This window comes from Clostridium aquiflavi, assembly GCF_031344075.1.
GTDB lineage: Bacteria > Bacillota > Clostridia > Clostridiales > Clostridiaceae > Clostridium > Clostridium aquiflavi.
Genome location: NZ_JAVJAN010000005.1, coordinates 57057 through 111676, shown reverse-complemented (window position 1 = coordinate 111676; position 54620 = coordinate 57057). Strand labels below are relative to the sequence as shown.

Annotated in this window: 48 protein-coding genes, 1 tRNA gene and 1 pseudogene (1 of these 50 only partly in view); 10 read left to right on the top strand and 40 right to left on the bottom strand. The window is 27.2% G+C overall.

Annotated features, from left to right (window positions below):
- The 4 genes from RGC78_RS02930 to RGC78_RS02915 all read right to left on the bottom strand — a co-directional run bounded on the left by RGC78_RS02930 (position 1) and on the right by RGC78_RS02915 (position 4056).
- Positions 1-74: transfer RNA gene (locus RGC78_RS02930), tRNA-Arg, on the bottom strand.
- Positions 75-348: 274 nt separating this feature from the next.
- A complete protein-coding gene (gloA2, locus tag RGC78_RS02925) occupies positions 349-729 on the bottom strand; it encodes an SMU1112c/YaeR family gloxylase I-like metalloprotein (RefSeq protein ID WP_309556014.1) in 381 nt (126 codons plus the stop codon).
- A gap of 156 nt (positions 730-885) precedes the next feature.
- Positions 886-2091, bottom strand: a complete 1206-nt coding sequence (locus RGC78_RS02920; RefSeq protein ID WP_309556013.1) for an FprA family A-type flavoprotein — start codon at positions 2089-2091, stop codon at positions 886-888.
- A 57-nt stretch (positions 2092-2148) separates the two neighbouring features.
- A complete protein-coding gene (locus RGC78_RS02915; protein WP_252229033.1) occupies positions 2149-4056 on the bottom strand; it encodes an acyl-CoA dehydrogenase family protein in 1908 nt (635 codons plus the stop codon).
- Positions 4057-5097: 1041 nt separating this feature from the next.
- On the opposite strand from RGC78_RS02915, the gene RGC78_RS02910 reads away from it, so the two are divergent.
- Both RGC78_RS02910 and RGC78_RS02905 read left to right on the top strand, forming a co-directional pair.
- On the top strand, positions 5098-5376 hold the full coding sequence (locus RGC78_RS02910; protein ID WP_003368855.1) for a CD3324 family protein: 279 nt from the start codon (positions 5098-5100) through the stop codon (positions 5374-5376).
- A 277-nt stretch (positions 5377-5653) separates the two neighbouring features.
- Entirely contained in the window at positions 5654-6316 is a 663-nt protein-coding gene (locus tag RGC78_RS02905) for a FusB/FusC family EF-G-binding protein (protein WP_309556009.1), read from the top strand.
- 211 nt (positions 6317-6527) lie between these two features.
- On the opposite strand, the gene RGC78_RS02900 is transcribed toward RGC78_RS02905, so the two are convergent.
- From RGC78_RS02900 to RGC78_RS02875, 6 genes and pseudogenes are all read right to left on the bottom strand, one after another.
- Positions 6528-6776, bottom strand: a complete 249-nt coding sequence (locus RGC78_RS02900; RefSeq protein ID WP_252223934.1) for a CPF_0552 family protein — start codon at positions 6774-6776, stop codon at positions 6528-6530.
- 179 nt (positions 6777-6955) lie between these two features.
- Entirely contained in the window at positions 6956-7126 is a 171-nt protein-coding gene (locus RGC78_RS02895) for a hypothetical protein (RefSeq protein ID WP_309556008.1), read from the bottom strand.
- 153 nt (positions 7127-7279) lie between these two features.
- Entirely contained in the window at positions 7280-7738 is a 459-nt protein-coding gene (locus tag RGC78_RS02890) for a hypothetical protein (RefSeq protein WP_309556007.1), read from the bottom strand.
- A 17-nt stretch (positions 7739-7755) separates the two neighbouring features.
- Positions 7756-9503: pseudogene (locus RGC78_RS02885) on the bottom strand (AAA family ATPase).
- Positions 9504-9877: 374 nt separating this feature from the next.
- Entirely contained in the window at positions 9878-10144 is a 267-nt protein-coding gene (locus RGC78_RS02880) for a hypothetical protein (RefSeq protein ID WP_309556006.1), read from the bottom strand.
- Positions 10137-10643, bottom strand: a complete 507-nt coding sequence (locus tag RGC78_RS02875; RefSeq protein WP_309556005.1) for a hypothetical protein — start codon at positions 10641-10643, stop codon at positions 10137-10139. Before RGC78_RS02875 ends, RGC78_RS02880 begins: the two co-directional genes overlap by 8 nt.
- Positions 10644-10851: 208 nt before the next feature.
- Here RGC78_RS02875 and RGC78_RS02870 point away from each other — a divergent pair, with 208 nt between their 5' ends.
- Positions 10852-11466: an RNA-dependent RNA polymerase gene (locus RGC78_RS02870; protein WP_309556004.1), complete on the top strand. Its 615-nt coding sequence runs from the start codon at positions 10852-10854 to the stop codon at positions 11464-11466.
- Positions 11467-11619: 153 nt separating this feature from the next.
- Here the strand turns inward: RGC78_RS02870 and RGC78_RS02865 are convergent, their stop codons facing one another.
- The 11 genes from RGC78_RS02865 to RGC78_RS02815 all read right to left on the bottom strand — a co-directional run bounded on the left by RGC78_RS02865 (position 11620) and on the right by RGC78_RS02815 (position 24516).
- The gene (locus RGC78_RS02865; RefSeq protein ID WP_252243146.1) at positions 11620-11928 is read right to left on the bottom strand and encodes a nucleotidyltransferase family protein; all 309 of its coding nucleotides are present in this window, start codon (positions 11926-11928) and stop codon (positions 11620-11622) included.
- A 1-nt stretch (position 11929) separates the two neighbouring features.
- Positions 11930-12331 (bottom strand): nucleotidyltransferase substrate binding protein, encoded by a 402-nt coding sequence (locus RGC78_RS02860; RefSeq protein WP_309556003.1) that lies wholly within the window; start codon positions 12329-12331, stop codon positions 11930-11932.
- A 221-nt stretch (positions 12332-12552) separates the two neighbouring features.
- A complete protein-coding gene (locus tag RGC78_RS02855; RefSeq protein ID WP_309556002.1) occupies positions 12553-13026 on the bottom strand; it encodes a hypothetical protein in 474 nt (157 codons plus the stop codon).
- A 32-nt stretch (positions 13027-13058) separates the two neighbouring features.
- Positions 13059-13586: a hypothetical protein gene (locus RGC78_RS02850; RefSeq protein ID WP_309556001.1), complete on the bottom strand. Its 528-nt coding sequence runs from the start codon at positions 13584-13586 to the stop codon at positions 13059-13061.
- A 139-nt stretch (positions 13587-13725) separates the two neighbouring features.
- Positions 13726-16215 (bottom strand): hypothetical protein, encoded by a 2490-nt coding sequence (locus RGC78_RS02845; RefSeq protein ID WP_309556000.1) that lies wholly within the window; start codon positions 16213-16215, stop codon positions 13726-13728.
- 181 nt (positions 16216-16396) lie between these two features.
- Positions 16397-17764 (bottom strand): restriction endonuclease subunit S, encoded by a 1368-nt coding sequence (locus RGC78_RS02840; protein ID WP_309555999.1) that lies wholly within the window; start codon positions 17762-17764, stop codon positions 16397-16399.
- A gap of 77 nt (positions 17765-17841) precedes the next feature.
- A complete protein-coding gene (locus tag RGC78_RS02835) occupies positions 17842-18102 on the bottom strand; it encodes a hypothetical protein (protein ID WP_309555998.1) in 261 nt (86 codons plus the stop codon).
- 16 nt (positions 18103-18118) lie between these two features.
- Complete coding sequence (locus RGC78_RS02830) at positions 18119-19528, bottom strand: class I SAM-dependent DNA methyltransferase (protein WP_309555997.1); 1410 nt, start codon at positions 19526-19528, stop codon at positions 18119-18121.
- Positions 19529-19570: 42 nt separating this feature from the next.
- Complete coding sequence (locus RGC78_RS02825; RefSeq protein WP_309555996.1) at positions 19571-20305, bottom strand: Fic family protein; 735 nt, start codon at positions 20303-20305, stop codon at positions 19571-19573.
- A gap of 17 nt (positions 20306-20322) precedes the next feature.
- Complete coding sequence (gene hsdR, locus RGC78_RS02820; RefSeq protein WP_309555995.1) at positions 20323-23577, bottom strand: type I restriction-modification system endonuclease; 3255 nt, start codon at positions 23575-23577, stop codon at positions 20323-20325.
- 90 nt (positions 23578-23667) lie between these two features.
- A complete protein-coding gene (locus RGC78_RS02815; protein WP_309555994.1) occupies positions 23668-24516 on the bottom strand; it encodes a UvrD-helicase domain-containing protein in 849 nt (282 codons plus the stop codon).
- Positions 24517-25583: 1067 nt separating this feature from the next.
- Here RGC78_RS02815 and RGC78_RS02810 point away from each other — a divergent pair.
- Positions 25584-26456: a pentapeptide repeat-containing protein gene (locus tag RGC78_RS02810; protein ID WP_309555993.1), complete on the top strand. Its 873-nt coding sequence runs from the start codon at positions 25584-25586 to the stop codon at positions 26454-26456.
- Positions 26457-26513: 57 nt separating this feature from the next.
- On the opposite strand, the gene RGC78_RS02805 is transcribed toward RGC78_RS02810, so the two are convergent.
- The 7 genes from RGC78_RS02805 to RGC78_RS02775 all read right to left on the bottom strand — a co-directional run bounded on the left by RGC78_RS02805 (position 26514) and on the right by RGC78_RS02775 (position 35142).
- Entirely contained in the window at positions 26514-28259 is a 1746-nt protein-coding gene (locus tag RGC78_RS02805; protein WP_309555992.1) for a hypothetical protein, read from the bottom strand.
- A gap of 18 nt (positions 28260-28277) precedes the next feature.
- A complete protein-coding gene (locus RGC78_RS02800; RefSeq protein WP_309555991.1) occupies positions 28278-30158 on the bottom strand; it encodes a hypothetical protein in 1881 nt (626 codons plus the stop codon).
- A 314-nt stretch (positions 30159-30472) separates the two neighbouring features.
- Positions 30473-31639: an HNH endonuclease domain-containing protein gene (locus RGC78_RS02795; protein WP_309555990.1), complete on the bottom strand. Its 1167-nt coding sequence runs from the start codon at positions 31637-31639 to the stop codon at positions 30473-30475.
- Positions 31640-31897: 258 nt separating this feature from the next.
- Complete coding sequence (locus RGC78_RS02790) at positions 31898-32221, bottom strand: nucleoside triphosphate pyrophosphohydrolase (RefSeq protein WP_252223901.1); 324 nt, start codon at positions 32219-32221, stop codon at positions 31898-31900.
- Positions 32222-32359: 138 nt separating this feature from the next.
- Positions 32360-33421 carry a hypothetical protein gene (locus RGC78_RS02785; protein ID WP_309555988.1) on the bottom strand — a complete coding sequence of 354 codons (1062 nt, stop codon included), beginning with the start codon at positions 33419-33421 and terminating at the stop codon, positions 32360-32362.
- A 184-nt stretch (positions 33422-33605) separates the two neighbouring features.
- Positions 33606-34745 (bottom strand): AlbA family DNA-binding domain-containing protein, encoded by a 1140-nt coding sequence (locus tag RGC78_RS02780; protein ID WP_309555987.1) that lies wholly within the window; start codon positions 34743-34745, stop codon positions 33606-33608.
- Positions 34746-34926: 181 nt separating this feature from the next.
- Positions 34927-35142 (bottom strand): hypothetical protein, encoded by a 216-nt coding sequence (locus RGC78_RS02775; protein ID WP_434062227.1) that lies wholly within the window; start codon positions 35140-35142, stop codon positions 34927-34929.
- Between the two features lie 161 nt (positions 35143-35303).
- On the opposite strand from RGC78_RS02775, the gene RGC78_RS02770 reads away from it, so the two are divergent.
- A complete protein-coding gene (locus RGC78_RS02770; RefSeq protein WP_252215564.1) occupies positions 35304-36155 on the top strand; it encodes an aldo/keto reductase in 852 nt (283 codons plus the stop codon).
- Between the two features lie 388 nt (positions 36156-36543).
- On the opposite strand, the gene RGC78_RS02765 is transcribed toward RGC78_RS02770, so the two are convergent.
- From RGC78_RS02765 to RGC78_RS02735, 7 genes are all read right to left on the bottom strand, one after another.
- Complete coding sequence (locus RGC78_RS02765; RefSeq protein WP_309555986.1) at positions 36544-37269, bottom strand: zinc dependent phospholipase C family protein; 726 nt, start codon at positions 37267-37269, stop codon at positions 36544-36546.
- Between the two features lie 106 nt (positions 37270-37375).
- Entirely contained in the window at positions 37376-38008 is a 633-nt protein-coding gene (locus tag RGC78_RS02760) for an ankyrin repeat domain-containing protein (RefSeq protein ID WP_252223893.1), read from the bottom strand.
- Positions 38009-38277: 269 nt separating this feature from the next.
- Complete coding sequence (locus tag RGC78_RS02755; RefSeq protein ID WP_309555985.1) at positions 38278-38886, bottom strand: nucleotidyltransferase family protein; 609 nt, start codon at positions 38884-38886, stop codon at positions 38278-38280.
- A 128-nt stretch (positions 38887-39014) separates the two neighbouring features.
- A complete protein-coding gene (gene xdh / locus RGC78_RS02750; protein ID WP_309555984.1) occupies positions 39015-41570 on the bottom strand; it encodes a selenium-dependent xanthine dehydrogenase in 2556 nt (851 codons plus the stop codon).
- Positions 41571-41678: 108 nt separating this feature from the next.
- A complete protein-coding gene (locus RGC78_RS02745; protein ID WP_252215549.1) occupies positions 41679-42608 on the bottom strand; it encodes an NTP transferase domain-containing protein in 930 nt (309 codons plus the stop codon).
- Positions 42609-42841: 233 nt separating this feature from the next.
- Positions 42842-44593, bottom strand: a complete 1752-nt coding sequence (locus tag RGC78_RS02740; RefSeq protein WP_252223889.1) for an ABC transporter ATP-binding protein — start codon at positions 44591-44593, stop codon at positions 42842-42844.
- Positions 44578-46341, bottom strand: a complete 1764-nt coding sequence (locus RGC78_RS02735; RefSeq protein WP_252223888.1) for an ABC transporter ATP-binding protein — start codon at positions 46339-46341, stop codon at positions 44578-44580. The genes RGC78_RS02740 and RGC78_RS02735 overlap by 16 nt, the downstream gene beginning before the upstream one ends.
- Before the next feature lie 273 nt (positions 46342-46614).
- On the opposite strand from RGC78_RS02735, the gene RGC78_RS02730 reads away from it, so the two are divergent.
- The 4 genes from RGC78_RS02730 (at position 46615) to RGC78_RS02715 (ending at position 49464) form a co-directional block, all read left to right on the top strand.
- Complete coding sequence (locus tag RGC78_RS02730; RefSeq protein ID WP_252215542.1) at positions 46615-47196, top strand: TetR/AcrR family transcriptional regulator; 582 nt, start codon at positions 46615-46617, stop codon at positions 47194-47196.
- 165 nt (positions 47197-47361) lie between these two features.
- Complete coding sequence (gene greA / locus RGC78_RS02725; RefSeq protein WP_252215540.1) at positions 47362-47826, top strand: transcription elongation factor GreA; 465 nt, start codon at positions 47362-47364, stop codon at positions 47824-47826.
- 250 nt (positions 47827-48076) lie between these two features.
- Positions 48077-48622: a DUF4489 domain-containing protein gene (locus tag RGC78_RS02720; protein ID WP_252215538.1), complete on the top strand. Its 546-nt coding sequence runs from the start codon at positions 48077-48079 to the stop codon at positions 48620-48622.
- Between the two features lie 170 nt (positions 48623-48792).
- A complete protein-coding gene (locus tag RGC78_RS02715; protein WP_252215536.1) occupies positions 48793-49464 on the top strand; it encodes a hypothetical protein in 672 nt (223 codons plus the stop codon).
- Positions 49465-49506: 42 nt separating this feature from the next.
- Here RGC78_RS02715 and fliB read toward each other — a convergent pair whose 3' ends face one another.
- Complete coding sequence (gene fliB, locus RGC78_RS02710; RefSeq protein ID WP_252223886.1) at positions 49507-50727, bottom strand: flagellin lysine-N-methylase; 1221 nt, start codon at positions 50725-50727, stop codon at positions 49507-49509.
- 23 nt (positions 50728-50750) lie between these two features.
- Positions 50751-51230, bottom strand: coding sequence for a hypothetical protein (locus RGC78_RS02705; RefSeq protein ID WP_252223884.1), 480 nt, complete (start codon positions 51228-51230; stop codon positions 50751-50753).
- A gap of 297 nt (positions 51231-51527) precedes the next feature.
- Here RGC78_RS02705 and RGC78_RS02700 point away from each other — a divergent pair, with 297 nt between their 5' ends.
- A complete protein-coding gene (locus RGC78_RS02700; protein WP_252215527.1) occupies positions 51528-51842 on the top strand; it encodes a hypothetical protein in 315 nt (104 codons plus the stop codon).
- A gap of 256 nt (positions 51843-52098) precedes the next feature.
- Here the strand turns inward: RGC78_RS02700 and RGC78_RS02695 are convergent, their stop codons facing one another.
- From RGC78_RS02695 to RGC78_RS02685, 3 genes are all read right to left on the bottom strand, one after another.
- Positions 52099-52914, bottom strand: coding sequence for an alpha/beta fold hydrolase (locus tag RGC78_RS02695; RefSeq protein ID WP_252215524.1), 816 nt, complete (start codon positions 52912-52914; stop codon positions 52099-52101).
- 259 nt (positions 52915-53173) lie between these two features.
- Positions 53174-53788 carry a DUF3267 domain-containing protein gene (locus RGC78_RS02690; RefSeq protein ID WP_252223880.1) on the bottom strand — a complete coding sequence of 205 codons (615 nt, stop codon included), beginning with the start codon at positions 53786-53788 and terminating at the stop codon, positions 53174-53176.
- Positions 53789-54162: 374 nt separating this feature from the next.
- Positions 54163-54620 carry the 3' portion of a 3-oxoacid CoA-transferase subunit B gene (locus RGC78_RS02685; RefSeq protein WP_252223877.1) on the bottom strand. It continues 208 nt past the right edge of the window, so 458 of the gene's 666 nt are visible here — the last part of the coding sequence; its start codon lies off the right edge, out of view — the gene reads right to left on this strand; its stop codon occupies positions 54163-54165.

Genomic DNA, 54620 nt, shown 5'->3' with positions numbered 1-54620 from the left:
TGCGTTTTAAGGGATTCGAACCCCTGGCCCACGCCTTAGAAGGGCGTTGCTCTATCCAGCTGAGCTAAAAACGCATAATTTAAAATATTCATCTTATAATCAAGTTTTAAACTTTAATACTTAAGTTATTCAGGAATTAAATCCCTTGCAACTTGACTGCTTGTTTATTATAGGATACATAATATAAATTGTCAACACTATTTTTACAATTTAGCTATAAATCTTCTAAGATAGTATAAATTTAGATATTTATTTCATATTTAATCATAAGTAATTCAGTAAAAAAATCAATAAATTTTAATTATATTTTAATATAATGCTATGTTTTAATATATTTTATAATAAATTTTACTCATGTAATTCTAATGGTAATCCATCTGGATCAGAGAAGAATGTCATTTTCTTATTAGTAAATTCATCTATTCTTATAGGCTCTGTTTCTATTCCTTTTTCATTTAATTCACTTATTATATCCTCTATGCATTCCACTTTAAATGCTAAATGTCTTAAGCCACAGGCCTCTGGCCCTGATACTCTTTTAGGACTATTATGCATTCCAAATATCTCAAGTTCACAATCTCCAAGCTTTAAATCTAACTTATAATCACCTCTATCAGGTCTATAATTTTCCCTGATTATATTAAAGCTCAACTTATTTACATAAAAATCTTTAGATTTTTCATAATCCGATACTATTATTGCTATATGGTGAATTGTATTTAAGTTCATGTTTTTGTCATCTCCTTTTACTATCCATTGTATATATATTATACTATTATAACAACTACATTTTGAACAAAGATTAGATATAAACAATGTAAATAGTAAAGAAGCTATCTAAAATATTATAGATAGCTTCTTTACTATTTTAACAATTTATTTTTTTTAAAACCACTTCATTGACTCGATAATGCTGTTAGAAAGATCATCCATGGAATTCGTATCATCTTCTTTCATAGCTGAGTTCAATGACATCTCATTATCTAAAATAGTCATTTCTTTCATCTCATCCAAAAGTTTATGCATCAACTTACCAGATTGAGGAGCCCATGATCCATTTTCTATGAGAGCAAAGGTACGTTTTTGAAGATTCAATGCTTTCATATCCATTATATAACTCAACATAGGAGGATAAATGTTTAAATTGTATGTTACACAGGCAAGAACTACATGACTATATTTGAATGTCTCAGAAATTAAATGTGAAACGTGAGTTTTGGAAACGTCATACATAACTACATTTGTCATTCCCTTTTCCACTAGTCTTGTTGCTAAATCATTAGCAGCAGCCTCTGTATTACCATACATTGTTCCATAAACAATCATGACACCTTTTTCTTCTGGCTCATAACGACTCCACTTATCATACTTGTCTAGTAAGTACGCAAAATCATTACGCCATACTGGTCCATGCAACGGACAAATAATTTTTATGTCAAGGCCGCCAGCTTTTTTTAGCAGTGCCTGAACATGAGCACCATACTTTCCTACAATGTTTGTATAGTATCTTCTAGCTTCATCAATCCAATCACGGTCAAAGTTAACCTCATCATTAAACAGCTTACCATCCAGAGCTCCAAAAGATCCAAAAGCATCAGCAGAAAATAATGCCCCATTAGTTGTATCATATGTTACCATAGCTTCTGGCCAATGCACCATTGGAGCAGCTACAAACATAACGTCATGTTTTCCAAATGACATTTTATTTCCTTCTTTGACTTCTATTACTTTACCATCAATATCAAAACCAAACTGACGCATAAACATAGAAGCTTTTTCTGTGCATACAATCTTTACATCTGGATAACGAAGCATAATTTCTTCAATGCACGCTGCATGATCTGGTTCCACGTGATTGATTACCATATAATCTAAAGGCCTATCGCCTAAAACCGCTTTAATATTCTCAAGGAACTGACGACAAATTGACCAATCCACCGTATCAAAGAGTACAGTCTTCTCATCTAAAAGTAGATAAGAATTATAGGAAACACCCCGTGAAATTGGATGAATATTTTCAAAAAGAGCAAGGCGACGATCATTGCCACCGACCCAATAAAGATCTTCTGTTATTTTTCTAACACAATACATTAATTTAATCCTCCTTTACACTAAATACATTTTTTTCTGTTTACTTAATTGTGTATATTATACTTCTATAAACATATTTTTTTCTTCACCACAAGCAGGGCAAGTCCAATCTTCAGGTACATTTTCAAAAAGTGTTCCTGGAACTACTTCACCTTCAGAATCACCAACGCTAGGATCATATTCGTACCCGCATCCGTTGCAGACATAATGTTTCCAAGTTGGAACAGCCTTCTTTGGAATTGATCTCTTCATCTTTTTCATTGGAGGCGCCTCCTTTTTAGGTTCTCCATTATCTAAAGCTGCAGTAAGTAATGGCAAGATTTCTTTTAAATCTCCAACAATCCCGTAATCTGCATTCTTGAAAATTTTTGCATTAGGATTAATATTTATAGCAACAATTGTCGTAGCATCTTTTATGCCTTTTAAATGTTGACCTGCGCCTGAAATACCGCAAGCAATATAAAGATTTCCCCTGAATTTTTGACCAGACATACCAACATAACGATTTAGTGGTAAATACTTAAGTGTTTCAGCTACTGGACGTGAAGAGCCTATAGCTGCACCTACTTGTGTTGATAAATCTTCTATAAGTTTCATATTTTCTTTTTCCCCTATGCCTAAGCCTGCGCTGACTACTCTTTCAGCCTTACTAATAGGAGTATCTATAGGAATTCCAACTGTAAAATCATAACCTTCTGCTTTAAGAGCTTCCACAAGGTCCTTAACTCTCTCTTCTGGAGTTCCTTTCTTGAAAATCATTTTTTTACGATAACCTGTCTCGGGTTCATGTTGATAAACTTTACCTGGACGCTCTGCCTTTGGCATTTTACCTATTATTTGAGAAGAAATAACAAGACGTTGAATTTCATTGGTTCCTTCATATATTGTACAAATCTTAGCATCTCTGTACGCACGTTCAACTTCCATACCTTTAAGATAACCACTTCCTCCAAATATTTGAAGCGCATCATTAACAATTTCAAGACAAACGTCAGAAGCGTATTGTTTAGCCATTGCTGCTTCCATAATATAGCTCTCATGATTTCCTTTCAATTCTGCTGCACTGTAAACAAGCAATCTGGCTGCTCTAAGCTTTGTAGCCATGTCCGCCAATTTAAAAGCAATAACCTGTTGCTGACAGATAGGTTTTCCAAATTGTACTCTTTCTTTTGAATACTCCAATGCATGCTCATAAGCGCCTTGTGCAATACCAAGTGCCTGAGCTGCAATACCGATACGACCACCATCCAATGTAGACATAGCAATCTTAAAGCCTTCGCCCTCTTTACCAAGTAAATTTTCTTTAGGAACTTTTACATCGTTGAAAATCAGTTCTGCAGTAGCAGAAGAGCGAATACCCATCTTGTCGTAATGTTTACCAAAACTAAATCCTTCCCAGCCCTTTTCTACAATGAATGCACTGATACCGCGAATACCTATATTAGGTGTAGTAATTGCAAAAACCACATAAATATCTGCCTTACCTGCATTAGTTATGAATATCTTTTCTCCATTTAAAATATAATAATCGCCTTCTAAGACAGCAGTAGTCTCTGTACCTCCAGCATCACTACCAGCATTTTCCTCTGTGAGACCAAAAGCACCAATTTTTTCCCCTTTAGCTAAAGGAACTAAATATTTCTTTTTTTGTTCTTCTGTCCCATAGGCAGCAATTGGATATGAACCCAAAGATGTATGAGCAGAAAGAATTACACCTGTACCACCATCCACTCTTGATAATTCCTCAACAGCAATTGCATAACTGATTACATCCAGACCTGCTCCTCCATACTTTTTCGAATATGGTATCCCCATCATTCCCATATCAGCTAACTTATGAATGGCTTCTTCTGGGAATTTATTTTCCTGATCTAACATAAATGCAATAGGTTTAACTTCTTCTTCAGCAAACTCTCTTATTTTTGTCCTCAAATTTTCATGTTGTACCATAGTCTTAAAAAACATATATTTCCCTCCTTTTAATCAATACATTATCATAAATCCTCTTCCATAAAATCTGTAAAACCACAATCTTGAGCTTCTATAAGCAAAATTTCTTAAACTCAGATAACTCATCTACTTCTTTTTTGTTTTTACAAGCCATTAAATAATATATTGTATATTATTACATATTGTGAAATATATTTATTTAATGTATATATTTACTTTATAAATCTATTATATTACTTAAAATCATTTATTACAACCCTATTTTTATCTTTTAATAATAATTATTATTTATATCTTTTTGAGTAAATCCAAAGTATTCATCATATATATATATCCACTCTTAATTTCTTTATATTAATGAATGTACTCTATAGACTGGATACTAAAAAAGCACTGCACTAAATATAAATTTAGTGCAGTGCTTGCATTGGGTAAACTTACATAAAAGAGCTGATCCTTTTGTTATTTTTCCGTTCTAGGAAGACCTCTTGTAGGTTTATGCAGTTTTTCTCCTGTTTCCATATTGCTATCTGATGATTTATTATCATTCCTATTTTTATTAAATTTATTTTTTGCCATTTTTCTCACCTCAATTTCAGTTTTTCCTTCTTATAAAATTTATATTCAACAATCTATCTTAGATTAAATTTAATGTACAATTTAAATAGAGAACAATTATAAAGTCATATATTTTACTTTAACACCATCAATATCAAGTAACTCATTTTCAAGTATTTTTATTTTATCTAAATCAGAATCAATATGTAAAATTATCAATCCTTGCTCAGAACAATAATGATTGATATATTCAATTTTATTACTTAACTATGATATAATAAATCTAACGTATTGGAGGTGTATTTTATGAATGTTTATGATACATTCAGCTATAAATCAGCTTGCTCCTTGCAAGGACTACAACAAAGTAAGCTATGCTTTGTATGGAGCCTAAGCTGTTAATTTAGCTGAAATGCTCATATATCTTAGGTTCTGTAACACATAGCTTTTTTAGTATTCTTTGCTTTAATACTATGATAAATATTAAGGAGTAAAGAAATGAAATATGCAAAAGCACACGATGTGTTACCAGAGGAAATCGTTAAAATAATACAAGAATATGTAGACGGAAAATATCTTTATGTACCTAGAAAAAATGAAAATCATAAAGCCTGGGGAGAAAAGAGTGGTATAAAGAGTAGTCTTAAGCTTAGAAATAATGAAATTTATAAAAAATACCTTAATGGGACTACTATTAATGAACTAACTCAAGAATATTATCTGTCTGAAAAAAGTATAAGAAGAATAATAGGTGAAGAAAAGCGTATTTGCTCATAATTATTACAGAATCATTTATTAGATTGAGTTCCTATTTTAAATAGTGTTATGATTTCATTGTGGCGATCCACTGAAAGTTATCATTTCTAATTTAAAATATGATTCTTAAGTAAAATTATTGTGAGTATGTAATGTATTTTAAATTTCGATGATTATTGTTACTTTCAGTTAAAGTAATAATAATCATCTTTTTTATTTAAGCCAAAATAAACTTTAAAGTAATGCCTTATTTACTTAAATGAATAATAAAAATAACAGAAGAGAGGTGCTAAATTTTATGAAAGCCTTTATAAAAAGATATGAATATAATTATATAAAAAAATGTTTATTCGATTTAAATAATACTTTCAGAAATTGTGTAGATCCTAATATCGTTGAAACAAACAAAGCATATATACAGGGAAAGATATTACGTCTTTTTACAGATTTATCTGAGGAAGAAGAAAAGCTACTTGATATCAGTAAAATAACTGATCCATTATACATTGAACAGTATTCAAATAAGCTGAAAGAATATGTATATGAAATGCCAAATATAACAAATGCACAAATTAGTAAATTGTTTAGAAAAGAAAAGAAATTAAAAGTACCAGACTTAACTGAGCATGATTCAACGAGTGTTTATTTAGGTTGGGTTGATGAATCAATTAGAAAATTATTTATAGCTTATAATATGAATGGTAAACTTATAGGTATGTCATGTAGACTTCAAAATTATGCTTCTAACAACACTCACATATGTGCCCTTTGCAATCATATAGGTCGTGAAAATGAAGTAGCTTTTGTTTCACCTATATGTAAAACAGATAACGCTAGTAAAGGTGCTTATAAATCCATAGGATTTGATATATGTTTAAATAGCGATAAGTGTAATGAAAGAATTACATCTATTGAAAAACTAGAGAAAATCTTAAAGACTGTTAACAATATAAAAGAATGATGACTAGTTCTTACGTACATTCTGTAAAAGTGAAGAATAAAGAAATAAATTATAAACTAGACTTTTAAGCCTAAAGTACCTTAAATGATACTTTAGGCTATTTTCCAAAAATCATTTATTTCAATATTCCAATCAATGAATATAAATTAAAAATGAATATTCATTAAAAGAAAATTTCTATGCAAATTTATAAATCGTTTTATTTTTTCAATTATAAAGTCATATATTTTACTTTAACACCATCAATCTCAAGCAAATCATTTTCAAGTACTTTTATTTCCTCTAAGCTAGAATGAATATGTAAAATTATCAATCCCTGCTCAGAACAAGAATTTTTACTAACTTCATGAAGGCCAACTCTAGTTTTTATAATGCATCCATGTTTAGTTAAAATGGTTTGTACTTCTGGTGCATGAGCACTTCTAGGATCAATAGTTACTGCCATAATTATAGTTTCCATAAATTACATCTCCTTGTTTTCATGTTTTAAATTATTATATCCAAGTAAAATATAATTATACTGCCTCCCCCTCTTTATACTTTAAATAAATATTATCATATTAAATATGCTTATTACAATATTATACAAAACATATAAATCAATCATATTATAAACTAATATTTTAGATAAAATTGCAATTATAAATTCATCAGCTCATCTACAAATACTGGTCTTTTTTTATACATTTTAACTAAATCATCTACTATTTCTTCTTTATAGTTTTTACCTGATATTTTTCTATATCTTTTAATTATTTTGCATACTTCTTGATAATTTTTTCTATTTGATGAATGACTTGCTGATAACATTATAAAATTCTTATAAATTTCTATAACATCATCTTTAAATTTATGTACTCTTGAAAATTTTCTATATTTATATCTATTTCCCCTTTAGTTAAATGTAGTTATGTAAAAAACATCAGTCTTTTTGATACTGATGTTTAACAAACTTTATATAATTCAAAATTTTATATTCGCAAATTTCTTATTAATAAAGTACTCTTCTGTAAGTAAATCATCTCTAACAGAGTTAGTAAATCTAATATGATTTTTATAACTTTCATTTTTGTCTTTTCTTATCCAAAAGATATCTAAAAAACACATTCCCTTTGCTGCTAAAAATACTTCCCATTCATCCCAATATTCTAAATTATAGTACTCTAAATAGCAATCTAAATTCATTCTATTGTATGGTATTATTCTATCAACGATAAATTCTCGTATTACTTCACTTGGAACTTTTCTAATTTTTCTAGTAAATAGTCCATAAAATTCAGCAGGATACAAGCTAAGATCCTCAATCTCTTCATTTTTCTTAAAACTATATTCATCACATACTAAATCATAAGATAGATTTCCTAAATAATGTTCTTCATTCATTAATTCTACAGTTTCTAATTTTGATTTTGGAATAAGCATCTCTTAGCCCCTCAACTCTATTCTTTAACTTTTATCACACAATCTTTTCTATAAAATGAAATACCATACTTAATTATGTTTTCATATCCTTCTTCTTTAAGTTCTTCTTCATAATTTTTTGCATCAATTTGTGCTAATGCTTCATCACATTTCTTAAAAATATCTTTAGGTTTATCACATACTTTAAGTTCTAATATAACGCATGGCTCAAATATTGAAAGTGATTTTATAAAAATATCACTTCTGCCATCTCCAGCTTCTCTGTTAGACTTTACTAAAAAGTCATGCATATTAGCTAAAACGCCAAGAGTAAATCCATGATAGAAATTTTCATAAGCATCATTAAAACTTATAGTTTGTCTAAGCATTGCATTTAATTCTTTTTGAAAGGTTTCAGCATCTTTATTAAATATAGCACTCTATACATTGTAGATAAATCTTTTACTTTAACTTTATCATGAAACCACTTTAATATTTTATTTTTAAAGATATATTTAATTTCTTTATTAGGTATTTTAAGAGTTATATAGTGATTATCTTCTTCATCCATTCTTTCACTTACTTTTTTGAAGTAACCCGTAAAAAACATAAAATTCCACAAATTATCTATAAGCAGAGAGCCCAAAACTTGTTTTTGGTGCGAATCGCTTACTCCTATAATATTAGAAATAGGAGTTTCCTTTCAAATAACTTCATTATAAGTTATATCTTCATGAACCTTTTTTTCTATAGTTTTTCCCTCAATTAATGACTCTATTTCACGTTTTGTTACACTATCAGCTCTTTCAATTAAACTTCTAACGATACTGTTTGAACTTGTATTTGCCCAATAAGATGATGGAAATACATTATTGTTAATTTTTAAATCTTTTACAAATCGTACAGCGCTCCAGGGATTATAAACTTTAGCATCACCAAAAATATAGCCATTATACCATTCTTTTATTAATGCTCCCTTATCGCTTAAATTATAATCTTCAAGCATTTTATTTATATCTTCTTGAGTAAATCCAAAGTATTCATCATATGACTTATTTAAAATTGATATAATTTCTAAATTGTTAAGTCCTGTAAATATACTTTCCCTACTAATTCTTAAACAACCTGTTATTACTGAAAATTCTAAAGAAGAGTTTGTTTTTAAAGCTGATTCAAAAAGTGATCTTAAAAACGCTATCATTTTATCGTAAAAGCCCTCAAAAAACGCATTTTCAAGAGGTACATCATATTCATCAATAAGGATTATTACTTTTTTGTTATGATACTTTTCTAAACATTGACTAAGAAAAAATATTGAGTCAGTGTAATCTCCTTCATCGCCTTTCTCTTTTAATATTTTTAAAAATCTTTCTTTTTCATTTTTTAAATCTTCACTTTTTAATATATATTCATGTCTCTTATATTCTTCTGCTATTCTTCTTGCAATAGAAATATACGCTAATTCAAAATTAGGTTGCTTTGCAGATTTCAAAGAAAGATTAATTACAGGATACTGTCCCATATGAGAAATATACTCTTCTCCTGCCTCCATTATATTTAGATTTTCAAAAAGATAAGAATTATTTTCTTCTCTCTTTTCAAAATAATATTGAAGCATACTCATATTTAAAGTTTTTCCGAATCTTCTTGGTCTTGTAAATAAATTTACCGATGCCTTATTATCTAATAAATCCTTTATTAATAATGTTTTATCTATATAGTAATAACCCCTAGTTATTAACATTTCAAAATTATCTACTCCTATTGGTAGTGGCTTTAAATTCATAACAAACCTCCATACTTTAACACATTCATTACAATAATCAATTATATTACCTCTATTATATCCAAAAACATGTTATTATTAAACCTAAAATCATAGAATGTGCTATGTCACAATATTGAAAAATCAAACACCTTAACTATCTCCTCTTTAAAACTGCACTAAAAATGCTAATAGAACTTAAAATTAATTAAGCTCTATTAGCATTTTTCTTGATTTATAAATAAATTCAAACCTTATTATTGTTTCTTCTGACTTATCCCACCAAATATTATTTTCATCTAGTAAATTGCACCTTGCAAATTAAAACTTTTAGTCTAAAACTATTTCTATATCTTTTAATTACATAAATGTTAATTTATATTTATTATACCAACTTATATTCCAATATTTTGCTTTGATTTATCTTCTATTTCATTAGATATAATATATTTAGCATTAGCCTTATTAGTTCTTAATATATCAGCAAGTCTAGTAGACTCTATCCAAATTACTCCATGACTATCAAAATATGTTGTTTGATTATAGGCATTTAGAATTCTAGTTACATGCGTTTTATTAGTATTAGATAATGGATCTGGTCTTTTAAAAATAATATCCTTTAAAGATTTTTCAAAAGGCACTAATGCATTTTCATTATTCATAGGCTGTCATCTCTTCATATAATTGATTCAACTTGCTTATTGCTTTATTAGCTCCCTTTACATTACATATATCAGGATGTATCTTCTTTGCAATATTATCTCTCCATTTTTTTGCTAATTTTTTATTACTATATTGTGTTTTCGTTATATTTAATGCTTTTGCTCTTTTTACTCCATCTATTTCTAAAAGGTAAAATATTAATCTCGCTTGCTCTGATTTAAAAAAAGTTTCGCTGCTTTCTTCCCTTTCATCTTTTTCTACTTTGTTCACATCCATATTTAACTTTTTAATGACCTCTTTAAATATACTAATCTTATCTATAATTCCTTTCCAACTTCCACTTGTTATTCTAAACATTTCTATTACGTTTTTATCACTAGAATTATATTGTAAAAACAACTGTCTACAATCCTTTTTTATTGCCTTTCTTAATTTATCTAATGATCCATACTTTTCTTTTAATATTTTCTCTTTTGTTTCACAGTTTAACCATTCCATAACTAATCTCCTAAATATTATTTCATTTATATATACTAATATTTATATTATTCTATAATCATTTTTCTTTTAACTTATTAATATTAAATAATAAATATGAAGATTAGTATTATATGCTATGCATAAATCAGACTTAAAATCATTATACAAAGCGGTAATTATGGTATAATATGTAATACATTATTTTATATAAAGGAGTATTAGTAATATGAATAATAATGAAAAAATTTATAGCTATATTGAAAATAAAATGATTGATCCTAATGATAAATCTATAAAGTTTAATCCTAAAAAGCATTCATCATTTACTGTTGGAGATTTACTTAAAAGAATTGTTGCTATTTTATGTATGATATTTGTTGTATATAATATTTTTGCTTATAAAAATAAACATACTCCTATTAATGTAACAAAAGATTTTATTAATGATACTTCAAATCTAATATCTACTTCAAATACTATTCTTAATAAAATAGTAAATGAATATAATAATAATAATTTTTCAAATTCATATAAACAAGAATTAAATAACTCTCTATCTGATTTAGACAAGTTTAGTATGGACACTTACTCTGATTCTAAGTTTAATTTACTAAAATCAAACTTATCTAATATTTCAAATGAAACTAAAGACTGTATACATTTAATCTTGAACTCAAATTGTGCGGATACTTACACTTCTAATTCTATAAACTCAAAGTTAAGCTCTATAAGAAATAATATAAATTTAAATAGAGAACTATTAACTAAGTTTTTTGATAAAAATAACATCATTTATACTATTGATGAAAATAACCAAATACATTATCAATTACCTAACTAAATATTTAACTTTACGTAATAACCTGCTAAAAATGCTAATAAAACTTAAATCTAATTAAGCTCTATTAGCATTTTTCTTAATTTATCATGCATATTGTTCTATTCCAAAATTTTATTAAATATATTATATCTCACAATATACAAAGTTTAAACATCACAATTTCTTTGTATATATTATCTTCCCCTCATTATCTATATGATTTATTAATTTCTTATTTGAAATTGAAGAATATTGTATAACATCAAAAAAATAAGGTAGTGGATAAACTTCATTTAAATAATCATCCAATCTAAAAATAGTTTTATTCGTTACATTTTTACCTATTATAGCTATATCCACATCTGAACCTTTTTTATAATTTCCCATTGCTCTACTTCCAAATATTATTGCTTTTTCTATCTCTTCAAATTTATCTAAAGCTTCATTTATATACTTTATGTCTCTTTCTAATAATCCAAACATTTTACAATTCCTCTACTAATCTAGTATACATTTTATCCAATTCAGGTAAGTAAGATATCAATATTTCCTTAGTCATTTTATCAGCTAATTCTTCATCATAAGTATGTTTTGTTAAATCTCTATTTGATAATGCATCTATCCATATATGTCCATTATCTATCAATCCTATTTGAAATGCTTGCTTTACAGTTTCTCTAGGGCTTTTAACCATATACCCTTCTGATTCCAAGTAATCTTTTAAAACTTTCCACGCAAGTTCAAATGTCATTTCAAAAAATTGTATTATCCCAGCTCTTTCAAGTTCAGTTGTTATAGGCTTATTAGAATATTTTTTTAATAATTTATATGATTTATGGAAATTTTCAAATCTTTGCTTCCATCTAATTTCTTTTAAATTATTCATTTTACACCTCTTTAATTATATTACCTCTATTATATCCAAAAACATCTTATTATTAAACCTAAAACCATCTAATATCCCATGTCACAATATTAAAAAATCAAACACCTTAACTATCTCCTCTTTAAAACTGCACTAAAAATGCTAATAAAACTTAAACTTAATTAAGCTTTATTAGCATTTTTCTTAATTTATGTGATATTTGATTAAATTCTTTGATTATTTTAATCCCACATTAAAATACCACTATCATTATCAATTTCTAATTTATTACAACCACAAATAGGGCATTTCCATGAGTATTCCTTATGCTCATCAAATATTTTCAGATTATCTTTTTCACTTATTATTCTTACTTTATTTAAAATACGCTTACATTTTGAACAATGGTATTCTGGTTCATATACTTTGCCTTCAGATATAATACAAAAATAAAATCGACTATAAATCTCATTACAATTAGTACAGCAATAAACATTATGTTTATAATTTTCACTTGGAATTCCACCACTATCTATTAACTTCAAAGCATTTTCTTTTATCCTTTTACTTCTAACTAAAGTTTCTAACATAGGTTTACTATTATTAAAATCATTTTTGTAAAAAATATTCTTAGTAGAATATAGCATTCCTATTCCTAGTGTAAGACATTTATTGTAATTGCAATTTGAACATTTTATAGTATATTTTCTTCCCATGTAAATTCTCCCTTTTAGCACTAAAAAATTATTTATTTAATTATATATCTTTTCAAATCATTTCTTTCAATATAATTAAAAGATATCTCAGCTTCATCTATTGTATTACATATTTCTATATACCCTGTTTCTGTATGAAATCCTATCCCAATCAAATCTCTAGTATATATTTGATCATCAAGTTCATTAGTGTTTAATTTTGAATATACAGCTTTCCAATTTCTGCAAAATTCAATTATATCTATTCTTGTTATTTTAGAATTTACTAATCTTTTAAACTCTTTATTTTTATTTCCCCATTTTAATTTATCTGTATAATAAATATGATCTACAGAAGTATTCCATTTTATTACTAACTTTTCTAAATCATATACTTCAATTAATAAATTAATATTTTCAATAACAAATATTATTGGTTGATACCATTCTGTACATTCGTCATCAGTATATGCTAATATATCTAATACCTCTTTGCCTATCAAAGATTCAAGTTTATCTTTTTCTTCCTTTAAAAGGTCTTCTAATGCTTCATAATAAATATCTCCATAGCTATCTCTCATTTTACTTACACCTATCCCAATATCACTTTTATTTTTATATCTACTCTAATCAACATTTTACCATAAACAAAGACTAGAAATCTTACTGAATTCTAGTCTTTGTTTATATAACTAATTTATCGTAACTATTAATATATAATTACTTTAAAAATCCAAACTCATAAACATTAGGTCTCATCTTGTTTTCTAGCTCTTTATATAAATTATTAAATTCAATTAATTCTTCTTTCATATATTCATTTAATAATCCTTTGATTTGATACCAACCTGCATCCCATGAATTTATAAAGTATTCTGGATTATCTTCATTAAATACCTCTCTATATTTAAAACTTTTATATACTAACTCTCTAGCTTTGTCTAACACAACTTGTGATTCAGTTGATAATTTGGTATTTTCTAATAACTTATATACATATCGTTCTTCTCCAAAGTTTTTAACATCCTCATATACTTGGTCATTATTATTTAAATCTGCTAATTTTAATATTTCATTTTTACTCATAAAGAAAAATTCATTAAATACATTCCATTTTTTATCTTTATATTGAATTTGCCTAACAGAGCTTTGATTTGATGCCGTATTAAAAATAGAATATACCAATGCATCATAGTTCCATTCCTTATAACCGTTCTTATTTACATTAGGTTTCATATACTCATCCTTATGATTTATCCACGTAGAATGTTTCCCAGTAATTAATTTACGTGCTGCAAAATTAGAAACTATATTCATTATATTGTCTTTTGTTATAGATACTCCATGCCCTTTACATGACGTAGAACTGGTAATAAAAACATACGTATCATTTTCATAGATAGCATTAGCAGAATTTACACAGTACCCTAGTGATCCTTTTAATGCTTTACCATTACCACTTTGTTTAATAGATATTGCTGTTATAAATTGTGGCATATCTACTGTTGATTTATCTTTAATTTCTTTTCTAATCCAATCAGAACATTTTATCTCTTCATCTAAATTATAAATATTCTTCTTACCTAATGATACTATTCCCGTATTATCAATGTCCTTTAATTCATGAATAAATTCTGTTTTATTTATAGATTCTCCACTTGACCAGCAACTAAAACTAATTCCCCATCTGTTCTTAACATCAGAAAAATGACTTGCTTGAAATAATATGCCTGATTCATACTTAAATTCTTTTAAAAACACTTTTCTAAACTTCTTAAATGATTCCCCAGACATATATATCGGAGTAGCATATATACATATATTAACATTGGTAAGATTATACAACTTTTTAAACATAAATATTCTATATAAAAATTGTGCAAATAATTGCTCAGAGCATCTGCCTACTTTATTTTTCTTCATTAATTTATTCATTTCACTTTCAGCCATTCCCTTTTTACTTGAACCTTTTGCTCCTCCACTTCCTGAAGTTCCATAAGGTGGATTCAAGAAAAATATAATTTTTCTATCAGATTTTAATGCATATAATAAAGATTTTGGTATTTTATATTCACTTTCTAATAATGTTGCCCCTTGAAGCAAATCAATATCATCATTCAAAAAATCATACTTGAATTTTACTGAATTAATATTATACCTACTAGCTATTTTTAAATCTCCTTCATTAATTGTTGAACAATAAAGTTCCTTAAAAAGATAGTCTCGTGTAAGATTACCTGTACCCCATGCACAATCCCATACAACATATTTTTCTTTCCAATCATCACCATAAACCCTACTAATAACTTTATGTGCTTCATCCACCCATGATGTTGGTGTATAAAATTCTCCTTTAAATCGTCTTGTTGTATCTTCAATAAGCCTATCAGAAATTGAAGTAAACCTCTCTTTTTCACTAGGACTATATTTACGTTCAAAATGATTAAAGAAAGCATCATAATTATTGCCATTAATATTAATCTCATTTCCATTTGATAAAACTAATGTATTTTTCTTTATAGGATGTTTATAATTATTCTTAGGACAAATCATCAAATCTATAAACATATATACTAAATCATTGGCATTATATTTCTTAATTTCTTTTATTACTTTTGTTATGAAATAATCATATATCTTAGATATATTTTGATCTGTCATCCTAACTAATCTTTGAATATTTAAAGCTAAATATTTAATTTTGTCTGCAACTTCTTTAAATGAAAAATTATCATCTATTTTAAATACAAATGGATTTATTTTTTCATCTTTAGCTATTTTAAATACTAAATTAGGATTTTTATTAGGTGCTTCAGAAGGTGCAATACTCCAATCAATATCTTCATCTAAATAATTATTAATATCATTTGTATGTAATACAAAACATTCATTTTTATCTCCAATTAAAGTTACATTTGGTAGTATATCTCCATTTAATTCAAAATTTTTTATATAGTATAACGCTTGTACTAATACTTTTGCTTGATGCGTTTTAGAATCTAATTTTTCATCTAATTTATACTCTATAAGTAACCTTAAAATTCTTTTTTTATTATCATAAAATACATCACTTTCCATATAACCATCACAATTATAAGGATGATTTATTTTTGCATTTGAAAAATACAAATCTAATCCTTTATTATATACAGTTTCTACTTCCTTTTCCTTCATGCTCTTAGATATTTCTCTATAAAATTTACTTCCCATCTAGTCCCTTACTTAATAAATTAATAACTCAATATAATGACTATTCAAACTTTATAGAAATATTACATCTGATATATCAAATATTAATGGACATAAACTAATTATTTATAAAAGAATAGGCTATCTCAAAATATAAATTTACATTTTAAGATAGCCTATTTGTTATGCATTAATTTATGTTTTATTCTTTACTTAATATTTCTTTAAGCAACTCTAAAGCACTTTCTTCATTTGAGTCATTTGTTCCAAGTTCCCCTCTAAATGCTTTTGCAAGTATTGATTTCTTTATTAATTCTATTTGATCTTCTAATTGTGTAAGTTGTTCTATTTTAGATTCATCTTCTAAAAGCTTATCTAGGATTCTTACTATTTCTTTTTGTTCTTCTAAAGATACTATGTTTATCTTAACACTTTCAACAAACTTTCCACTAACATTTCCTTGATTAACCCCACCAGTTTCTTGACTAAAAAATATATCTCTAAAGAACTCACTTTTTAGATAATAATATAAATAAGATGTGCATATATCTCTCTTTGGAGATATACTTAAAATTCTCTGATTAAGTAATAATTCTTTATCTTCTTCTATCAATACCGCATAACCATAATCTCTTTTATATTTTGTTCCTGTTAACGTCAATAAAATATCTCCACTTTTTATACTATACTTACTAATTAAATTACTATCAATATTTCTAGATATATATACAGGATTTCTAGTTAAATCTAATACTCCATTATAAAGATTCCCCATTCTAATTACCTGAATACCTTCATCTACAAATTGATTACTCTTGAATGCAAAACCGCCTTTAAAATCTGCAACTTCTTTTAATGAAGTTAACTTACCCATTTCATTAATTTTTCTCTTTTTTCTCCACTTTTCAGTCACTCCTCCCCTAAAAGCCTTCTCCAATATAGCTGACTTCCTCTTCTCAAATCCCTCTCTAGCTTCTTCTATTAACTCCTTAGCCTTATCTAACTTTTCAAAAAGACTTTCTATTCTATCAACAATTCTTTGTTGCTCTTTTAACGGTGGAAGTGGTACATTTAAACGTTCAAATTCTTCTTTTCTTATAGATGGTGAGTTATCACCTTTCATCATTGATGTAAAATAATTTATAGATCCCTCACTGCATAATAAGTAGTATAAATACTTATTAATTAATGCTCCTTTACTTCTACAAATATAAAATCCTGTTGAGGCAATACAATCTTTATATTCATTTGTTACTATTGCAATATTTTTTAAATATGGTCGTACTGTAGAAAATAAAACATCGCCCTCCATTACTTCCCTACTTGCTCTACTTGGAGCCTCTTTTACATTTACTACTTTAGGTTCTGCAATTCTTTGATTTTTGTTATCAATAGCATCAATATCTATATATTTAAAAAACTCATTTCTATCATCTGGTTTTTTGGTAGTCATATTTTTTAGTAGACTTCCTAACTTACTACACACCCAATTCCCCGGCACCTCATAAGGCACATCCGTAACAATAGCCTCTTCCATCTTTTCTTCTAATGTGATTTTCTTCTTAGCCATTACTTTTCCTCACTTGTATTTCCATTTTATATACCAATGAAATAGAGCAAAATGGCAGTCCATACCTATATTTTAAATTAACCATTTCTCCTTACTCCAATCCATGCTCTTTCTTCTATATTCAAATTTTCATGTTTAGTATGATATACATACATTTCCCTAGTTTTATCCTTCTTGTGCCTTTCTGCATATTCTCTTAACGCAGTTTTTCCATCACTATAATAATTAATAACAGATAAATCCTCAACAATCCTGTTTCCATTCTCAGAATGTGATTTCAATGCTTCAAATAATATCAAAGCATCTTTATATAGTACTCTTACTTCACTCCATTTCATACTTAATATCCTCCTATTATTGTAATGACTTTAGTTCTTTAATAACGCTCATAAGCAAGTCAGTTGCCTCTTCAAGCTTTGCTACTGCGTCTTCTGCACTTTCTATTGGATCTGGTAGATCTTCATAATCTAATATTAAATCATCTTTTATAAGCCCTAAATCTAAATTATCATTCTTTTCTCTTATTTCTTCTCTATTGAACTTATTCCATCTTTCATCTTCTACTTTCGCTCTATCTTCTGCTGTATAAGCTTTTACAAATTCATCAAAATGAGATTCTTTTAATGAATTTCCCTTATTGAAGTTTTTCATATTTGTTCTTAAATCATAGAACCATACGTCTTTTGTATTTCCTTTATCCCTAGTGCCTCTTGTAAAGAATAATACATTAGTTTTAACTCCTTGAGCATAAAAGATACCTGTTGGAAGTCTTAATATTGTGTGAAGATTACATTTATCCATTAAATCTTCTCTTATTTTGCTTCCATCACCTTCTTGGAATAAAACATTATCAGGTAATACTACTGCTGCTCTTGCTTTTCCATCTGCTTTTAAACTTCTATATATATGTTGTAAGAAATTTAATTGCTTGTTTGATGTTATGAACGTTAAATCATCTCTATTTGCTCTTTCTCCACCTTTTTTAGTTCCAAATGGAGGATTTGAAAGCACTACATCTAAATCTGTCATTTGCTTTCCTACATTAGTTAATGTATCTCCTAATATTATGTTTCCTTCTATATCATGAAGCATTGCATTCATAAGTGCTAACCTATGAGTTTCATGAACTAATTCACATCCTGAAAAAGCTTCTGTTCTTTGGAATTCTGCTAAGTCTGTATCTAAATCAAAGTAATTATCTGTCTTTTCTTTCATATAATGATCTGCTGCAATCATAAATCCAAACGTTCCTGCTGCTGGGTCATTACATTTTTCACCTGGCTTAGGATCAATTAATTTAACCATTATGTCAATTAAAACTCTTGGCGTAAAGTATTGTCCTGCTCCTGATTTCTTTTCAGATGCATTCTTTTCTAAAAGTCCTTCATATAGGTTTCCTAGTCCTTCTTCCTTTGCTGAATACCAGTCAAGTCCATCTATAGTTGTAATTATCTTTTCTAAGTTCTTTGGTTCATCAATATTAGTAGCTGAACCTTGGTATATTTGCTGTACTATTCCTGTACTTTCTTCACCTAAATGATTTAATAGCTCTTTATAGAAATTCTTAAGCTCTATACCACTTTTTATTTTTAGATCATCCCATTTATATCCTTCCGGCAATTTGATCTCTGCTCCTGTTTCCTTTGCCATCTTTAAAAACAAAATATAAGTTAATTCTGTTACATATTGATGATAAGTTATCCCATCATCTCTTAGTACATTACAAAGGTTCCAAAGTTTACTTACTATTTCTTGTGTATTCATTACTACGTTCTCCCGTCATTCTACTCTTTAGCTAAATATAAATTATTGTGCAATATATAAATAAGTATCTAAACTTTTATCTACAGCATTAGCCACTATATTTATAAAATCTTTTGCATCACCTGTTGTACTTGCCTTTTCTAAAGCTTTCATATATTCATCTCTGTCTTCATTATTAATAACTGATATTGGATATCCATTTCCCATAAGAATTAAATTCATAAGAAGTCTTGCACTTCTACCGTTCCCATCAATGAAAGGGTGAATATATACATACCTAAAGTGAAATTCTGCTGCTAACTCTATTGGATGCAGCTTTTTTTTATTCTCTTTATACCATTTAATAAGCTCTTGCATTTTTTCAGCTACTAGAATATGTTCCACTGGTCTATGCCTACTACCACTTATAAGAACATTTGTATCTCTATATTTTCCAGCGTTTTTGTTATTAATACTTTTTAATATTATATAATGTAAATCTTTAATAACTCTTTCAGATATGTCAATATCTTTACTTACAATATCATCAATATAATCTATAGCTTCCTTATGATTTATAACCTCTAAATGCTCTCTTAATGTTTTTCCTTTACCTATTGTAATTCCATCTTCTAAAATTACTTTTGTCTCAGTTACAGTTAAAGTATTTCCTTCTATGGCATTAGAATTATAAGTTAATTCCACATCAAAATATTTCTTTAAATTATGCAAAGCTTCCTTATTTAAAGGTCTTTTGCTATCTAAAATAGATTTTTTATTATCTATATTTGTAAACATACTTCACCTCCAATAATCTATACTATATTTTCAAACATATATGTTTTCACTTTATTTATTATTTCTTCTAGCTTACCACCAAATATTGTGTTAAGTCTAGTAAAACCTCCACCTTGCGCTTTAAAGCTTCCAGTATCAAATGTTTCTTTGTCTATTACTACTTCTTTTAACATTACCTTTTCTATTCTATTCATCCAATTTTCTTGTGGCTTTGTTAAGTAATACTCTCTCTTTATTCTATCTACTGCCCTTTTTACTCTTTCTTCATTTGATTCTAATGGACTTCCTAATGCTTGTTGCCTTATAAATGCAATAATATCTGCAACTATTTCTTCATGCCTTAAGTCTTTCCATGCAGTTTTTAAATATTCTTCACTAAAACCATTCTTATCTAGTATTGCTCTAAGTTGTCTTAATGATTCTCTTGTTAATTCTTGTGGTCTTGTACAAATAACCTCTAACGCAGGAATAAGATTTTTATTTTCATCTATATACTTTTGGAACTCTTCCAAATAATCTTCTGGTTTTTTACCTTTTCCATATCCTCTTGTATGTGATACAACCTTATCTTTTCTGTCCGTAACTATTATGATTTCTTCACTTTGAGATTTTTCATCCAGGTAATCTATTAATTTGTTATTATTAACAACCTGATAGACTGCCTGATCTATATGAGCTTCTTTAAGTTCCTTTATAAATTCCTCAGGAGTTTTATCATTACAAAGACTTTTAAAAATTAATTTTTCATCATCTTTTAATAATTTCTTCTTTCTTTGCAATTTAGCTATAACTTTCTTTATTGTTTCCTTCTTTTCCTCAATATCATCAGTTCTCTCTAATGTTTCTTTAAGAATTTTAAATGATGTATTTGCACTTGCTGCAACTGGCTTCATATTAGTAACATCTTTAAGCGCTTCATAAAGTCTTACGCAGTCAAATATCTCAAAGTGAGTTTTTTCTATTTCATTGCAAAGACGAGTTGCTCTACCTAGCATTTGCTCATAAAGTATTCTTGATTTTACCCTTCTTAAAAATACTATTTTATCAATCCTTGGTACGTCAATTCCTGTAGATAATAAATCAACGGTAACTGCAATATTAGGGTACTTCTCATTCTTAAATCTTTTTATTGCTAAATCTGAATCCTTTATTGCACCTGTTATCTTTAATATTGAATCATCATCTACTCCACCCATAGTTTCTGTATAAATTTTCTTTAATAATCTAACAATCATATCAGCATGAGCATCACTTGCTGCAAATATTAATGTTTTTCCTTCATCATTTTCAGGATCAATATAATTTGCTACTTCTTCTAATGCTGCTCTTGTATGTGATTCTACAATTACTTTCTTATTGAATTGATCTATTTCAAAATCTAAATCATCACCAATTTCAGCACCATTAATAAGTTCACCAGTATACTTATTATATTTAGCTACTGTATCCCCTTTCTTAAAGTGAACTCCATCTCTTGTAAGTTCTGTTTCAATAAGATGTGGTGGTTCATGGTCAACTAAGTAGCCATCTATAACTGCTTCTCTATAACTATAGTTATAAACTGTTTTTCCAAATATCATTGTAGTTTGAAGTGCTGGGGTCGCTGTAAGTGCTACTTTAAACGCATCAAAATACTCAATAACTTTCTTGTATTTACCTAAAAAGTCTCTATTATCTCTCCAATCAATTTCACTTTCACTCATTTCTTTGTCTAAAGTATATCCCCTATGAGCTTCATCTACTATAATACAATCATAATCACCAACAGATGGCACATTTACTTCTTCTTCATTGTACATAATTCTTTTAACCATAGCTTGTACCGTTGCAATATGGATCTTAGTTTCCTTATCAATAAGTTTGTCATCTAATCCATTAATATTATATATTTGATTTAATGTTTTTAAATCTTCTAACTTAACTTCCTTAAATGTATCTAAAGCTTGATCTCCAAGTGAAGTTCTATCAACTAGAAATAAAATTCTTCTATATCTATTAGTCTTAAGTAATCTATATATTAATCCTAAAACTGTTCTAGTTTTACCTGTTCCAGTTGCCATAGTTATCAATGCTGTTTTCTTACCATCAATGATAGCTTTTTCAACTGCCTTTATAGCCTCTACTTGATAATATCTTAATCCTACACTATCTGAACTTTGTAAAAATTCAAAACTTAACTCATCAAGTTTTTTATTAGCATCTTCTATATCTTCTTCAAGCATAGATTCTAATTTTTCTGGTGAATACCATCCTTGAAGGACTTTAGTATTATTTCTAGGATTTCTGCAATCTACAAAATGAACACCGCTTTTATCTTCAATCTCTTTAATATACTTTCTGCCATTTGCAGAAAATAAGAATGGGACTTTATATTCATTCCAAGTAGAAATAACATATTCTGTATCCTCTTCTTTAACTCCTTTAGCATAAGTTTTAGATTCAACCATAGTTCCACCAACATCTTTGGAATATTTTTTAGCTTCAACAAATCCAACTAACTTTTTCCCGATAAATAAAGCATAGTCAACTTTTCCATTACCCTTTTCTTCAGAATATGTTGGCCATTCAGCAATAGCTAAATTCCTTCCTTTAGTAGGTCTTGTTCCTCTTGAATATCTAATATTAATTGTATCTGCTTCCCAACCTGCACTTACAAGTTGATCATCAATTATTCTTCTTGTTTGAGCTTCACTATATTCAATCTTTCTACTAGCCTTTTTACCTTGTTTTTTACGTTCTTCTAACTCTTTTTTATCTTTTTCTTTAGCCTTTAATGCATTAAGTTCTGCTTCTAAGGCTTTTACCTTTTCATCATATTCTCTTGATATATCATTAATATTTTCACTAAAATCATTTTCTTTAGGTACTTTAAAAGATTCAGGTTCAAAATTCCACTCTCCATAAGTTTGCATAAACCACACTGCTAACTTAAATGTAATCTCTAATTGAATTTTAGCTTTTTCCACATCTTCATAACCACTATGAGCTGCACTATTCCTCTTAATTCTTAGCATATGAAGTATATTATCAATATCATCTGGAATCAAGTCTTCCTTTTTAAGTAACTTAATTCTATTGTTATGATTATTGTCATGAGCTATTAATGTTTCATCAACCTCTTCCATTGATACCATATACTTAACTATAATTTCACCAAACATACCACATTTTATAAATGTAGTATTTGAATCTATATAAAGATTTCTCTCTGCTAATCTCCCCAAATTTCCTAGTATAGGCCACTTATCTTCTAAAAAAGCAAAATTATTCAAACCCATCTCCCCTTTAATCATCCATATTGTCACATTTTATGATAATATTATTATAAACTAAACTTATATTATTTTACAAATTGATTAATACTAAGCATCTAATTTAAAAATAGTTTTATTTATTTTAAATAACAAAAACACCAATACTACTTTAAGTATTGATGCTTTTAATAATTCTAATTGAACTCTTGTTAAATCTTGACTTTTATCTATTAATATATGGGTATATTTTTCAATAGGATATTTCTTAGCTTGAGCTAATGCAATCAAAGCCATATCTTGAAAATCTACTTTATTTATCTTCTTTAAATTTTTATCATATCTTAATAAGACTTCAAATATGGTATTTCGTTGCTTAGAATTTTTTCTAAGTTTTTGTGGCCCTTCATTATTAATTTTTCTAACTCTACCTATTCTATCAACAGATTGATATTCTTCAAGCTCCATATAATTGCAAGATTTTATCCACATAATTTCTTCTTTTATAAATTGAAAATACTTCTGATTAATAATTTTAATGTCCTGAAAACTCTTGCTAACAAAGTTTATTGCATCAATTAATTGATCTTGACATTCTTTTTGAAATGCAAGTTCTAAACTAACATTATTATGTTTTTTATATTGATTAAAATACTTAAACATTATTGAATCTATTGTTTTAATATATAACTTATTACTATTATCTTCATCAAATATATTAATCTGATCATTAATATCGTCTTTAACGTTATCATATATAAATGAAACATATTTTTGAAGTGATTTATTATAAGTTGCCATAAGAACTCTATCATCTTCAGAAGGACAATAGTGCCTTAATAGCAATGGCATTTTATTTACAGCAACAGTAGTTTTACCTGAACCTGCTACACCTTTTATTAAAGAATGTCCATTAGGTTTACTCTGAATTATTCTTTTCTGCTCTACATTAAGTTGCATTTCACCCTCCATTACATAATTTATCATATTTTATGCTTTTATAATAATTGTACTATATTATGTAATTATATGTAAAGTTTTGGAGTATTATGAATAGAAATTAATTTAAATAAAAAAACAATCAATATACTTTTTAAAAGCTATTGATTGTTTATTCTTTGTTCACTAATCAACTAAATTAACCTTACTTATAAGTTGATATATAATGCTTTTATTCTATATATACGGCGAAGATATTTTTTATATCTATTTTTCTCCTCATGAGGCGTGTGTATTTCCATAATTTTAAAGCATAATATCATGGCTTTAACTCCACCATATCAGCTTTTAAAAATCTTGCTTTAATCGAGGTATCAACGTGTTTATGCGTATAACAAATCAGCTTACATCTATTTATAATTTGTACATTAGTGGCAAATTAGTGGCACTTTTATTATCTGCCACTAAAATTAATATTATATTCATTTAACTATAGTATTTTGAGTACGAAAACACTATAAATTTTAATAATTCTATATAAATATACTGTCACCTTGTCACTTAGTCTTAAACATAGTAATGTAGCCAGTTTACAGTAGACAAGTTATGTTGTCAATTAATCGTCACTATAATATATATTGCTACTCATTAATCATGGGGAATATGTGTTTTTTTCTAGTCACTCCTCCATAGATTATATGGTGCAGTGTTAGTTGTATTTTTTGCCGAAATGAAGTTTTTTAAGACTATATTATTTTCTCAAGATAAAGATTTGAACCCACGACTTCTGGATTTAGAGCTTGTATATCTATATGTTTACTTATTTCATCCTTATATCTCTATTTTACTTGGATTACTGTGTATTCTACTATTCCTATTTTATATCTTTTTTCCCCTATTGGCTGTAATAGCATTGAATATCAATCTAAATCCACAGTTAATCTTTTATCAGATTTCTTAACCAATAAAATAACTTAATGTACTAATATTAATACATTTATAGCAAATAAATACTACATTTAATTTGTAATTATAATATTAATACTATATACTATTAGTGTATTTTTCATATTAAGGAGTAATTTAACATGCAACAATACTATATTGGTAAATTAAATTCATTATTAAATTGTTTAAGAAATAATGTATCATTGAGTAATTTACTTTTTTTTAATGATAGTTTAGATAAGAGTAATTCTTATATTTATGAACATATATATGTTGAACGTTCAACATTTTCTAAAATAAGCTTTTTTGATTGTACTTTAAAACATATAGATTTTTCACATTGTGTTTTTATAGATTGTTATTTTAATAAATGTATTTTTAGTCATATAAATTTTGAAAACTGTAAATTTATAGATTGTTCTTTTAATAAAATATCGCTTAATAATTGTGTATTCTTCTATACAGAATGGGAATCTAATTATATAAAATTTAATGATTTGTATAATTGTTTACCTGAAAAATATAATAATCGTAGTAGGTTATGTAAGGTAATGGCGAAAAACTGTATAGCTGATGGAAATATTGCAGAATACCGCAAATATTTTTTTGAAAATATTCATTCACGTGAAAAACATTATAGAGAAATTATACTAAGAAGAACTGATTTTTATAAATCTGAATACACACTAAGAGATTTACCTAAAACTTTACTCAAACTATTATGTAGTAAATTAAATGGGCTAATATGGGGACATGGAGAAAAAATTTCAAATATATTATATAGTAGTATTTTTATTATTTTATTATTTACATTTATATATGTTAGTAATTCTATATCTAATACATTTATTTCAGCATTATACATTAGTCTTTGTAACTTCTTAACTATAAGTTCTGATATAACTTTTTCAGAGAGCTTTTATAGATATGCTACAACTATTGAAGGATTTTTAGGAATAGCTTTTATGGGCTTATTCGTAACTGCATTATTCAAAAACATTAATTCCAGATAATAAAAACTACAAGTTGTAATACAACTACAACTTGTAGTTTTCTTTTTCAATGAAAGATTATTTTTTCTTTCTACGATTTATTCTTTTTGAATTTTTAGAAATTTTTCTATTAGGTTTTTTATTTTTCTTATTCTTTTTGCTAATTACCTTTTTATCATATATAGAATAATTATCTTCATTAGCCTGTACAACATCAAGACTAAAAGTATATCCACCGTATTCAATTTCCTTACATTCTGACTTATAATCAATCTTTTTATCTCTTATATATTCCTTATTTTCAATCTTTTCTATAACAATTGATAAATTACCTTTAGCCTCTTTAATTAATTCATATATTCCATCCTCATCAATTACTTTAATAGTAGAATCTTCAACTTTAGATGTTCCTATATTATTTCGCGTGATTACACATGTATAAATTTTTGTAGGATGAAATTGTTTTTCATAATATGACCTATTAATTACATCATCTATGTTTTTTTCAGCATACTCTCTTATATCACTAGCCTGAGATATACCCTTTTTTATATCTTTATCTCTTTCACATACTTCTTGAATAGAATCAGTTTGTAATAACCATTTTAATTCTCCTATTAATAATACATCAGAATTCTTATCAAACATAACAATATCCATATCTGGTAAAGGATCTGGCAATTTTTTAGTATAAGCAAATTCTATATTTGTATATTTATTAATGTGATTCTTAAAATCTTCAATCATAGACTCTTCTTTTTTGCAAGAAACTAATGAATATGATTTTGAATTAACCTTATTTACTAAGCATATTAAATTTCTTTCTGGATTTCCTATCATAATTAAATTAGGTGGAATTGCTACAAAATTATTTTTTAATGGTATTATCGGAGTCCATATTACATCCATATTTTTATTGTCATTATGCTCACTATAAGTTAACAACTGTAATATAGTATTTACTTTTGTTATATCTAATTGTGTATATTTAGTAATTTCATCAACTAATTCATCAAACTTTTTTATAATTACACAATTATTTATGGATCCTCCCTTTATTCCAGATTTTAAACAACAAGTATTATGAATTATAGATAAAGTTAGTAATGTTTTCCAAACACTTTTAAATTCATTTAATGAAAAAACATCTAATTTCCATTCTCCAGGTAATTCACTCGAACTTTCAACTGATAAATCTGCCAACTTATAAAACCCATTCCATATATCTGATGTAATAACATAATCAACAGTTTCATTATCAACTTTTAAATTCATAATGAGTTTATCAGATGCTTTCTTCATTTCTGGATCATTATAATCAAACTTATTAATTGCACTATTCTTTTTTGTATTTCCTCGCATCAAATCATATGCTTCGATTTCACCCGTTTTCCCCCTTAAATAATCAAATTTTATTCCTTCATCATTATTGTACAAAGTTGCAGTAGATAGTTTTCTTGAATACAAAACGTATGCATCACAAATAGCCCTATATTTGCCAGCCTCATTCATTAAATTACCAATTTTCATATACAATCCTGGATTAACTTCATTTGTAAATTCACTATTATTCTCTTCGCTACACTCGTAAATCCATTTAATCAACATATCCAAGCAATCAGCATTTCTATTAATCATAATATTAGCATCCTGCATTAGCATCATAGAAACTGGTGCTACAATTCTAGTCATATCCTCAAATACTAATAATGTGTTATAAATCAATTCAGTTCTGTCATTCTTCCAAATATCATTTTTATTATGAACTTTATCTATTACTTTTTCTATTTCTCTTACTTTTTTATCTACATATTCTTCATTCATAGTTATTCCCTCTTTAAATTAAAACTTATTTTTGTTAAAAACTACTCCATCTACTTTAGATGCATATTCTTCTAAAATAATCCCAAATAATTTACTATAATTATATTCTCTATACCCCACTCTTTTTTGTGACATTTCAATGTATGGATTAACTTTAATTAATTCTAAAAACTGTTTCGATGTAATTTTCCCAATATAATATTGTTTATATAATTCTGCAGTCTTTATTACATCTCCATCAATTTGATGAATAGCCGGTGCATTTCTTTTAAAATATCCATCGAATAGAGTTTTATCTATTACAAAAGTTTCATTAATTACACTTTTTTCTCCTCTTTCAGTATTAGTAATAACTAATTTATAAATATTATTTATATTATTTATTTGTAGTTTTTGTTTTATATCTTCAAGCCTATTAGTAATTAAATATTTTTCTATTCGTTCTAGTTGATTGCAAGCATCTGTAATTTCATCCAAATTACGTTCATACTCTCTATAATTAACTGGGTTATTTAAATGCTTTAATTCTGCAAAATATAAATCATTATCTATAACAAATATACGGTCGCATTGATATTTTTCATGATTTTCATCATATACCTCATAACACATATTTTGTATATTTGCATTATCAAGAACTTCGCTTATATCTTTTTCAAAATTATTTCCCTTAATACCTACATCATATTTCTTATTAGCCAAATTAGACATAATAGCTCTTGATGGATCTATGTTCATTGATATCGACGGTACTAATATTAAAAATTTATTTACTTTAATAAAAGGACAATCATATAAATCACGTGACTTTTTATCAAATATTAGAAATTCTATTATTTTATCAACTACTTCTTTTGGAATACCATAACTCATAAATATCCTTTTCCACTTTTTATATTCTTTTATAATGCATAGATGAGATAACCTCAGCTTAACATTCTTAACATCCTTTATATTTTTCATAAAAATTTCAGATTCATGAAAAATGGCTGTATATGCATTTATTAAATATTTTAATTTCATACCTCCAAACTCCACATCAAATCCGTATTCACTAAAATATTCATTAATAAATTCTTTTGTTATTTTTTTATATTCTTCACTAGAATTCATTATATTATATGTATTATTTTTTAATTCTTTTGCTTTCATATAAGCAAACCTACTAAGTTTAGCATATCTTATATCAAAAAATCTTTGTTTTGATATAATAGCTCCTAAAGCTTTGTTCCCAATTACTTTAAATTTAATAATTCCCTTTTGCTGTGATACCTCAAGATTGTAATAACTCCATAATTGAACTAATTGATTTAGAAATGCTTCTTCTTCTAAAAAAGTTATATGTTTACTTGCAATTTCTATTTCATTATTTGATATAGGTACATGGAAATTCTCTATACTGATACTTTTATACATAAAATACTTTAATACTTCTCCACCAAGTTCTGAAACATTATCAAATAAATTAACATTTACATTGTTATAATTATAATCATCTCCAAATCCTAATTCTTTTTTCATATCATTATTAGAGCATTTCAATAAGAACTGTTCTAATGCCAATAAATATGCTACCATTTGCTTATCTTTGGGCAAATTGCTTTCTGTTTCTATCCTTCTGTTTAATATTTTATATGCATTGTTTATTATATTAACCTCATTTTTAAATTGATTTATTTTTATTTGATTTTCTTCACATTCACAGAACTTATTTATTATTTTATTATACGCATAAAAAAACTTTTCTTCATTTTTCAAATTTTTATTTATACATACACCAGATTTCTTTAATAACTTAATTGCTCTATCTATTCCATGTTTATTATATATTTCAAGTATATAATTAATAAACTTATTTGGATAATATTCAGCTAAATTTTCAATATCATATAATTCCATTATTCTTTCACCCACTTTATCATTTTTTTATTCCATACATATTCAAAATCATTATATATACATAATATTTTCAGATAAGTATTTATTTATATTTTAATTGTATCATTTTTAGATATATTTTCCTATAAAAGCTTATTTCGTATAATTTAGTTTAAATTGTATAGTTTTATTTTTGTATTATTTAACTATAGCTTAATAAAACATTAAAATTAAAAAATAATTGTTGAAAAATTCAACATAACTATCACCATTTCTTTATTCCAATTCTGTATTATCACTTTTACATGGTTTTATGATACCTATTTTATATTCTCTCAAATCAATTCCCCCACAATACAAAACCCCTGATTTACAGCAATATTATAAACTGGCATGACTTCTTTCTTTATCATCTTATAAAATTCTTCAATAGTCTTTTCTTCTTTAAATTTCTTAGCATCTTCTATTCTTAATAATTCTCTATACTCTTCAATTTGGTTATTTCTTTTTTTATCTACTACAAAAGAAAAGGCTTTATATTGCAAATCGCAGAACTTATCTATATATTTATCATAATTTAATAAGTTATCACTTTTTTTGCTGTTTATGTTCTTAAATGTAGGTACCAAGTTCCATATTTGATCATGAAGTACAAAACTCCAAGGTATAAAATGATCCATGCTTAGAATACCATACTCATTATAATTTTCCTTTGTAAATTCTAATCCTGTATAAATATCATTAATATGATTAGTTTCTATTATCTCTTTCCAAATCTTTGTTTGAGCTGTAAGATTTCTTTTCTTTGGAGCTTCTAGTTTCATTGCTATTCCTGGTACATTAAGATTTCTTTTTTGAAGGAAAATTACAAGCTTATAATATGCCCATCCTTGAAGAATTCTATAATTATTCTTTAAATAATTACACCAATTTTCTCTGATTTTGATTCGTTTTTTACTATCTCCATCTATATAAATTTCATAAACACACTTTTTATCTTCTTTTGAAAGTTCTTCAATTATCTTTTCAACCTTTGATCTTTCTCCACGGGTATGTTCTCTAAAAAATGGTGATAAAAATCTATATGGCACATTATAAGTTAAATCCTTAAGCATCTTACTTAATATTTTATCTTCACAATTATATATAAAATCTAATAATTTCTTTTCATCATAATTACTTCCTAAGCAATATGTATCCTCAATATAATTAACTACTTTAACTAAATTATCACACAAACCAAAACTAAGCTTGTACTTAAGTATTGGATACCAAGCAAAAGCTACCATTCTACTTATAAGTTTTTTAAAATCTATATCAAAATTATCAAGTTGTGTTTCTTCTAATAAAGCTAAAAGCCAATACATTTTATATGTAGCAGACATTTTATTATCATCTAACACTGCTGAAAACATTCTATAATCAACTTCATTACTATAAGGTATAAAGCTTATTTCTTTAGGTAATATTATGCCTTCTTTTTCTATGTAAATCTTATTCATTAAAATTCTCCCTATGTACATTTTACTTTCATGAATATTTTACCATAAATATCAAATTTAATTATAAAAAAATAAGAGCCTGAAATTAATCAAGCTCTTTCATATTCTTAATAAGCTAACAGTTTGTTCCTAATTCACATATTTTAATACCTCCTTAAAATCTTCTTCACTGTTAATTTCACCATTGTCATATTTTTCTCTTAATCACACTAAAAACGCTATTCAATATTCCAATTCAAACTTTAATTACATACCTTTTTATTTACTAACACCTTTTAGTAAAATTCCTTTTTCAAAGCCTCCACGTTCAACTTTCTTTTTATGTCTAGCCTTTAAAAGATCTTCTTCACTATATCCTAAAGAATTAGCAAGTCCGAATATTACTTCTATTACATCTGCTAATTCCTCTAAATTTTTATCTTCAATAAATTCATTAACTTCTTCTTGAAGCTTCATTTCTAAAAGTTTATATTTTTCTTCTTTAGATGCAATTTCTATTTTGCATTTTTTATTATCTCTTTCTATAATTTCAGGTATTCTATCTCTTACAAGTTTATTATATTCTTTATAATTTTTCCCCATATATAAAACTTTCCTCTCCAAATGTACTTTTATGAATATTTTACCATAAATATCACATTTAATTACAAAAAATAAGAGCCTACATTACATAGACTCCTTTTCATAAATAATAAAAGTTATGTACAATTTTATTATTAATTATGTTTGTTGATAATTAATTCCAACCATCTTACAATCTTCACATATGTAGAAATACATTGTTCCATCATAAAAATTAATTGAATCGCTCTGAATCTGAGCTAAATATTTCATTTTCTTCTTGCAGCATGGGCATTCTAAATGAATACAGTCATTAACAAAATTTCCTCTTCCACCTATTGTAATTAAATCTTCACTAAAAGAACCATAATATTTACTTACTTTCTCTTTTGATAAAGTAAAATGCTTTGAACTCACTTCTTCTATTTCATCATCGTCATCACATTCATAGCCTTCAAATGGCATAAGTTCACTTCCACCATCCAAATCAAATTTACAGAATTCATCTTCATATGGAAGACAGTTTAAACATACCTTTATATTTATCTTTCCTTTTAAATTAATAAATTTTAACCTTTCATCATTTCCATCAATAGAGAAAATATCTACAAGCCTTGAATTGCATTCAGAACATCTTTCATCACTTATTGCTCCTACAATAACAGCTTCATCACTAATTTCTTCATCTTCAAACATAACATAACAATCATCATAAGCTAAGTTTATTTTTTTCTTGTTTTCATCAAATGTCCATCCTCCACATTCTGCATATACAGATGGATTAACATATAATTTTTCTCTCCACTTTGGAGGATTATTTTCAAATTCATAGAAAGCATTTAAAACAACATCATCACATATTATCGCAAGACATTCTAATAATTTATTAGCAGTTAATGACTGTTCCGTATTCTTTAATCTTTCAATAAGCTTGCCTCTAACTTTTTCTGATGCATCCTTATACAGTTCCTTTGGATAATATACTTCATTATTACAAGCAGCCTCTGCAATTTCAGAGGTATCTGCATTTGTATAGCTAATTATATTTTTAGCTTTATCAATATACTCATCATCTTTAATATTATTAATTATTTCTTTAATTTGAATATTAATTTCTTCATCTGATAATGATTCATAAGCTTCTCTTTCCAATTTTGACTGACAATTTAGACATACACCTTGAACATATTTTTCTCTTCCACATATAGGACATTCATACATTCCTATTCCCCACCCATCTTTATAATTAACATATCTATTTTACCATATTCTATGTAAATACTTATTATTTAAGACTTGAAAATATAGATTATGCTTAACTTCAAAAAAATAAGAGCCCATATTACATAGACTCTTTCATATTTACTCATTATAATCCTGTAATTATATCCAATTTTAGATAATGTTAACATCCAGGAAGGATTACTTTAAAACTATGCTCAATTCTTGAATTTATAAACTTAACTTTCCCTCTATTTTTAAAGGCATTTGTTATTCGTTTAAACCCTTGCCCATTATTTAAAAATCTCTTTTCGTCATCTAAAGTTGTGAGTTTTTCATAAAGCCATATATTTCTTTTATTATAATGTATTCTTTCACTTTTACTATTTTCATCTATAAGTTCTCCAGGGCTTGAAACAATAACATTATTTTTTTCTATGGTAACTTCAATGATTCTATTTAAATCAAAATATTCTCTGTAAAGAACAGCATTTTTTATTGCTTCTGTTATAGCTGAACATGGATAATCACATTTAATTATTTCTGATAGTTTCTTTTCTGCCTTATCTATCATAGTCAAAAGATTCCCTTGAATAATATAAACATCACCATAATCATTGTTTAAGTTGTCCACAATTTTTATCATATTATTAGGAATACAAAGATAATTATCATCTGAAAAAACAAGAAGTCCTCCATATGTGCATATAAGCTCACTTCCATCCCTTTCTTGTGCCGCTATCCCAGATGAAAGAAGCAAAAACTCTTTATTTTCATCATTCATTTCAATTCCTTTATGATTAAAATATTTTTTTACAAGCTCCATATTAAGCATATCTATTTTGCTATTAATAAGAGGGCACGTTTCAATTGTCAAACTCAAGTTTTGCTCTAAAAGCGTTATAATTTCTTGTTTCCTCATAACATCAGTTGTTGAACCTCTTCTTATATAAAAAGCTCCATTTTCTCTAATCTGATAAGGCTTTTGTCCACCATCATAAATTGTTATTATTCCAATTTTTTTATTGTCTATATAAATGAAATCAACTTTCAAAGGTATAGGAGGCTCACACCTTGAAGTTATAATCTGCTGAATCTGTTCTTCTGTGAACAAATCTTCTTTTCCAACGCCCATTATCTTCTTTGTTTTATCCTGTATTCCAACTATGATATATCCACGTCCATATCCAGTATTGGCAATTGCACATATATCTTTTGACATTTCCTTCTTTCCACTATCGCTCACAAGATCAAGTTTCAATTTATAATCTAATTTTATTCCTTCTTCTCTCTTTAACAATGACATGAATTTTCTTTTATCCATAAACCCCTCCACCTAAATATTAAAATCCCCATTAATAAAATATATTTTTTTAAGGTCTTTAATATTTTACACCCCTGGGGTCCATAAAATTCCAACTACATTATAATTATATTTTTATCTACTATATATTTCTATTCCATATTTATCAATTTGTTCTTTTACTTCTAAATTCAAAGAATCACTAAACAAAATGTCTGAAGAATAAATTCCAAGTTAAATCTTTTAACATTTCATATTTTTTTATTATTGAATCCCTATACACTTCTTTTGTTATATCATCTGGATTTTCAATAGCATTAAAATTATCTCTAATATTCTTTAGATGTGTTAACATTCTATAAGCATAATTATATGTTAAGTTAATTGATTCTCCATACTTATTTAGTATTCCACTCATTACATATCTCCTTACATGATAGGTTATCTTATATTTAATTGTACATATTATTTAATGTTAATTCAATATTTACACACCACAGTATACAAAAAATTAGCTGAATGACTTAAACTTATTCTAATATACATATATAGTGATAGATTAAATAAGGAGGCTTTACCATGCAAAACGTAACTTTGAATAACGGCGTTGAAATGCCTATCCTGGGATTTGGTGTTTATCAAATTGAAGATACTGCTCAATGTGAGCAAGCTGTCTATGATGCACTTATGACTGGCTATCGTTCCATTGATACTGCATCAGTTTATATGAATGAGAAAGCTGTAGGTCGCGCCATCAAGCGTAGTCACATCCCTCGTAAAGAACTTTTTATCACTACGAAACTCTGGATTCAAGATGCCGGTTATAATAATACAAAAAAAGCATTTTCACAATCCCTAAAACGCCTGCAGCTAGACTATATTGATTTATATCTTATACATCAGCCATTTGGAGATATATATGGTTCATGGCGTGCTATGGAAGAACTATATCAAGAAGGTAAGATTCGTGCCATCGGTGTAAGTAACTTTCAGCCAGATCGTTTGGTCGATTTAATTATTCATAATAGGATTATTCCAGCTGTTAATCAAGTGGAAACAAACCCTTTCTGTCAGCAGGTTGAAAGTGCCATGCTAATGAAAGAAAACGGAGTGCAAATCGAATCTTGGGCTCCATTTGCAGAAGGACACAACAATATATTTAAGAATGATGTTCTAGTAACACTTGCTGAAAAATACAACAAATCAGTAGCGCAAATTGTTCTTCGTTGGCTAATACAACGTGGTGTAGTTGCTATTCCTAAATCTGTTCATAAAGAACGAATTATTGAGAATTTCAATATCTTCGATTTTGAATTAAGCAGCAATGATATGGAGAAAATTGCAATGCTGGATACAAAAGAAAGTTGTTTTTTCTCTCATAGTGATCCGAAAATGGTGAAATTGTTTAGTGAAGTTAAATATGACGTCTAACTTGCTTATCTAAAAAGAGTGTATCTACTTTTTAAAATTTATTTATAAAGATGAATAACGTAAACTTCTTCCGTGAATAATAAAAAATAAAGTAAGGTGGTGATGTTAATGGGTAATTCTCAATACAACAAGAACAAGAACGATAAGAGTAATACTGACAAAAATAAAAATAACAATAACAAAGATAAAGGCAACAATAAAGTAAAATAAAATATTGCATATATACTTTGTAAGTAGAAAAAATCTACTTATAACAGTAATAAAAGTGACAACAAATCTATTTTTCAAATGAAATGGGCTGTATCAAAATAAATTTGATACAGCCCATTTCTGATATTACTCCATTATTGATATTGTGCAAAATTACCATTCTTATTAAACGTAAGAGTTATAATAATTTTCTATTACATTGTTTGATTTCTTGTATATCTTTATGGAACTTAAACATCAAACCAGCAGTAGTAGCTTGAGCCATTGTTAAAACCTTTGAAGTAATTATATGAAACCTAACTTGCCTATTTTGCACATGGATATTCTTTCTGTATATATTTATGGCTTCTTTGCTATTAAAATCAATATACTGTTTTAAGGAATTAAAATATATTCCCCCTTCTTCTATTTTAAACTCATCATGATGTGTATGGGTTCTAATTACCCAATTCTCATAACTTTTATGATTATTTAATAAGTGAACATTAGCATGCTGAGGGACTGTCAAGTCTTGAATCAAATGACAAGCAGCACCTAAATAGAACATTGAATCTTTAATGTTGCCATGAGAATATTCATTTAATGATCTAGTATAGTAAGATATACATTCTCTTTTTGCATCACTACTACCGTATAATCCCTTGTTCCTATGTGGATTATAAAAATGATTACTGCTTTTTAAATCCTGATCAGCCCAAACTACTCCAGCATTAATATCACTTATATATGATTTCATAAGTTTATAAGCTTTCATATGTCCATCATTTTTTAATACTATTAAAGACTGAGTATTTATAAATTTATGAACTATACACTCAGCTTTCATTATTCTCTTCTTTACAGGATTTACAGTTTTCAGCATTTTTTTAAATATGTATGAATATAATTTTTCTAAAATTTTCATAATCATCATCCCTATAAATATATATTTATAATCTTAATTATTATAAACATATATTTAACTATTATTCATGTGGCATGTGATTAAATATTTTTTTATATTTTATAAATTAAAGTCTTATCTTTCCTCCATATTTTATTAATATATCTTTAATAGAATCATTTTGGCACAGATATAATGGAGTATGTCCTGCATTATTTTTTGAATTTATATTCAAGCCAAGGGAGATAAGAATTTTTAGAAAATCTTCGAAAGTTTCAGTATTACAATTTAAATAATCATTATGTAAAAGAGTATTTTTATATTTATCAGTATGTTTGATGTCTGCTCCATATTTAACAAGAAGGTTCAAAAGTTCTATAGAATAACTAAAGCTACAGCAAAAAATTGGAGTTTTACCTGCTATATTTTCAGCATTAACTTCAGCTCCTCTATCTAATAATAATTTAACAATTTCAATTTTAGGTGTTGTTCTTGCACATATTCTATGCAAAGGTGTTTCTTTAAAGTAACTTTGATGACTGTTGATATCTGCACCATTATTAATTAAAAATTCTATTACTTCGAAATAATTATTTTCACAATTATCTATGGCAAAATTAAGTAGGCTCTTATCATCACATTTTGCATTAACATTACCTACATTCTTTATAAAAGCTTTAAGTTCATCCAAATTTCCCTCTTCTATTATTGTTGAAATAGGTTTTGGCCTTGAACCAAATAAAATATCATAAATTTTCATTGAAAATTTCCTCCTAATATTTAATATTATAAATTAATTATAATATGTTTTTATCGGTCTTTTTATATTTTTCTTCATTTATTATATACAAATTTTTATATTAATATGATTTACCATTATTATTCTTATTAAAACAACACTATATTTTAACTGAATGTTGATATTGTAGTATAAAGCTCATGGACAGAGGAATCTACTTATCTCATAAATTAAAAATTCCCAACAATACTTACATTAAAAGTATTGTTGAGAATTTTAATGATGAAAGATTAACAACCCTCCATATAGTTTACCAATCTATTATAGTCTTCAGCTGTATCTGCATCTAATGTGCATCCAATGTCTTTAACAGGAACTGTTGCTATCTGATTTTTAAATTTTTTCCATATTTCTCTAAGACCACCTTGTGCATTAAACTTAAGTATATAATCTATACATTTTGATGAAATCAAAGGAGGATGTTTTTTATATCCATCAATAGTTGGGAAGGAAACCAGAGCATGTGTTCTGCACATGGTTTCTTTTACTGCAAGAAAAGTTTTGATATTAATGGCTGGCATATCCCCTGGAAGAAGATAAAATGCATCACAATTATCTAATGCTGATATTCCAATTTTAACAGATGTTAGCATGTCAGTTTCTGCATATTTTTCATTGTGTATAAATAGTAATCGTGAAGAATCATATTTATTATGAAGTAAAGATTCAATCTCTTTAGCTCTATGTCCTAATACCACAACCACTTTATTTACACCAGCATTAAACATACTATCAATACTATTTTCAATAATAGTTTTTCCTTTCAATTTCAAGAGTGGTTTAAACGCTTTCATTCGACTAGATAAACCCGCAGCTAGTATTACTCCATTTATATTCATTCAACTATCTCACTTTCATTAATAAATATAGTATTACAATGATTATATATTGCAAATTTAAATGTGCAAAAAAAGGATACACAGTTCTTGGATTTATTGAATAATTGTTATTGCAACATATATATTTTTTACTTTTTATAAAATGTATCTCTTAATGGGAAATGAGTACGGAATTTACCATCTAATCTATAATAAGCATGTGCACAAGCAGGCGCTGTTGGAATTAAACATAATTCTCCACAACCTTTTGCCCCATAAGTTTCAGGAATTTTCCCTTTAGCTTGTACCAGAATAACTTCAAGTTCAGGAGCATCCTTTGCTCTTATAAGTCCTAATGTACCTAGTTTTGTCTTAGGATATCCTCCTTCAACTTTAAATTCTTCTGTCAAAGCATAGCCTAATCCCATAACCATACCACCTTCAATTTGTCCTTCAACAGACTGAATATTAACTGCTGTTCCAACATCAAATCCTGCAACTGCTTTTACAACTTTTCCTTCTTCATTAAGAACCACAACCTGAGCTCCATAACTATAACTTACATGACTAATGGGATTATCTTTTATAGCTCCCATTGGGTCTGTCTTTGCAGAATACTCTCCAAAAAATTCTCTACCTTCTAAATCTTCTAATGTTAATCCCTTATCTAGTTCTGCTTTTAATTTTTCAGATACTCTTCTTACAGCTTCACCTGTTACTACAGTTTGTCTTGAAGCAGTACTAGTTCCTGAATTAGGTGTACGAACAGTATCTGGTCTTTCATGTATAGTAAGAGCAGGATCTAATCCCGTTGTTTCACACAACACAGTAGTACACATTTGTGCAATTCCTTGTCCCATACAAGCTGCAGAAGTTCTAATATGAACTTTACCATTTTCTATAGATAAAATACAACGACCAATATCCTTATGTCCTACACCAGTTCCACTGTTTTTCCATCCTATAGCAATACCTGCATATGGATTTGATTCATATACATCCTTAACAGCTTCCAAGCATTCTGCAATTGCAACGCTTTCATCAGCTATCTGACCATTTGGTAATACTTGACCTGGACGAATTGCATTACGATAACGGATTTCCCATGGTGAAATACCTACCATTTCTGCTAAAAGGTTAATATTACTTTCAGTAGCAAAACAACTTTGTGCTGCTCCAAAACCTCTGAATGCTCCGCTAACAACATTGTTAGTATAAACTGACATTCCAAGTATATCCATATTTTGATAATTGTATGGTCCGCCTGCATGAGTACATGCTCTTTCTAATACTGGTCCACCAAGAGATGCATATGCACCTGTATCAGCAATAATAACAGCTTTCATGGCAGTTAAATAACCATTTTCATCACAAGCAGTTGTCATTTCTATTCCCATTGGATGACGTTTAGTATGATAATTTAAGCTTTCTTGTCTTGAGAATTTTACTTTTACTGGTTTTTTAGTATACCATGCCATTAATGCTGCGTGGTGTTGAACACTCATATCTTCTTTACCACCAAAGCCTCCTCCAACAAGTTGAGCATGAGAATGTACTTTTTCCATTGGAATTTGAAGCATAGTTGAAATTTCACGTTGTTCATCATAAACAGATTGTGAACTAGTATATAACAAAAGACCATCTTCTCCTTCAGGCATAGCAATTGCACATTCTGGCTCCATAAACCCATGCTCCTGACATGGTGTCTGATACTTTCTTGTTACAACATATTTAGAATTTTTAATTGCCTCAGCTGCATTACCACGTTGAAGCATAGCTCGACTCATAATATTTCCATCAGAATGAATTAAAGGTGCATCTGACCTTAAAGCATCTGTTGGAGAAGTAACAGGTTCCAGTTCTGTGTAATCGACTTCAATAAGTGCGCAAACTTCTTCAAGTTTGTCTTTATGATAAGTTGCTACTAATGCTAGTGCATCTCCTATATATCTAGTTGTTTCACCTTCAGCAATCAGTACATCCCAATCTTGCTTTATATGTCCAATACGTTTGTTTGGAACATCCTTTGCTAATAAAATTTTCACACAATCTGGATGAGCTTCAGCTTTACTTATATCAATTTTATTTATAATAGCCCTTGGATATTTAGAATGAACTGCTCTTGCATAAATCATTCCAGGCAATTCAATATCATCTACAAAAATTCCTGTTCCATTTACTTTTTCAGTTGCATCAACACGTTTAAATCTTTGTGCCATCTTTAATTCAGTTGGGTTAGGTGCAATTTGAATATTATTTCTAAAATATTCTGCTGCCATTAAAATCGCTTCTTCAATTTTCTTATAGCCTGTACAACGACAAATATTACCATTAATTGCTTTCTTCACATCTAATCTTGTTGGATTAAGATTAACATCTAATAGAGCTTTTGCACAAATCACCATTCCTGGAATACAGAAACCACATTGAACTGCGCCTGCTTCTGCAAAACAATGCTCATAAACTTCTTTTTCTCTAGGACTTAATCCTTCTACAGTTAAGATCTTTTTTCCTTCAAATTTTGATACTTTTTGTATACAAGCTTTTACTGCTTTTCCATCAACTAATACAGTACATGTCCCACATGCACCTTCACTACAACCATCTTTTGCAGAAGTGATTCTCAAATCATCTCTTAAAAAAGATAGTAATGGCTTGTCTATTTGAGAAAATACATCTTTACCATTAATATTTAATTTAAACATAAATACCCTCCTATTTAGAATAATTTAGCAAATTATCTTACAATTATTATAAAACGGAGGATATTTTCCTTCAAATTCTTTGTGAAAAGAACTCGTTTATATAAGATTTTAAAATAGTCGTTCAAATTCGTCCTTTGCATACTGGCGAACATTCTCTTCAAACTGCTGATATTTTTTTAAAAATTCTAAACCTTCTTTTGTTAAACAAGTTTTTCCACCTTTACTGCCACCATGTTTTCTTTCAACCACTGCATAACCTAGTTCTTCTTCCAACTGGTTTAGCATATTCCATGCTTTACTATAAGACAATGCCATGTGCCTACATGCACCTCGTACAGAATTCTTATCATTAATCAAGATTAAGAGTAATTTTGCTCTTGAATCAAAGAATGAGGATTCTTTTTCTATACTAATTTTAACAAAAGGATGTAGTATACGTTGATTATGTTTTATTAAAAGTTGGTCTAATTGATCAATATAATCTGTATCATAGATAATACCTTCATCTTCTACATCTATCCATTCTCTTGTAACCCCAATATTTTTAATAGCTCCTCGCATTCCTATATTTCCATCATATTTTAGAATTCTAGGAATCAATTCAGAAGATATCAAAAGTGGATGTCCAGATTTCCCATGATACGATGGTGAAACCAATCCTTTACCACATTCTATCATAGTTTGAAGGGTCTCTGTTGTAAACATTGGAATACTTACTGGAGTAAATATTACCTGATCACATTTATTCTGTAAAAAATCTAATCCTATCTTTGCAGAATCAAATTTCCTTGAATTTTCATACTGATTGTTTTTCAAAAATATAACACCATAATTAGCTAAATCACGTTCAATTTCCTCAGCTTTATATCCGGTGATTATCACAATTGGTGAAATAGAAGCCCCCTGAAGAGTTAAAACAATCCTTTTTATTATAGTAATAGAACCAATTTTTAATAGTGGATCAGAACTAATTCTTTTTGATGATTTTCCAGCAGCAACAATTATTCCACCTGTTGTTTTCTTCTCATTTTTTCTCATATCTACTATACCTCTTACTCTACTTAAGTAATATTATCTTATTTGTAAACTACTCTTTACTTACTTCATTAAAAATCTGACTTATAATGCTTAATATTAGCACTTTAGATTCCATATTAATTTTATACATTATTTCCTTAGTTTTCAACCAACTTCCATCTTTAATAGTTCTATATACTCTTCAATCTAGTTATTTATTTTACTATCTATTAGAAATATGAATTTAATGAATTTTAATTTAACTTCCAATTACCTGCTTTCTCTCTTACTTCCCAAAACTTTTTATATACCCCTTTTTCTTTAATTAACTCATCATGTATTCCTTTTTGCACAATCTGTCCATTTTCCATGACTAAAATTTGATTTGCTTCTTTAATTGTAGATAATCTATGAGCTATAACAATAAGAGTTTTGTTTCTGACTAATTCACTAATAGCTTGTTGTATATAAAATTCATTTTCAGGATCAATGCTAGATGTTGCTTCATCTAATAAAACAATAGACGCATCCTTTAATATAGCACGCGCAATTGATATTCTTTGTTTTTCTCCACCAGAAAGAGATGAACCACCTTCTCCAATAATAGTATCAAATCCATCAGGCAAATTTTTTATAAATTCATAGCACCTTGCCTTTTTAGCAGCTTCTTCTATTTCTTGCATTGAGGCATTATATTTTCCAAGCCTTATATTATTAGCAATAGTATCATTAAATAAATATACGTTTTGAAAAACTATAGTGATATGTTTTAATATAGAATCACAAGTCATATTCTTTATATTAACTCTACCAATTTTAATACTACCTTTTTCTACATCCCAAAATCTTGCAATTAGTCTTGTTATAGTAGTTTTTCCGCAACCTGAATGTCCAACAATAGCTGTCATGCTTTTTTCTGGAATATGAAAAGATACATTATTTATTACTGTTTCATTATCGTTGTACCCAAAGCTTACATTTTTGAAATCTATGTTAAAAGAACTTAAATTTATGTCTTTTGTATTTTCATCAATAAGAGGAAATTTTTTTATATTTTCTATTTTATTTAAAGAAATCTCTAACATTCTAGTTAATCCTGTAATACTACCTAATGCTTCAACTGGTGTATAAATACTAAAAATAGCCACTAAAATAACAATCATTTTAATAATAGATAATTTTCCATTTAAAACTAAATAAGGTGATAAAAATAGAATTATTCCACAGGCTATTTTTAGTGATAAAGAAAATAAAGTATTTAATGGAATAAATTTTAATTCTAGATTGCAATTAGCCCTGCTATATTCATCAAAAGATGATTTTATTCTGCTATTACTATTATTGGAAAGGTTAAATAATTTAAATATTGAAATGCCTTGTATATATTCAAGAACAGAAGATACGACTTTTACTTGTGCTTCTTTTTGAGTTTTTGTAAGCTCTAGAGCCTTCTTTTGCATTAGGTTTAAGATCAAGATTGCTAAAAATAATCCTGTTAAAAATACAAATCCTATTTTCCAATCAAATATTATCATGGCTATACATGTAACAAATACATTAATTATTGAATTAACCATTTTATCTAAGATAAATGGAGCCTGCTTTTCAACAAATTGCATATCTGATGTGACAGTATTAGTTAATTCTCCTAGATTGTTTTGATTAAAGAATCCCATAGGAACTCTTTTTAATTTTTCTCCCATATCTAGACGTTCTTTTGCAATCATTTGATATCCTGTATGTCCTTGTAATCTATAAGTTGTAAATTTACAAATTATCCTACCAACAATTCCAACTAATAAAATAATAGTACATTTTATTATCACATTTATTTCAATCATTGGTTCTATAGAATTCTTTATATTAATTCCTTTAAAAAAGTAGAATATTGCAATCAATGGAAATGATTCAAATATCCCATCAATAAAGCTATAGATAAAACTTTTCTTAATATTTGAAGACATATTCCCAGATAACTTTATAATTTGTTTTAATGTTGTAAACATTGTTTGCCCTCCTTTACACTCCAAGATTTTGAACCTATATGAGCTTCCCACATATCCCTATAAAGAACAGAAGTTTTTAACAATTCATTATGATTGCCTTCACTTACAATTCTTCCTTTATCAAATAAAATAATTTTATTTGCATTTACTATTGTTGATAATCTATGAGCGATTACAATAAGGGTTTTGTTTTTTGTTAAATTATTTATAGATTTTTGGATTATTTCTTCATTCTCTGGATCTGTAAATGCTGTTGCTTCATCTAAAATTACAATTGGAGCATCTTTTATCATCGCTCTTGCAATTGCAATTCTTTGACGTTCTCCACCTGAAAGTAATTCACCAGCATCACCAACTTTAGTTTCAAATCCTTTAGGTAATTTTGATATAAAATCTAAGCATCCAGCATTTTTAGCAGCAGATTCTATTTCATCATCTGTTGCAATTTTATTACCAATTCTTATATTTTCTCTTATGGTCATATCAAATAAGAAATTTTCTTGAGAAACAAAGCTTATTTTATCCATTAATTGTTTAAGTGGAATATTTTTTATATTCTCTCCCCCAACCATAATGTTGCCTTCATTCACATCCCAAAATCTTGCAATCAATTTTGCAATAGTTGATTTTCCAGCTCCAGATGGACCAACAAAAGCTGTCATTGTCTTTGGTTTTATTTTAAAAGAAATATCATGTAATACTACTTCTTCTTCATATCCAAAATTCACATGATTAAATTCAATACTCTCATCTTTAAAGTCTATATTTTCTAAATTTTGTTGTAACTCTTTTGTAGAAAGTATTTCTTTTAATTTACTGTCAGTAAAAATAATTGTTGGAATATTATCTGTAAACTCAATTAATTTCATGATTGGCGGAGCAATTCCTAATGATAAAATCATACCTATTATAAAAGTTGAAAGTTCAATCTTATTATATCTTAGAAGAGTAGCTCCTATAGGTAAGACAAAAGCAATACTAGCTGGCATTATTATATTATATGCACTTAAATAAGGCCAACAATGAGAAAACCATTTTGTCATTACATCTCTAAAATGTATTACAGAATTGCTGAATTTTTCTATAGAAGATAAAGTTTGATTAAATGCTTTTATAACTTCCATACCATTAATGTATTCAACTGTACTTGAATTTAAAAGAGCTTTTCCCTGATTAAATTCCTTAAATATTTCCATGGCACCACCTTTCATCATAATAGCATAGATTATAAAACTAATAATTATTGGTACTAAACTTGCTAAAGCTAAACGCCAATCTACAATAAATAGATAAGTGATTATAGCAATAAACCCTAATAAATTTGAGCTTATTTCTGGAATTGCATGGGCTAATGGATATTCAAGTTGCTCCATATCATCAATAATAAGTTGCTTGTACTCACCAACTTTTTTCTTTTTTAATTCTCCCATAGACATAAAAGCTAATTTATCAACAATCTCATATCTAACAGCATTGATTGTGTTGTATGCTAATTTATGTGATATAGCAGTTGATAAGTTAAATAATATAATTTTTAAACAAAATCCAACTCCCCCTATTATTGATAAATAAATGATATTAGAAACCGTACCAGTTTTTAATATTATTACTGTAAGTATTTTTGTCACAATAAAATATGGGATTATTCCAAATATTACACTAAAAATAGATAATACAATTGAAAGTGCCATTTTTCCATTATACTTTTGTACAAATGAAAGAATCCCAGAATATTTTGTTTCTTCCATGTTTGTCCTCCTTTTTAATGACTATATTTATATTTTTGGTCATTTAACAATTTAACTATACCTCTAAATAATATTTTTATCAATAAAAATATTGAGAATAATTCTTAATTTTATATTTAGACACATTCAAAAAAATAATAAACCAGTATGCTCGTCTCTTTGATCTATTATTTTATTTCATGTGCCTTAATTGACATGTAAAACATACTATGATAACGTATTAAATGACTAATTTTAATTATATATTCATATATTCTAAGGAGTGAAAAAGTTATGCCATTAATTTTTGATGAAGAAACAAAAAAACATTTAAGGAAGCAAATGTTAGAGAATGGCTTTCAATTAATTAAACTTTATGGTTTAAAAAGAACAACTGTTGAAGATATAACAAAGAAATCAGGAGTCGCAAAAGGAACTTTTTATAATTTTTTTAAAAATAAAGAAGATTTTGTATATGAAATAATAATTTTTAAGAGAGATAAAGCAAAAGAGGAATTTCAAAATTTATTAGATGAATCTAAACAATTAAACAGAGCACAATTAAAAAAATATTTAGAAATATTAGTATTCGGTGATTATAACCTTTTTGTATATCTTAATGATGCTGAAATTGCTATGTTAAAAGCTCGCTGGCCACAAGAATACCTTATAAATGAAAAAAATGATGAGAATACTTCATTATGGATTTTAAAACACATTAATAATATTTCAGAAAATTGTAATTGGAAAGTTTTTTCAAATTATATTAAATCTATTGCCATAATCCAAGTTAATAAAGAGCAATTACATAAAGATGCATATAAAGAAACCTTAGAACATTTTATTAATAATATTTTAGATTATGTTTTTATATAAATTAAACCTTAAATCACATAAACTTCACATAATTTCATAAGAGTTTCTTTTAACAACCATCCTAAAATACCATGAAACTAATGTATACTAAATAAATTACCTTTTATTTTTATATATATATTATATAATAATATACATAATATATTTCTTGGGAGGTTTATTTTTATGAATAATCAATTAACAGAAGAAAATATGAAAAAATTAAGGGAAGAATTAGACTATAGGCTAACAGTAAAAAGAGCTGAAATAGCGAAGGAAAAATTAGTAGCTGCTGCACATGGAGATAGATCAGAAAATGCGGAATATAAAGAAGCTTGTGCTAATTATAGAGAAAATGATAATAGAATACAGTATTTAATGACTATGATTTCAACTGCAACTATAATAGATAGTGAAACTGTAGATAAATCAGTACTTGGAATTAATAGTAAAGCTAAAATAAAATTTATAGAGGATGAAGATGACGCTATTGTAACATTAGTAACTACTATGGATTTAGACCCTGAAGCTATGCGTATAAGCATAGAATCTGATTTAGGAAAAGCATTAACAGGTAAAAAGCAAGGAGATATAGTTGAAGTAAATGCTCCTGGAGAAAATTACAGAGTAGAAATTTTGGAAATCTTATAATAATTAATTGTTTTAGAATACTGTAAATAAAATAACATTATAATCTTTATTTAAATGAAATCTAAGTCCACTTACTTAGTTAATGTTAATTCTATATTTTATAGGTATAAGTGAACAAACTAAAAATAGTTGTAATATAACAACAAAAGAATAGAAATTTTATATTAAAATTATTTTTTGTAGAACTTTTATATCTATTTTCATATTATAAACTATAAACAAAATAATATGAATAAAAAAGGAGATACTAATGAAAATTATGGAAGAAAATTTAATGTCAGATTATAATTGTTATCCTAAAAAACAAAAACCATGTATATGTCAATGTGAATGTGTTCATCATGAAGGACAAGAACCTGGAAGAGCTATTTTAAAATGTGGTTGTAGCGGTTCAGCTCCAATTCCAGTAGTGAGTGCTAATACTTTAGGTACTGTTAAACCACTTCCTCTTGCTAATGTTAGCATCGATACTACTAATTTAAAAAATCCAACAACAGTTTTAACTTTTACTTGTGAAATACAATCTGTTCTTGACGTTTCTTTAAGATTAAACTTTTTAATTAAAAAAACTACTAAGAATGGATATTGTGAATATATTTGTGGAACTCATAGTTTCTCAGATGTTATAGAATTTGTTGGAATTCAAACTTTCTCATTCCAAGTTTGTGATAATTCACTATGTAACGACTGCGTAACTTATACTGTAGAATATGTTCCAATTGATTTCATTTTAAATCTTGGTGGTTCAATTAATAACGCTACTTTAACAGCACTTGCAGTAGAAAATTTATGCTAAATTTAATTTAAATCTAGTTCAAATAGTATATGTGGTTTGTCTCAAAATTAAAATAAATCACAATGAATATTATTAGATAGTTCTCTATCCTTACTATGTATTGTGTAAAAAGTATTTTGAGACAAACCCTATCATATATGTTTTATATCAATTTTTAAAAGAGGTATTAAATGAAAAATTGTGATTATATCAATTATGATTACTACGTACCTATGGGGAAACCAGGTTCGTTAATTGCTAAAATTCCAATAGTCTTAACTTATTTTGAATTTTCTTTCCCATTATATTTTAAACTTGAGCCTAATAATTATATTAACTTAAATGATAATAGTCGTAATAGTAATAGAGTTATTATAGATAAGATTTCATTAAATAAGAATAAACAGTTAATAATTAATGGTATTTTTATCAAAAAAATTAAATGCTCAGATATGTGTGACGCTGAATCATCAAATAAATGTACTACTATAAAAATATCTATAAACAAAGTCTTAAATATAAAATTTTTGCATAAACCTAATTTATCTACTAATAAAACAAATATTTTTAATAAACATAATATTAATCCTATAAAATATACTATAGAACATGTTAAAATATCTGATAGTTCTTATTCATCCCAAAATAACAATTCTATAAATAAAATTATTTTATCTATAAAACTTTACTTATCTCAAGTTCAAAGTGTATTCATTCCAGAGCCTGATGGTAATTTTGTACTACTAAATAAAAACTCTCCAAGCTTTAAATGTACTAATCCTAATTGTTCAGATCTGTATGTTGTAGGATTCAACAAAGATAAAGGCTTAATTGCCGATTATAATTATAATTTTTATAAATAAAGCTGCTGCAAAATTACAGTAGCTTTATTTATTGCAAAAAATTTATAATAATGTTTTTGCAAATTCTAAATTATCAAATTCTTTTCGTTTTATATGATTTAGTGTATCATCTAAATATGTCTTATGATGTTCTGTTGTTTTAGTGAATACTTGAATAAATTTAACTACATCATCTGGTGAATCAATTTTATTATTTAGATATCTACCTACTAAATAGAATCTTAAAAATGAATATCTTATTAACAGCATTATATATCCATCAAATACACTTTCTGTTTCTGAAAATGGGAATAAATTTTTATATATAAAATTAACTAAGTAATTTTCAAAAATATAACTATTAATATTTACGAATTTTTCAACATAAATCTTGAATGCATTTATATAAAACTCTGGATTATTCGTTGCATCTTTTATTTCATCAAATTTAAATCCAGCTATAAGTTCTTTAGTATACTCCTTAAAAGTCTTACTATCAATTTCTTTAAATACATTTAAATCATCTACCATCTTCTTAAAAAATGAAATTTGAATAATATAGTTCATATCATTTTTTTCATATGAATCATCAATTGAATTTATATTATATCCTTTTATAAATTTATGTACATTACTAAAATTATAATCAAGTTCTTCTTCTAACTTTTCTAAAAATTCTCCTAAAATATATAGTCTTTCACTTAAATCAAACTTTCTATTTTTTATTATCTTAATACTTAAATCTCTAATTTCCTTAAAATATTTTACAGGTGAATCCTTAAATTCTTTAGATTTTGTATCAATATCGCTTGATAAAATGTGTTTTCCTAAAGTTTCTTGACTCTCTTTAAATTCGATTCCCTCTTTTTTTAACAAAAGAATTCTTGCAGCTTCAGGACATGCCACATCAAGGGACATTTCATAATATCCATCTATTCTATTTGTAATTCTAGGGAACGATGTACATACATTTGAAAGATATTCTTCACCCAACTTAGAATGAATTACACAGTAATTTTCATCATCTAAAAATGGACATCTTTTTCCTTTTTTTAATTTTACTTTTCCATAATCTATATCATCACAACAATAACCAGTATTATTATGAACATTCTTTTGAAACATTTTTCTCATTTCTTGATCTTGAACTTTATAATATTGTTTAAATGTAGTTTTATCTATATCTACATCCCAGCCAATACAACAGCTATCTTCGCAGCTTCCACCTATGCACTTAAACTCTTTAAGATACATTGGATATCTCATCTTTATCTTTCTTTCCATTACTTTCTTCCTTATCTAATTTATTATTTAACTTTAATATTATATAATTTTATTGCCATACTTAATGTTTTATTCAGTTGCTTTACTTCCTTTAAAACTGGATCTAAAGAATCATAAACATTCTCTACAAATAAATCTATATGAAATCTTAATGTATTTCCAAGTTGTCTTCCATTTGGTGTTTGTGGTGGCAAAGCAAATGGTGTTAGTTGTATTTTAGTTTTATCTCTTGCATAATCTCTAACAAACCAAGCAATAAATTCTAATGCCTCTAAACCATCTTTTGACTTATCAATTGTGAATCTAAATTGTACAAGTAGTTCATTTTCAAATCCACCATTTGTTCTTAAAAGAGCTGCAATTGGCAAATGTGCATAATCTGCTGTTAATACTAAATCAGAATCTACACCTTCTAAGTCACAAACTCCACTTTCAATTGAATCAATTCCCGCAATATTATAGATAGTATCTTGAAAATTCTTAACATCTATTGGGTATTTCATAAAATTAACGCACCTCCCAACATGTATTACTTTTATAGCATAAGTATAGCATAAATATAAAAAGAAGCACTAATACTTCTAAATATTAATGCTACTCTACTATCTGTATTGTTTTAATTCTTCATTAATTATGAAATCGTCTTTTGCATTTATTGTAAATGGTACTGCATGTACAACACATTTATATTTATCACTCCATAAATGCGATGATATTTCCATCTATCATTATATAAATTTTCTCTTTTGTATATTTAAATATTTATATAGCCAAAATAACATTGAAAGGTGGTTTTACTAATGAAAAAATTTATTTCTATGCTTTTAATTTGTTTATCTTTATCATTTTGTATTTTTGCTCAATCAGCCTATGCCGTAAATATCTTTGATGAAGGAGTTTATAAAGCAGCTGATTTTAATTTTTCGTCTGAAAATAAGTATGTTGTTCAAAACATATCTGATAAAAGTAGTGTTTATATCGAAGTTTTTGATGAAAATCAGAATTTATTACAATCAATTCATTTATTACCCAAATCTGATAAATATAATTTAATTCCTTTAAAACCTGACTATAGAATTGTACTAGTGGGTAAAGGTAATGTCTTTATTTCTTAAAACTAAATTGTTCTTTTTTAATATTATGCTATAGAGTGGATTACCTATATAGTCCACTCATTTATTGTTTCCATGTGTTATGTATTAATCCAATATAAAAAATAAAATGTATCAACTAAGTGTGTGTTGCTACATTTTATCTTCCTTTTATATATTAAATTATTTATTATATATTTTAGCTACTTTTTTCGTATTGCTTTAATCTATTCATATTCAATTTCTACTATTCTAGGCAAATCAAGAGCTACAAAAAACTTTATTCTTCAATAAATTGTGCCAATTCTTCATTAAATTTATCACGTTGATCATAGAACAATCCATGGCCACTGTGTTCAAATGCTATAAGCTTGGAATTTTTAATACGTTGTCTTTGTGATTCAGCTAATGGGAATAGACAAACTTTGTCATGAATACCATGAAGAATTAAAGTTGGAACACTTATTTTCTCTAGATCAAAAAATAAGCTTTCTTCATCTAACCAAGAATTTGCAGTTGCAGCAGTAGCCCAGCCTGCTGCTTGTAGTCCTAATTGGAAGAACCATTCTGAAAAAGGCTTAGTTATATGCTGGAAGAAAAACATGTCTCCAAATCCTTGCAACATTTTAGGACGATCATTATACGTTCCTTGAATAATTTCATTTACAGCTTCTTTTTCTAAACCATATGGAAAATATGAACGTTTTATAAGACTAGGAGCTGCTGCTGCAAAAAGTGCAAGTTTAGACACTCCATATTCATTATGTCTGGCCATGTATCTAATAGCAATGGCTCCCCCAGTAGAATGTCCTGCTAATATAAAATTTTTTAAATTAAGTACTTCAACTACAGCTCGAACATCATCTGATAACCTATCGTAGCAATATCCTGTAAAAGGCTTGTCTGATTGTCCAAATCCTCTCTGATCTATGCCAATACATCGATATCCCATTTTAGGTAGCTGATTAAACTGATACTCAAACAGTTTATGACTTCCAGGCCACCCATGTAGAAATATGATTGTCTTTTTGCCCTCTGGATTAAGATCCTCTACATAAACTTTTACATCTGATTCTACTCTAACATAATATCCCATTCAAATACCTCTTTTAATAAAATTTCTTCATTATCAGCTTATTCTCTGTAGAACAAATAGGTGAATCACATATTTGATTTTAATATAATTTCGTTCAAGCATTTACTAACACAGTGATACATATCTCCATAATTTTCACTTCCACTTGGTGGATTATGAAGCAGTTAGCAATCATACACTCAAATTCCTGTGAATCTTTTTGTATTATATTATCAAACGAATATCCTACAATAATAACTAAGTTTTTTTATTTTCCAAACTACTTAAAATATGTTTCAAATCCATTATTTAAGACATAAGCTCCATTTGGGACTTGTGCTGTTATCAAACACATATTTAAGCAATCTACACATGAACCCATTGCATTCAATAAGCAAAGAAAAATTGTATACCCATTTAACCACCCAAGTGCATTTAAAACAAATGGTAATACAATAGATAAAAGTAAAAGTGGCATAATTGAAATAAGCAAAAATCTGCTTTTCTTTATTTTTTCAGAAGTGGCAACAAATCCGCAAATGCCATTTATTCCCCAATATGTTTTATCTGATTTTAAAACATTTGGAATAAAACAAGCATGTAAGAATTCATGTATTGTCATAAAAATAAAGATAACAGGGATAAATAATAATGTTACTAAATGTAATTCCAATGTAATATTGAATCCTTCATTGCTTTTTAAGAAATCTTGTAGTGGTGTATATAAGTTATAGAAAATAAACATTTCAATTGCGCCATTTATCAACATAAATGGTGTAGATAATAAAATAGTCCATGTAAAATTAGATGGTTCTTTTATTTTTTTCCAATTGTTTAATATAAGTTTTTCACTTAACGCCTTATCTGTATCTGGAAGTTTTTTTATGTATTTCATTTAAAGTAATTCCTTTCATTAACAGCTTGTCTATAATTCACTAAGTTATCTGTAATCTTTATTTAATTATATCATGTATTTAATACCAAATTATTCAATTCACAAAGAACATTTTTATCACTTATAATATCATGTATTTTGCCTCTATATTATGTAAATTGTTTATTTAGGATAATTATAACATATTATAAATATCACATTATTATATTGTTTTATCAACTCATTATTATAATAAAAGTATTCTGTAATAAACGTTCTATTCATATTGGATTTATGTCTAAATATATAAACATAAATCCAAACTAAATAGTGGATAATTTGTTTTTATATAAAATTATCTAAACTCTCATAAAAAAGCCATCATGCTATAAATTTTATACAGCCATACGTTTTATATCATCTGGAATAATTAAATTTGCTTCTGTTAAAGATTTAATTTCATCGATTGTTGTATAATCACTAATCTCCCTTAAAAATAATCCCTTATCTGTTACTTCAATTACACAAAATTCTGTAATAATTAAGTTTACTTGTGATTTTGCAGTTAATGGTAATCTACATTTTTTAAGAATTTTAGGTTTTCCCTTTCCAGTATGCTGCATGGCCACAATTACTTTTTTAGCACCTGTTACTAAATCCATAGCGCCCCCCATACCTGGTACCATTTTACCTGGAATAATCCAATTAGCTAGACTACCTTCCTCATCCACTTCTAAAGCTCCAAGTACAGTAACATCAACATGTCCACCTCTAATTAATGCAAAGGACATAGAACTATCAAAAAATGCTGCTTCTGGTAATGCTGTTACACATTGTCCACCTGCATTTATTA

Coding starts and splice junctions, on each gene's coding strand:
- gloA2 (WP_309556014.1), bottom strand. CDS start 729: ATGAACTTAAATACAATTCACCATATAGCAATAATAGTATCGGATTAT.
- RGC78_RS02920 (WP_309556013.1), bottom strand. CDS start 2,091: ATGTATTGTGTTAGAAAAATAACAGAAGATCTTTATTGGGTCGGTGGC.
- RGC78_RS02915 (WP_252229033.1), bottom strand. CDS start 4,056: ATGTTTTTTAAGACTATGGTACAACATGAAAATTTGAGGACAAAAATA.
- RGC78_RS02910 (WP_003368855.1), top strand. CDS start 5,098: ATGAAATATGCAAAAGCACACGATGTGTTACCAGAGGAAATCGTTAAA.
- RGC78_RS02905 (WP_309556009.1), top strand. CDS start 5,654: ATGAAAGCCTTTATAAAAAGATATGAATATAATTATATAAAAAAATGT.
- RGC78_RS02900 (WP_252223934.1), bottom strand. CDS start 6,776: ATGGAAACTATAATTATGGCAGTAACTATTGATCCTAGAAGTGCTCAT.
- RGC78_RS02895 (WP_309556008.1), bottom strand. CDS start 7,126: ATGTTATCAGCAAGTCATTCATCAAATAGAAAAAATTATCAAGAAGTA.
- RGC78_RS02890 (WP_309556007.1), bottom strand. CDS start 7,738: ATGCTTATTCCAAAATCAAAATTAGAAACTGTAGAATTAATGAATGAA.
- RGC78_RS02880 (WP_309556006.1), bottom strand. CDS start 10,144: ATGAATAATGAAAATGCATTAGTGCCTTTTGAAAAATCTTTAAAGGAT.
- RGC78_RS02875 (WP_309556005.1), bottom strand. CDS start 10,643: ATGGAATGGTTAAACTGTGAAACAAAAGAGAAAATATTAAAAGAAAAG.
- RGC78_RS02870 (WP_309556004.1), top strand. CDS start 10,852: ATGAATAATAATGAAAAAATTTATAGCTATATTGAAAATAAAATGATT.
- RGC78_RS02865 (WP_252243146.1), bottom strand. CDS start 11,928: ATGTTTGGATTATTAGAAAGAGACATAAAGTATATAAATGAAGCTTTA.
- RGC78_RS02860 (WP_309556003.1), bottom strand. CDS start 12,331: ATGAATAATTTAAAAGAAATTAGATGGAAGCAAAGATTTGAAAATTTC.
- RGC78_RS02855 (WP_309556002.1), bottom strand. CDS start 13,026: ATGGGAAGAAAATATACTATAAAATGTTCAAATTGCAATTACAATAAA.
- RGC78_RS02850 (WP_309556001.1), bottom strand. CDS start 13,586: ATGAGAGATAGCTATGGAGATATTTATTATGAAGCATTAGAAGACCTT.
- RGC78_RS02845 (WP_309556000.1), bottom strand. CDS start 16,215: ATGGGAAGTAAATTTTATAGAGAAATATCTAAGAGCATGAAGGAAAAG.
- RGC78_RS02840 (WP_309555999.1), bottom strand. CDS start 17,764: ATGGCTAAGAAGAAAATCACATTAGAAGAAAAGATGGAAGAGGCTATT.
- RGC78_RS02835 (WP_309555998.1), bottom strand. CDS start 18,102: ATGAAATGGAGTGAAGTAAGAGTACTATATAAAGATGCTTTGATATTA.
- RGC78_RS02830 (WP_309555997.1), bottom strand. CDS start 19,528: ATGAATACACAAGAAATAGTAAGTAAACTTTGGAACCTTTGTAATGTA.
- RGC78_RS02825 (WP_309555996.1), bottom strand. CDS start 20,305: ATGTTTACAAATATAGATAATAAAAAATCTATTTTAGATAGCAAAAGA.
- RGC78_RS02815 (WP_309555994.1), bottom strand. CDS start 24,516: ATGCAACTTAATGTAGAGCAGAAAAGAATAATTCAGAGTAAACCTAAT.
- RGC78_RS02810 (WP_309555993.1), top strand. CDS start 25,584: ATGCAACAATACTATATTGGTAAATTAAATTCATTATTAAATTGTTTA.
- RGC78_RS02805 (WP_309555992.1), bottom strand. CDS start 28,259: ATGAATGAAGAATATGTAGATAAAAAAGTAAGAGAAATAGAAAAAGTA.
- RGC78_RS02800 (WP_309555991.1), bottom strand. CDS start 30,158: ATGGAATTATATGATATTGAAAATTTAGCTGAATATTATCCAAATAAG.
- RGC78_RS02795 (WP_309555990.1), bottom strand. CDS start 31,639: ATGAATAAGATTTACATAGAAAAAGAAGGCATAATATTACCTAAAGAA.
- RGC78_RS02790 (WP_252223901.1), bottom strand. CDS start 32,221: ATGGGGAAAAATTATAAAGAATATAATAAACTTGTAAGAGATAGAATA.
- RGC78_RS02785 (WP_309555988.1), bottom strand. CDS start 33,421: ATGTATGAATGTCCTATATGTGGAAGAGAAAAATATGTTCAAGGTGTA.
- RGC78_RS02780 (WP_309555987.1), bottom strand. CDS start 34,745: ATGGATAAAAGAAAATTCATGTCATTGTTAAAGAGAGAAGAAGGAATA.
- RGC78_RS02775 (WP_434062227.1), bottom strand. CDS start 35,142: ATGAGTGGAATACTAAATAAGTATGGAGAATCAATTAACTTAACATAT.
- RGC78_RS02770 (WP_252215564.1), top strand. CDS start 35,304: ATGCAAAACGTAACTTTGAATAACGGCGTTGAAATGCCTATCCTGGGA.
- RGC78_RS02765 (WP_309555986.1), bottom strand. CDS start 37,269: ATGAAAATTTTAGAAAAATTATATTCATACATATTTAAAAAAATGCTG.
- RGC78_RS02760 (WP_252223893.1), bottom strand. CDS start 38,008: ATGAAAATTTATGATATTTTATTTGGTTCAAGGCCAAAACCTATTTCA.
- RGC78_RS02755 (WP_309555985.1), bottom strand. CDS start 38,886: ATGAATATAAATGGAGTAATACTAGCTGCGGGTTTATCTAGTCGAATG.
- xdh (WP_309555984.1), bottom strand. CDS start 41,570: ATGTTTAAATTAAATATTAATGGTAAAGATGTATTTTCTCAAATAGAC.
- RGC78_RS02745 (WP_252215549.1), bottom strand. CDS start 42,608: ATGAGAAAAAATGAGAAGAAAACAACAGGTGGAATAATTGTTGCTGCT.
- RGC78_RS02740 (WP_252223889.1), bottom strand. CDS start 44,593: ATGTTTACAACATTAAAACAAATTATAAAGTTATCTGGGAATATGTCT.
- RGC78_RS02735 (WP_252223888.1), bottom strand. CDS start 46,341: ATGGAAGAAACAAAATATTCTGGGATTCTTTCATTTGTACAAAAGTAT.
- RGC78_RS02730 (WP_252215542.1), top strand. CDS start 46,615: ATGCCATTAATTTTTGATGAAGAAACAAAAAAACATTTAAGGAAGCAA.
- greA (WP_252215540.1), top strand. CDS start 47,362: ATGAATAATCAATTAACAGAAGAAAATATGAAAAAATTAAGGGAAGAA.
- RGC78_RS02720 (WP_252215538.1), top strand. CDS start 48,077: ATGAAAATTATGGAAGAAAATTTAATGTCAGATTATAATTGTTATCCT.
- RGC78_RS02715 (WP_252215536.1), top strand. CDS start 48,793: ATGAAAAATTGTGATTATATCAATTATGATTACTACGTACCTATGGGG.
- fliB (WP_252223886.1), bottom strand. CDS start 50,727: ATGGAAAGAAAGATAAAGATGAGATATCCAATGTATCTTAAAGAGTTT.
- RGC78_RS02705 (WP_252223884.1), bottom strand. CDS start 51,230: ATGAAATACCCAATAGATGTTAAGAATTTTCAAGATACTATCTATAAT.
- RGC78_RS02700 (WP_252215527.1), top strand. CDS start 51,528: ATGAAAAAATTTATTTCTATGCTTTTAATTTGTTTATCTTTATCATTT.
- RGC78_RS02695 (WP_252215524.1), bottom strand. CDS start 52,914: ATGGGATATTATGTTAGAGTAGAATCAGATGTAAAAGTTTATGTAGAG.
- RGC78_RS02690 (WP_252223880.1), bottom strand. CDS start 53,788: ATGAAATACATAAAAAAACTTCCAGATACAGATAAGGCGTTAAGTGAA.